At 38.2% G+C, this 57671-nt stretch carries 51 protein-coding genes (2 of these 51 running past the window's edge); 23 read left to right on the top strand and 28 right to left on the bottom strand.

Going from position 1 to position 57671, the window contains the following annotated elements; all coding sequences use genetic code 11:
- Both ACTJJF_RS12975 and ACTJJF_RS12980 read left to right on the top strand, forming a co-directional pair.
- A protein-coding gene (locus ACTJJF_RS12975; RefSeq protein WP_440699915.1) for a beta strand repeat-containing protein crosses the window boundary here: on the top strand, positions 1–1444 show its 3' portion. Its footprint begins 1079 nt before the window's first position; the window shows 1444 of its 2523 coding nt (coding positions 1080–2523); its start codon lies beyond the left edge, outside the window; it ends in the stop codon at positions 1442–1444.
- A gap of 6 nt (positions 1445–1450) precedes the next feature.
- A complete protein-coding gene (locus ACTJJF_RS12980) occupies positions 1451–1867 on the top strand; it encodes a hypothetical protein (protein ID WP_440699916.1) in 417 nt (138 codons plus the stop codon).
- Positions 1868–1961: 94 nt separating this feature from the next.
- Here ACTJJF_RS12980 and ACTJJF_RS12985 read toward each other — a convergent pair whose 3' ends face one another.
- Entirely contained in the window at positions 1962–2396 is a 435-nt protein-coding gene (locus ACTJJF_RS12985) for an META domain-containing protein (RefSeq protein WP_440699917.1), read from the bottom strand.
- A gap of 86 nt (positions 2397–2482) precedes the next feature.
- Between ACTJJF_RS12985 and ACTJJF_RS12990 the strand changes: the two genes are divergently transcribed.
- On the top strand, positions 2483–4690 hold the full coding sequence (locus tag ACTJJF_RS12990) for a S46 family peptidase (protein ID WP_440699918.1): 2208 nt from the start codon (positions 2483–2485) through the stop codon (positions 4688–4690).
- A 77-nt stretch (positions 4691–4767) separates the two neighbouring features.
- The gene (locus ACTJJF_RS12995; protein ID WP_440699919.1) at positions 4768–5244 is read left to right on the top strand and encodes a YdeI/OmpD-associated family protein; all 477 of its coding nucleotides are present in this window, start codon (positions 4768–4770) and stop codon (positions 5242–5244) included.
- A gap of 61 nt (positions 5245–5305) precedes the next feature.
- Here ACTJJF_RS12995 and ACTJJF_RS13000 read toward each other — a convergent pair whose 3' ends face one another.
- The gene (locus tag ACTJJF_RS13000) at positions 5306–7354 is read right to left on the bottom strand and encodes a hypothetical protein (protein WP_440699920.1); all 2049 of its coding nucleotides are present in this window, start codon (positions 7352–7354) and stop codon (positions 5306–5308) included.
- Positions 7355–7567: 213 nt separating this feature from the next.
- On the opposite strand from ACTJJF_RS13000, the gene ACTJJF_RS13005 reads away from it, so the two are divergent.
- Positions 7568–8791 (top strand): spondin domain-containing protein, encoded by a 1224-nt coding sequence (locus tag ACTJJF_RS13005; RefSeq protein ID WP_440699921.1) that lies wholly within the window; start codon positions 7568–7570, stop codon positions 8789–8791.
- 95 nt (positions 8792–8886) lie between these two features.
- On the opposite strand, the gene ACTJJF_RS13010 is transcribed toward ACTJJF_RS13005, so the two are convergent.
- The 6 genes from ACTJJF_RS13010 to ACTJJF_RS13035 form a co-directional block, all read right to left on the bottom strand.
- Complete coding sequence (locus ACTJJF_RS13010; protein WP_440699922.1) at positions 8887–11994, bottom strand: amino acid adenylation domain-containing protein; 3108 nt, start codon at positions 11992–11994, stop codon at positions 8887–8889.
- Between the two features lie 814 nt (positions 11995–12808).
- Positions 12809–14341, bottom strand: coding sequence for a YifB family Mg chelatase-like AAA ATPase (locus ACTJJF_RS13015; RefSeq protein ID WP_312297307.1), 1533 nt, complete (start codon positions 14339–14341; stop codon positions 12809–12811).
- A 619-nt stretch (positions 14342–14960) separates the two neighbouring features.
- The gene (locus tag ACTJJF_RS13020) at positions 14961–15923 is read right to left on the bottom strand and encodes a T9SS type A sorting domain-containing protein (protein WP_440699923.1); all 963 of its coding nucleotides are present in this window, start codon (positions 15921–15923) and stop codon (positions 14961–14963) included.
- A 41-nt stretch (positions 15924–15964) separates the two neighbouring features.
- Positions 15965–17374, bottom strand: coding sequence for an outer membrane beta-barrel protein (locus tag ACTJJF_RS13025; protein ID WP_440699924.1), 1410 nt, complete (start codon positions 17372–17374; stop codon positions 15965–15967).
- Positions 17367–17933: an RNA polymerase sigma factor gene (locus ACTJJF_RS13030; protein WP_440699925.1), complete on the bottom strand. Its 567-nt coding sequence runs from the start codon at positions 17931–17933 to the stop codon at positions 17367–17369. The genes ACTJJF_RS13025 and ACTJJF_RS13030 overlap by 8 nt, the downstream gene beginning before the upstream one ends.
- Before the next feature lie 93 nt (positions 17934–18026).
- Positions 18027–18602 carry a DUF4840 domain-containing protein gene (locus ACTJJF_RS13035; RefSeq protein WP_440699926.1) on the bottom strand — a complete coding sequence of 192 codons (576 nt, stop codon included), beginning with the start codon at positions 18600–18602 and terminating at the stop codon, positions 18027–18029.
- 276 nt (positions 18603–18878) lie between these two features.
- Here ACTJJF_RS13035 and ACTJJF_RS13040 point away from each other — a divergent pair, with 276 nt between their 5' ends.
- Positions 18879–19361, top strand: coding sequence for a hypothetical protein (locus ACTJJF_RS13040; RefSeq protein ID WP_312297316.1), 483 nt, complete (start codon positions 18879–18881; stop codon positions 19359–19361).
- A 138-nt stretch (positions 19362–19499) separates the two neighbouring features.
- Here ACTJJF_RS13040 and ACTJJF_RS13045 read toward each other — a convergent pair whose 3' ends face one another.
- The 5 genes from ACTJJF_RS13045 to ACTJJF_RS13065 form a co-directional block, all read right to left on the bottom strand.
- Positions 19500–20915, bottom strand: a complete 1416-nt coding sequence (locus tag ACTJJF_RS13045; protein ID WP_440699927.1) for an efflux transporter outer membrane subunit — start codon at positions 20913–20915, stop codon at positions 19500–19502.
- Positions 20902–24060: an efflux RND transporter permease subunit gene (locus ACTJJF_RS13050; protein WP_440699928.1), complete on the bottom strand. Its 3159-nt coding sequence runs from the start codon at positions 24058–24060 to the stop codon at positions 20902–20904. The genes ACTJJF_RS13045 and ACTJJF_RS13050 overlap by 14 nt, the downstream gene beginning before the upstream one ends.
- A gap of 28 nt (positions 24061–24088) precedes the next feature.
- A complete protein-coding gene (locus ACTJJF_RS13055; protein ID WP_440699929.1) occupies positions 24089–25210 on the bottom strand; it encodes an efflux RND transporter periplasmic adaptor subunit in 1122 nt (373 codons plus the stop codon).
- A 519-nt stretch (positions 25211–25729) separates the two neighbouring features.
- Positions 25730–26494 carry a LytR/AlgR family response regulator transcription factor gene (locus tag ACTJJF_RS13060; protein ID WP_440699930.1) on the bottom strand — a complete coding sequence of 255 codons (765 nt, stop codon included), beginning with the start codon at positions 26492–26494 and terminating at the stop codon, positions 25730–25732.
- Positions 26491–27609 (bottom strand): sensor histidine kinase, encoded by a 1119-nt coding sequence (locus ACTJJF_RS13065; RefSeq protein WP_312297326.1) that lies wholly within the window; start codon positions 27607–27609, stop codon positions 26491–26493. Before ACTJJF_RS13065 ends, ACTJJF_RS13060 begins: the two co-directional genes overlap by 4 nt.
- 231 nt (positions 27610–27840) lie before the next feature.
- On the opposite strand from ACTJJF_RS13065, the gene ACTJJF_RS13070 reads away from it, so the two are divergent.
- From ACTJJF_RS13070 to ACTJJF_RS13100, 7 genes are all read left to right on the top strand, one after another.
- The gene (locus tag ACTJJF_RS13070; protein WP_312297328.1) at positions 27841–28665 is read left to right on the top strand and encodes a universal stress protein; all 825 of its coding nucleotides are present in this window, start codon (positions 27841–27843) and stop codon (positions 28663–28665) included.
- Between the two features lie 572 nt (positions 28666–29237).
- Positions 29238–29798 carry a hypothetical protein gene (locus ACTJJF_RS13075; protein ID WP_312297330.1) on the top strand — a complete coding sequence of 187 codons (561 nt, stop codon included), beginning with the start codon at positions 29238–29240 and terminating at the stop codon, positions 29796–29798.
- 11 nt (positions 29799–29809) lie between these two features.
- Positions 29810–30454: a hypothetical protein gene (locus ACTJJF_RS13080; RefSeq protein ID WP_440699931.1), complete on the top strand. Its 645-nt coding sequence runs from the start codon at positions 29810–29812 to the stop codon at positions 30452–30454.
- Between the two features lie 12 nt (positions 30455–30466).
- Positions 30467–31237 carry a sensor histidine kinase gene (locus ACTJJF_RS13085; RefSeq protein WP_312297334.1) on the top strand — a complete coding sequence of 257 codons (771 nt, stop codon included), beginning with the start codon at positions 30467–30469 and terminating at the stop codon, positions 31235–31237.
- Entirely contained in the window at positions 31234–31878 is a 645-nt protein-coding gene (locus tag ACTJJF_RS13090) for a response regulator transcription factor (protein ID WP_312297336.1), read from the top strand. The genes ACTJJF_RS13085 and ACTJJF_RS13090 overlap by 4 nt, the downstream gene beginning before the upstream one ends.
- Before the next feature lie 270 nt (positions 31879–32148).
- A complete protein-coding gene (locus ACTJJF_RS13095; protein ID WP_312297338.1) occupies positions 32149–32994 on the top strand; it encodes a caspase family protein in 846 nt (281 codons plus the stop codon).
- 73 nt (positions 32995–33067) lie between these two features.
- The gene (locus ACTJJF_RS13100; protein ID WP_440699932.1) at positions 33068–34078 is read left to right on the top strand and encodes a trypsin-like serine peptidase; all 1011 of its coding nucleotides are present in this window, start codon (positions 33068–33070) and stop codon (positions 34076–34078) included.
- Between the two features lie 175 nt (positions 34079–34253).
- On the opposite strand, the gene ACTJJF_RS13105 is transcribed toward ACTJJF_RS13100, so the two are convergent.
- The 10 genes from ACTJJF_RS13105 to ACTJJF_RS13150 form a co-directional block, all read right to left on the bottom strand.
- A complete protein-coding gene (locus tag ACTJJF_RS13105; protein WP_440699933.1) occupies positions 34254–34631 on the bottom strand; it encodes a hypothetical protein in 378 nt (125 codons plus the stop codon).
- Between the two features lie 11 nt (positions 34632–34642).
- On the bottom strand, positions 34643–35083 hold the full coding sequence (locus ACTJJF_RS13110) for a hypothetical protein (protein ID WP_440699934.1): 441 nt from the start codon (positions 35081–35083) through the stop codon (positions 34643–34645).
- Positions 35084–35138: 55 nt separating this feature from the next.
- On the bottom strand, positions 35139–35501 hold the full coding sequence (locus tag ACTJJF_RS13115; protein WP_440699935.1) for a hypothetical protein: 363 nt from the start codon (positions 35499–35501) through the stop codon (positions 35139–35141).
- Between the two features lie 237 nt (positions 35502–35738).
- Positions 35739–36047 carry a hypothetical protein gene (locus ACTJJF_RS13120; protein WP_312297345.1) on the bottom strand — a complete coding sequence of 103 codons (309 nt, stop codon included), beginning with the start codon at positions 36045–36047 and terminating at the stop codon, positions 35739–35741.
- A gap of 5 nt (positions 36048–36052) precedes the next feature.
- The gene (locus ACTJJF_RS13125; RefSeq protein WP_440699936.1) at positions 36053–36781 is read right to left on the bottom strand and encodes an EndoU domain-containing protein; all 729 of its coding nucleotides are present in this window, start codon (positions 36779–36781) and stop codon (positions 36053–36055) included.
- A gap of 194 nt (positions 36782–36975) precedes the next feature.
- On the bottom strand, positions 36976–37275 hold the full coding sequence (locus tag ACTJJF_RS13130; RefSeq protein ID WP_440699937.1) for a hypothetical protein: 300 nt from the start codon (positions 37273–37275) through the stop codon (positions 36976–36978).
- 29 nt (positions 37276–37304) lie between these two features.
- The gene (locus tag ACTJJF_RS13135) at positions 37305–39689 is read right to left on the bottom strand and encodes a hypothetical protein (protein ID WP_440699938.1); all 2385 of its coding nucleotides are present in this window, start codon (positions 39687–39689) and stop codon (positions 37305–37307) included.
- Positions 39690–39742: 53 nt separating this feature from the next.
- Positions 39743–40222 (bottom strand): hypothetical protein, encoded by a 480-nt coding sequence (locus ACTJJF_RS13140; protein WP_312297349.1) that lies wholly within the window; start codon positions 40220–40222, stop codon positions 39743–39745.
- Positions 40223–40234: 12 nt separating this feature from the next.
- Entirely contained in the window at positions 40235–41731 is a 1497-nt protein-coding gene (locus ACTJJF_RS13145; RefSeq protein ID WP_440699939.1) for a hypothetical protein, read from the bottom strand.
- Positions 41732–41758: 27 nt separating this feature from the next.
- Positions 41759–45694 (bottom strand): hypothetical protein, encoded by a 3936-nt coding sequence (locus tag ACTJJF_RS13150; RefSeq protein ID WP_440699940.1) that lies wholly within the window; start codon positions 45692–45694, stop codon positions 41759–41761.
- A gap of 291 nt (positions 45695–45985) precedes the next feature.
- On the opposite strand from ACTJJF_RS13150, the gene ACTJJF_RS13155 reads away from it, so the two are divergent.
- Entirely contained in the window at positions 45986–46495 is a 510-nt protein-coding gene (locus tag ACTJJF_RS13155) for a hypothetical protein (RefSeq protein ID WP_312297355.1), read from the top strand.
- Entirely contained in the window at positions 46492–46839 is a 348-nt protein-coding gene (locus ACTJJF_RS13160; protein WP_440699941.1) for a tRNA-binding protein, read from the top strand. Before ACTJJF_RS13155 ends, ACTJJF_RS13160 begins: the two co-directional genes overlap by 4 nt.
- A 66-nt stretch (positions 46840–46905) precedes the next feature.
- Here ACTJJF_RS13160 and ACTJJF_RS13165 read toward each other — a convergent pair whose 3' ends face one another.
- Positions 46906–47676 carry a DUF4382 domain-containing protein gene (locus ACTJJF_RS13165; RefSeq protein ID WP_440699942.1) on the bottom strand — a complete coding sequence of 257 codons (771 nt, stop codon included), beginning with the start codon at positions 47674–47676 and terminating at the stop codon, positions 46906–46908.
- Between the two features lie 83 nt (positions 47677–47759).
- Between ACTJJF_RS13165 and ACTJJF_RS13170 the strand changes: the two genes are divergently transcribed.
- Both ACTJJF_RS13170 and ACTJJF_RS13175 read left to right on the top strand, forming a co-directional pair.
- A complete protein-coding gene (locus tag ACTJJF_RS13170) occupies positions 47760–48461 on the top strand; it encodes a 3'-5' exonuclease (protein WP_440699943.1) in 702 nt (233 codons plus the stop codon).
- 3 nt (positions 48462–48464) lie between these two features.
- The gene (locus ACTJJF_RS13175) at positions 48465–48791 is read left to right on the top strand and encodes an SUF system Fe-S cluster assembly protein (RefSeq protein ID WP_047098097.1); all 327 of its coding nucleotides are present in this window, start codon (positions 48465–48467) and stop codon (positions 48789–48791) included.
- A gap of 152 nt (positions 48792–48943) precedes the next feature.
- On the opposite strand, the gene ACTJJF_RS13180 is transcribed toward ACTJJF_RS13175, so the two are convergent.
- Positions 48944–49780, bottom strand: a complete 837-nt coding sequence (locus ACTJJF_RS13180) for a sulfurtransferase (RefSeq protein ID WP_440699944.1) — start codon at positions 49778–49780, stop codon at positions 48944–48946.
- Positions 49781–49973: 193 nt separating this feature from the next.
- On the bottom strand, positions 49974–50822 hold the full coding sequence (locus ACTJJF_RS13185) for a hydroxymethylglutaryl-CoA lyase (RefSeq protein WP_312297367.1): 849 nt from the start codon (positions 50820–50822) through the stop codon (positions 49974–49976).
- A 188-nt stretch (positions 50823–51010) separates the two neighbouring features.
- Between ACTJJF_RS13185 and pepT the strand changes: the two genes are divergently transcribed.
- From pepT to ACTJJF_RS13215, 6 genes are all read left to right on the top strand, one after another.
- A complete protein-coding gene (gene pepT / locus ACTJJF_RS13190) occupies positions 51011–52258 on the top strand; it encodes a peptidase T (protein WP_312297369.1) in 1248 nt (415 codons plus the stop codon).
- A gap of 2 nt (positions 52259–52260) precedes the next feature.
- Positions 52261–52827 carry a hypothetical protein gene (locus ACTJJF_RS13195; RefSeq protein ID WP_440699945.1) on the top strand — a complete coding sequence of 189 codons (567 nt, stop codon included), beginning with the start codon at positions 52261–52263 and terminating at the stop codon, positions 52825–52827.
- A 186-nt stretch (positions 52828–53013) separates the two neighbouring features.
- Complete coding sequence (locus ACTJJF_RS13200) at positions 53014–53253, top strand: hypothetical protein (RefSeq protein WP_312297373.1); 240 nt, start codon at positions 53014–53016, stop codon at positions 53251–53253.
- Positions 53254–53418: 165 nt separating this feature from the next.
- Positions 53419–54015, top strand: coding sequence for a porin family protein (locus tag ACTJJF_RS13205; RefSeq protein ID WP_312297374.1), 597 nt, complete (start codon positions 53419–53421; stop codon positions 54013–54015).
- Between the two features lie 80 nt (positions 54016–54095).
- The gene (locus ACTJJF_RS13210) at positions 54096–55148 is read left to right on the top strand and encodes a sensor histidine kinase (RefSeq protein ID WP_440699946.1); all 1053 of its coding nucleotides are present in this window, start codon (positions 54096–54098) and stop codon (positions 55146–55148) included.
- The gene (locus ACTJJF_RS13215) at positions 55138–55872 is read left to right on the top strand and encodes a LytR/AlgR family response regulator transcription factor (protein WP_440699947.1); all 735 of its coding nucleotides are present in this window, start codon (positions 55138–55140) and stop codon (positions 55870–55872) included. The genes ACTJJF_RS13210 and ACTJJF_RS13215 overlap by 11 nt, the downstream gene beginning before the upstream one ends.
- 84 nt (positions 55873–55956) lie before the next feature.
- On the opposite strand, the gene ACTJJF_RS13220 is transcribed toward ACTJJF_RS13215, so the two are convergent.
- Together ACTJJF_RS13220 and ACTJJF_RS13225 are read right to left on the bottom strand one after the other, a co-directional pair.
- A complete protein-coding gene (locus ACTJJF_RS13220; protein ID WP_440699948.1) occupies positions 55957–56865 on the bottom strand; it encodes a DUF6268 family outer membrane beta-barrel protein in 909 nt (302 codons plus the stop codon).
- Positions 56866–57029: 164 nt separating this feature from the next.
- Positions 57030–57671: the 3' portion of a multidrug effflux MFS transporter gene (locus tag ACTJJF_RS13225; RefSeq protein ID WP_440699949.1), read on the bottom strand. 567 nt of this gene lie beyond the right edge of the window; 642 of the gene's 1209 nt are visible here — the last part of the coding sequence; its start codon lies off the right edge, out of view; the stop codon is at positions 57030–57032.

Genomic DNA, 57671 nt, shown 5'->3' on the forward strand with positions numbered 1-57671 from the left:
CAATACCTCCGGAACCGGTATAGGAGTCTATGGTCAGGTGGGTCTCAACAACAGCACGGGACGTGCAGGTAGGTTTGAAAATTTTAATCAGACCAATACTACAGGAAATACTTTTGAAGCAGAAACCAATAGCAACGGAAATATTCCAGATAATACACAAGGTAATGCGGGATCTTTTCTCGTGGACAATACCAATAGTGTTGCAGCAGCAGTAAGAGGTGAGGTAAAAACGATATTTGGAAACTTCGGGGCAGCCGCTATTTTTGGAATATCTTCAGGAACCGGAGGGTTCGCCGGATTATTCCACGCTTCCAATCCTTCCGGAAACGGCGCATCTCTGGTATCCATCAATGACGGAAACGGAAATGCCATTACAGCCAATGCCAGCAAAGATGGAAATGGTGTAGAAACCAATATCGACGGTGCAGGAAATGCTCTCTATGCCTGGGTACCTTCCTTTGCAACAGGACGTGCAGGACGGTTCAATATTTTCAATGAAAATAATACCAGCGATGTCATAACAGTAACTACAGTAGGAAATGGTATTGCAGGCAACTTCAAAGTTGACCGGGTAACCGGAACTTCTCCTGCAGTAAGAGGAGAAGTCAATTCACAGTTTGCCAATTTCGGAACTGCGGGTATCTATGGAATATCTTCAGGAACCGGAGGGTTTGCCGGGTTATTTCACGCAAGTAATCCTGCCGGAAATGGACCGGCACTGATTGCCATTGCAGATGGAAACGGTAACGGCATAACAGCTAATGCATCAAACACAGGTGACGGTGTAGAAGCCACTGCAGACGGAACAGGAAGTGCTATCTATGGCTGGGTTCCTAATTTCGGAGAAGGACGTGCCGCAAGATTTGTAAATTACAATACGGGCAATACCAACCCTGCTCTTACCGTAGAAACCCATAGCAACGGATCTATCGCTTTATTTAAATCCGGAAATCCGGGAACAGTGAATGTTGCCAGAATCAATTCTGCCGGACGTGGATTTTTTAACGGTGGTACCCAAACCGGTGGTGCAGACGTTGCTGAAGTATTTGATGTGGAAGGAACCGTGTCCGAATATGAAACCGGTGATATCCTTGTGATCTCAACCCATTCTGACAGAACGGTAGAAAAATCTTCAAAACCTTATTCGAATCTTGTTGCAGGAGTGTATGCCACCAAACCCGGTGTACTTCTCACCGAAGAACATATTGATACTGATCTTTCGGGTAAAGTTCCAATGGGTGTGATTGGCGTCATTCCAACTAAAGTATGCCTTGAAAACGGGAAAATAAAAAGAGGTGATCTCCTGGTAACTTCTTCTAAATCCGGAGTTGCCATGAAAGCCAACCTTAAGAAAGTAAAAATAGGACAAGTCATCGGAAAAGCCCTTCAAGACTATGCTCAAAAAGAGATTGGAAAAATTCAAGTACTTGTCAACATAAAATAAACCGTCATGAAAACAATACACATCATTCCGTTATTATTTTTGAGCACGATTATCTATGCTCAGGAAAATAAACAGGCTGCTCCCATAGAAGATCAGGCACAGGTGGTAAAGCAACTAAAAGAACATGAAACAAAGCTTATGCAGGAAGCTAAAGAAAATGCAGACAAACAAACCACAAACACAGGATTCCCTTCTGATAAAGGACTGGAAGTAAAAAAACAGGAACAAAAATCTAAAGCGGCTAATGAGAATTCCGGAAAGCTACTTCCCAACACAGCAACACTGGAAGAAATAAAAAGAACAATTCCCAACAGACAGGCATCCCGAAGCACGGCTAATTCTAAGAACACAAATACTCATGTTACGGGGTTGCCCAATACTGCAACGCTGGAAGAAATAAAAAAGACAATTCCTAAAAACTGATAACCTTTAAAAGCTAATAACCAATCTAGATTTTTCAAACAAAAGAAGTCCGCTGCACAAGCGGACTTTTGTTATTATAAAACGGATGCTCTGATTAATCCCAATCTGCAGCCACAAACTTCATAGAATTTCCATTTTCATCAGATAGTGTAAGGAAATGGCCCTCTACAGAATATTTTGTCATCGTTTCGATTTTTTTCTGAAAGGCAGTTTCCAAACTCATATCCTGGCAGGCTTTCGCTGTACTTACTCCTTTTGAAATCTTCACTTTTCCCCCTTTTTTAAATTCGGAAGTAAAAGACATCTGATTACAGCCCAGGTATGCACTTCCCTGAATTTTACCATTTTCCATTTTAGACGTGAGATTAATTTCTGCTTTATCAGCAATCAGCTGATTTTTGGTAAAGCCTTCGAATGAGACCAGCATCCATTGCCTTTGCAGATAAGGATTCTGAGCCGACACTGAAGAACAATTTACAACAAGTCCAACAAATAAAACCGCAAAAAGGGATAATAGTATTTTTTTCATGCGGATTATCATCCCATTTTCATACCAATCCGGGACAGAATCTCGTAAAAATTAGTAAATTAGCGACACAAAAATTATTTTATAAAATGAAAAGACTATTTCTACTATTCACTTTCTTGTTGGGCTTTGCCCAGATGAGGGCGGATGAGGGGATGTGGCTGCTTATGCTCATCAAACGACTTAACGGTGTTGATATGCAAAAAGAGGGTCTGCATCTGACGCCTGAAGAAATTTATTCAGTGAACAATTCGAGTATGAAAGATGCTATCGTAAGTTTCGGTGGTTTCTGTACGGGTGAGATTGTTTCTGATAAAGGACTTTTATTCACAAACCACCACTGTGGTTATGGAGCTGTAGCTGCTGCTTCTACTCCTGAAAAAGATTATCTGAAGAACGGTTTCTGGGCAATGAAACAGAAAGACGAGTTCAATGCAAAAGATCTTTATGTAAGATTTTTAGTGAGAATGGATGATGCTACCCAAAGAATCACCTCCAAACTTAACAACAATATGACCGGAGCAGAGAGAAAAGCTGTTATAGATGCTGAAACAAAAGCAATCCAGACAGAAAACTCTGAAAACGGGAAGTATACTGTAGTGGTAAAAGATTTCTTCAACGGAAACGAATTCTACTATTTTGTATACCAGGATTATAAGGATGTAAGATTGGTAGGAGCTCCACCTTCTTCATTAGGAAAATTCGGTGGTGATACTGATAACTGGGAGTGGCCAAGACACACTGCAGACTTTACAGTTTTCAGAGTATATGCAGATGCTGCAGGTAACCCTGCGGAATATTCTCCAAGCAATGTTCCTATGAAACCTAAGCACTTCCTTCCGGTTTCTCTTAAAGGAATTAAGCCTGGTGATTTCTCAATGATCTTAGGGTATCCTGGAAGAACAAACCGTTACCTTACTTCTTACGGAATTGAGCAGATGGTAGGTAAAGATTATCCGGCTTGGGTTGAAGCTTCCAAAACCGCAATGGATGTGATGAAGAAGTATATGGATAAGGATAAAGCTACTCAGCTTAACTATGCTTCTCAATATGCATCTGTAGCTAACTACTGGAAAAACAGACAGGGAACCATTGATGCGGTAGAGAAAAACGGAACAATCACCGATAAGAAAACAATTGAGGACAAATTCAAATCTTGGGCAGTAATGCCGGGAAACACTGAATACGACGGTGTATTAGATGATATCAGCATTTATTATAAGCAAACTTCTGACAGAAATGTTGAAAGAAATTATGCTACTCAATTCTTAAGAAATGCAAAATATATTTCTCTTGCTCAAAAAGTAGGTTCTGTTCTTAAAGCGTATGCAGCTCAGGATATGCAGGGAAGATTGGCTATGAAGGCTAAAACTGAAGCTGCAATCAAAGAAACTTATGAAAACTTCAGCCCGGCTTTAGAAGGAGAAATGCTTGCAGCAATGACAAGTCTTTACCAGGCGAGAGTGAAAAACCCGGAGGTTGCTTCTGCTACCATCTTAGGATTAGATGCTAAAACAGTATCCAACCTTGCTTACTCTTCTATTTTTGCCAACAAAACTTCTGCAACGAACTTCTTATTGAATCCGGATGCATTAAAGCTTGATGCTGATCCACTTTGGAAAGCGGCTAACGGAATTGTTGCTGATCAGAAAATGAGCACTGAGAGATATGTAAAAATAGATGATAATTTTGCAAAAAACAGCCGTTTATTCTTAGCCGGACTTATGAAAGCTATGCCTGAGAAGAAGTTCTACCCGGATGCAAACTCTACCATGAGATTAACTTACGGTACTGTAGATAAGCTTCCTATCAGAAGTGACAGAAACTACTTCGGGGTTACAGATAACTATTATACAGACATGACAGGTCTTGTTGGAAAATACAAGAAAGGTGATGAGGAATTTGATCTTCCACAAAGGGTGATCGATCTTTACAACCTTAAGGATTTCGGACAGTATGCTGATGCTAAAGGATACATGCCTGTAAACTTCCTTTCAGACAATGATATTACAGGAGGTAACTCCGGTTCTCCGGTAATTGACGGTGACGGAAACCTGATCGGTATTGCTTTTGACGGAAACAGCGAAGCTTTAAGCGGTGATATCGTATTCGAACCTGAATGGCAGAAAACAATCAACGTAGACGTTCGTTTCGTTCTTTGGACCATCGACAAATATGCGGGTGCAAGAAGGTTAATAGATGAATTGAAGCTTGTAAGAGATGAAAATACTCCGGCTGATACAAAAACTAAAAACTCAGGTACCACAACAACACCTAAGAAAACAAAGAAAAAATAATCTCATCTGATATATTTTTGAAAACCGTGAATTTACTTTCACGGTTTTTTTATTTTTGAAATATTAAATTTTTTATAATGAACCCTCAACCCATAGAATTCAAAGCCGTCATTAAGCAAAACGGAACTATGAATGCTGCATTTGTAGAATTTCCTTTTTCAACGGAAGAGCTATTCAACAAAAAAGGACAGGTGAAAATCAAAGCCATATTTGACGGTACGGTTGAATACCGTGGAAGCCTGGCTAAAATGAAATCTGACTGCCATATATTGGGATTAACCCAGGAGATCAGAAAGCAGCTTGGGAAAACCTTTGGTGATGAGGTTTTCGTTTCTCTTATGGAAGATAAAGAAGAGAGAGCAGTTGATATTGCAGACGATATTACTACTGTTTTTAATGAAAATCCCGAAGCTAAGATAATGTTCGACAAAATGAGCTACACCCACAAAAAGGAGTATATCCGCTGGATTGAGGAAGCGAAAAAACCGGAAACAAGAGAAAACAGAAAGATTAAAATGATTCAGATGATTCTGGAAGGAAAAAAAGGAATATAAAAAAGCTACCCGAAAAATTCCGGGCAGTCTTTATATCATTTAAATTGCTGTTAAATGTATGTTATGCAAACGGAGGTCTTAGATGACTTACAATATTTGCCGGTAACCCTAAAACATTTGCATATTTTATATTATTGGCGAAAGATACATTGTCTGCAGAAGGAAATACATAATCTCCCGTAAAAACACAATTTTGAAATAATGCATGGGTAAGATGATCAATCGTTCCTCCCTTCCACTCAACATTTTTAAACTGAATATTGCTGGTAGAAAATGAAGCATCTGCATTGTCGGTATTAAAATGATTGATATCTCCCCCATTCATAATAAGTGTTCCCAGATTCGCTCCACTAAATACAACTCTACCATATCCAAAACAATCTGTTAAATATAAATTGACCCGGCGGCTATAAACAGTATGATCTATAGAATTTATATACACACTTGTTGTATGAAGTGCATTGGTAGTCAGCCTGCCTCTGATTTCTATATTCGTATCATATTTCAGTTGTTTAATATTATCCTTAATAATCAATGCTGTTACATAATCAGTTGTAGATTTTGCATTTAGAATTGTATCAGTAATTTTCAGATTCTTAAGATTAATATACTCCCTGTTCAAAACTCCTGAAAAAAAGCCATGAACAACATCTGCATCAGTATTAATAATTGGATTGATAATATTGAGACTTTCCGGTAAAGTGGGTGTAACAAAATACTTAGGCAACATTGGCTCTCCAACATTCCCTCCCGGGCTGGTATATGAGAACATATAAATATCTCTTTTACCAGGCCCTGCATCAAAAGAGTGAGTGTTGAAAACGGGATTATTTATATTTACAACTCCCCCTAAACTAGGAGTATCCAATCTTATTCCCATAAAAATACGGGCATTCCCATTTACCACCGGAGAGTTTAAAGTAATGTCATTTCCCGCAAACTGAAATGCCGCAAGCCCCTTATCTGTTTTTACAATAGTATTATTGGCTGTAAATCTGTCTGTCCAGTGATCATCTATTCCTTCTTCCCAAACGCCCCGGTTGATGGTAACATCCACACTGTTTCTTCCTGTATACCCGTGCCTGCATTGCATTACATTTCCGTCATTAATAACAAGGCCTATCGAATAATAGTTGGCAATACCATAACCTACGCCATCTTTTTTAAACCCTTGGATAAAAGGATTATTGATGATAACATCAGCACAGGTATTTACTTCCAGCGCTACAGCCCCTGCGCTATAATTATTAGTTGTATTGAGAATTCGTGGATTATTAAGAGTAACATTATCTCGGCTTATGAGTAAATATGCATCTGTATTTAAATTCTCCGCTACTTCAATATTTAGATGATCTATAGAAATATGCTCTTCAAGGGTAAATTTCTTAACATTTAGTACACCTGGATTATTGGGATCCTGGTTATAAGAGCAGACTAAAGGTGTACTCAATTTACCATCAATACATCGAATAAACTCTCTCTTTTTATAATTTTTTTCGGTAGAAGTACCATCACGGTCAATTAAAATCTCAGAAGAATCAAAATACAGGTTGACAACTCCCTGATTGGTAAAACCAACATCCAGGCTGCCCCGTATCATTTTATTCGTATCCCAAGTACTTATATCCACAAATTCACCGGTATGGCTTCGAGCAATTGTAATAGATACATCACTATTTTCATTTGTCAGAATAAACTTCCCTTCACATTTCCCACTTGTTTTAATTTCAAAAGGTTTTTTTACAACAACTTTACACTTTCCGGGAATGGTCCAAAATAGATTATTGACATTAACATAATTAAAATAAGACAAAATAAATTGGGTATCATCATACGATCCATTCCCTTTTACTCCAAAGTATCTGACGTCCAAATCATGGGCAAAATTATGTTCCAGTTTAATTCCTCCGGTTTCAACAACACTCCCGGCATCATCTGTACTCAATGTAGTAGACAAATGATAAATAATAGGAGTAGGCGTATCTCTTTTTTCGTAATATCCTAAAAGATAAACTCCTTTATAAACACCGTTTTGAAGGTCTGTTACTTCTGAAGCCGACAGATTTTTCATTTCGGCCATCGTATTCTTTACAATACATGGAAAACTCATAAAAATATTTTTTTGGTTGATAAAATGGTCTTAAGACAAGAATCAATATGGTCATACTTTGTTTTGTCCTGATGCAAATATCATCATCCAGAGCGCCAAAACTTGACGTATTATTTACCCTGATGCAAAAAAAACAAATCTTTTCCGTCAGGATTTCAGGAAGTCTTCGACTATAGTTTTAATTACAAGTTATAACTATAAAAAATTAACATTATGAAAAAGATTTTTTTTAAAACCACAGTATTTGCAGCAGCTGTTACAACTGCATTAACTCTTTTTTCATGCAGCGATTCAGACAACAACATGATGGATAATTCTTATCAGAGGATGATCACGTTTGAAAATGTCGTTGCTCCTAAAGATTTTGTGCAAAGCGGTAGCTTTCAGGGAGTGGGAAATCCTCCGGTAATCATGCCAGGACAGTCTGTATCCATAAAATTCAGTGCGGGAAAAACACAGGCTCTGATGTTTGCCACCATGTACGGGCTTTCTAAAGACTGGTTCTTTGCTTCCCAGCAGCCAGGCATCAAACTGTTTGATTCCAATGGAAATGCAATCACAGGAGATGTATCTTCAGGCGTATTATTATGGGATAACGGAACCAAAGATAATATGACAGGACAAGCTGAAAGCAAGCCTATCATGCAGGTTCCCAATGTGAATGCCTCACAGCTGATGAAACTCAATCTGGCTTACAATGATGTAGCGTCGGAATTTACTTTAACCATCACCAATACATCCGGCGGAACAGCCAATGAAACTCCGTTCTCGCCAGGCGTATGGGCGGTTTCCAATTACAATGGTTCCCAACTGCTGAACAGCGCTCCATTCTTCACGCCTAATGCCCTATCCAATCCGGAGATCACAGATATTGCCCAAGGAGGAGATATTACGAAGATGAAAATGAAACTTATAGCCAATACAGGAATTATGACAGGACTTTCTCCTGCGTTAGTGGTCGTTTATCGTGGAGATAAAAATCCGGTATACGAGCTTGGAAAAGCAGATACAGGAATGGGGTTAAAAGAAATTGCCCAATCTGGAAATGTGGCGAAGCTTCAGAACAGCCTGAAATCTTTACCTAATGTAAAAGGTGTATATGTAGCAGGCAGCGCACCAGTGACACCGGGAAATAAGATTATGGCAAATTTCAAAGCCGAGCCGGGGGATAAAATTGCCTATGCAACGATGTTTGGTTTTTCTAATGACTGGTTTTATGCTAATGATCAAAGTATCGATGCTAATGTAAAAGGAGATCTTACCTCAAAAACGTCCTTGTTTGATTCCGGTACAGGGGTAGACCAGTATCCGGGAGCAGGGAACCGTCAGGCCTTATTTGGTGGAACCCCGCAAAGTGAAAATATGCCTATTTCGAAGGTAGGAAACCAATACCCTGTTCCGGCTGTGCAGAATGTCATAAAAGTAACGGTAAATTAAAGTTTGCAGAAATCAATATAGTCAGTTTTTTTACTGATGGGCTGATTTTATTAAAAAGTTCCGGGCAGCTTTGCTGCCCGGAACTTTTAAAATCGTTACGAAACCGGGATACCGAGGTAATTCAGATATGAATCCAGTATTTTTTTATCAAATACCGGTTCCTTGATCCCCGAACCCTCCAGAAACCTGATGACATTGGAACAGTCCCAGATATACGTATTCTGATAAAGCTCTACGGTAGATAAACCTTCATGCATATTATCTTTGAAAAGACTTGTAAGTGGGTACAGACGGTTTTTACTGTCATCTTCCCATTGCTTCCTCCATTCTTTATACGGAAGTCCTTCCAGGGTAAATGGATAATATTTTTTCATAAGACCAAAAAAGTCTTCCAGCGTAAGATTCGTTTCCGGACTGGCAATCAGATTGAATTTCTTCCCTAATGCATCTTTATTTTTAGTGATATGAGCCATGGCTTTAGTCATATAATCTACTGTGATAAGGCCTTCCCTCAGTTCTGTAAGTGCCGGATATGACTTAAATTCCACACAATTTTTCACCAATCCTGACCACCATTGATATGGAGCGCTGGCCCCTGTTTCACTGTGGCACATAGCATATCCAAGGCGATAGGTGATCAATGGCAACCCTTCTTTTGCGGCAAGATCAGCAACAGCTTCCATCACCCATTTACTTCTTACATAGCCTATATCTTTACTTACAGACATCAGATTTTGCTCTATATCATCAGATTCCAGCATCACAGTCTTCCCTGTGAAAATATGCCCCCAGCTGTATACCGATATTGTTGAAAGCAATGCCAGACCTTTGGTTCTTTCTGCCCCGGCCAGCTTTATAATCTCTCTTAATCCCTCTACATTGGGTGCTTTCATGTAGGAATAGGGTTCAATAAAATTAACGGAGCTCCCCGAATGATAGATCAGATCAACCTTCTGTGCCAGCATTTTGAATGTATCTTCTGACAGACCTAATGATGATAATGCCAGATCACCGATTACAGGGATAATTCTTTTTTTCTGTTCTTCATTCTGAGCAATATGATATTGTTTATAGCAGCGGTCAATTTTTTCCATGGCCTGAAATTCATCCTGAGCTCTTACCAGACAATAAATATCGGCATTTGTAGTATCCAGAAGTTCCTGAAGAAGATGAATTCCTACAAATCCGGTCACTCCGGTAAGGAAGATGGCAGACGGATTTTCCATCTGTACAGGATCAAAACCGCCGGCAAATACGGTTCCCGGTGCCAGATAAACATCTTTCTGCAGCTCCACATAAGGCTCCACATCTTCTATAGGAGCTGCTTCTCTTTCCTCCTTAGATCTATGGATCAAAATTTCTGAAAGCTGTCGTAATTCCGGGTACTGATAAATATCTCTTAAGTAGACTTTGATTCCTAATCTTTTCTGTAATGCTACTGCTACAACAGCTACCAACAGGGAATTCCCTCCAATATCAAAGAAATTATCCGTAATGTTGATCACAGGCCGTTCCAGCTCGGAAGACCAGATATCTGCAATGATTCTTTCTGTTTCATTGGTTGGCGGCTCGAAGGAAATCAGCTCTTTAGCCTCTTTATCTGCAAGCTCTTTTAGGGAGTTGACATCAGTTTTTCCATTGGCCGTAAGGGGTATTTTATCTATAAAAATAATCTGTGCAGGGATCATATAGCCCGGCAACTCTTCTTTCAGCAGATTTCTTACTAATGTTATATCTTCTTCTGCATTGGGTTTTGACACGATAAAGGCCACAAGATATTTATTGTTTGACAGGGTATCTTTTGTGATTACAATTGCTTCCTGTATATTTTCCTGCCGGCTTAAGGTACGTTCTACTTCTCCCAACTCCACTCTGAATCCTCTGATTTTCACCTGACTATCTATTCTTCCTAAAAATTCAATATCACCATCCGGGAGCCATTTGGCAAGATCGCCGGTACGGTATATTTTTTCATTTTCCCTGAAAGGATTGCTGATAAATTTTGCAGCTGTAAGTTCTTCGTTGTTAAGATATCCCTTAGCCAGAATATCTCCTCCAATAAACAATTCACCTACGGCACCTACCGGAAGCAACTCCATATTCTCATTCAGAATATAAGCTTTTGCATTGGCTATCGGTTTCCCTATTGAAGAAACATATTTCCCATTGATATCTTTCACTTTTCTGAACGTGGCATATACTGTACATTCTGTAGGACCGTAATAGTCGATGAGTTCAAAACCCAGTTCTGTAGTGAGTACCGGCTTCAGCTTTTCTCCGCCGGTGAAAAGATATTGAAGGGCCAGATTCTTGTAGCTTCTGGTGTGTTCTATAAAAGCAGGGGTAAGAACTGTTGGTACAAAACCGTGAGTAATATGATTTTTACTGAAATACTCTACCAAAGCAGAAACATCTGTTCTTTCCTCGTCTTCTGCAATAAAAAGTGTGGCCGCAGAACTAAGTGCAGACCAGGTTTCCCATACGGAAATATCAAAGGCAAGCCCGGCTACAAGGCTTAATTTCGAGGTGTGATCAACATGAAAATAATGATTATGCCATGTGACCAGATGCTGAATAGCACGGTGGGTAACCATTACTCCTTTCGGCTTTCCTGTAGATCCGGAGGTATAGATCGTGTACGCTAAAGAATCCTGATGAATTTTGATATCCAGTGGCTGAGAAGAAAAATGATCCGTATTTTCCAGATGGCTAAGATCTATTACTTTTATGTTTTCTTTCTCCGAAAAATAAGTTCCAAAAGTATTATTTGTAATGATCACTTTAGCAGAAGTATCTGAAAGAATGTATTCTACCCGTTTTGCAGGATAAGCAGGATCTACAGGAACATAAGCTGCTCCGGTTTTAACAATACCAAGCACAGCAACAGCCCACTCTACTGAGCGGCTAAGCCATACAGGAACATACATGCCTTCTTTAATGCCTTCTGCTGTCAGTGCATTGGCAATCTGATTGCTTCTTTGATCCAATTCCCTGTAGCTTAACTTCTGGTCCTGATATACAACCGCAATATGATCAGGATGAAGTGCGGCCTGTTTCCGGAAAAGGCTCACAAGAGTTTCTCCTTGCTGATAATCCCAGCCGGTTTTATTAAAATCATGTAACAGCTTCTCTCTGTCTTCCGAAGACAATAATACTGTTGCTCCTATTGAATGTGCCTCTGATGTTGAAATTTTATCTGTCATCGTAAAATAATTTGGTTAAAAGTTTTTGGTAATCAATGTTTTATTCGCTTACCTAACCGTTTTCAATCTTTTTTAGCAATACAATCTTATCCCTGTCCGTCTTCAAAAAAGAAAACAGATATGAATGTAAAAGCCGCACAGTTTATAAATAAATGTGTGCTCACGATGGTTGAAACGGTCAGAAATAATGAAAGTCGAAATGATCTGCTTCAGGACAGAACTGTAAACAAAGCAGGAGCTTTATTTATCACGTGCAGTAATATAAGGATGGACTTTATCTTTATATTCTTCAGCTTCTCATCTGAATTCAAGAAGTGTTCAATGGTTTTGTTTTCATAGGTGATATTTTTAATAATTTGGTATTTTAAACTTAACATAATATTATGAAGTACGTGTTACATAATTACTACATCATCCCACATGACGATCATTAATATTCTAAAAACACACTGATAAAGAGCAATATACAGTTAAAATGCAAATCCATTACCCTTTCAACTATTACTTTATTTGGAAAATATATATTAAACCGGGAAACATGGTTTACAGCCGATAATTGCTTCAGAAAAAGTTGCCTAGTTATCACAAAAGTGTCATTTCTGTGACAAAAAAGCAGTGTATTCAGGCACCTGCAGACTTTGCAATGAAAGCCTTGATGATCTGCTATCCAACTACAGAAATAATTATATGAAGTATTACAACAACATTGAAAATATTATTACTGATGCAAGACAATCGGTTCAATTTTATATTGAGCATAATAATGAACTGAATTTTTTTTATCATAATGACTATTTCCCGGAATAGGCACTGTTCAGGCATTCCAGAATTCACGGTCCAAGCTTCTGTACTGTATAGCTTCAGAAATATGATGGGAAAGTATTTTTTCTGATGATTCAAGATCTGCAATCGTCCGGGCTACTTTCAGAATTCTGTCATAGGCTCTTGCCGAAAGATTAAGTTTTTCCATCGCCATTTTGATGAGGTTGAAGGATGTTTCATCCAGATCACAATAGGCTTCGATCTCTTTCGGACCAATCTGGGCATTGCAGCTGATAGTGAGATCTTTATACCGTTCATTCTGAATATCTCTTGCTCTTAGAACTCTTTCTCTGATCTCTTGACTTTTTTCTCCTTTCCTTTTTTCAGAAAGCTGTTCAAATTCTACTTTCTGTACTTCAATATGAATGTCTATCCTGTCCAAAAGCGGTCCGGAAAGTTTATTCATATACCTCTGCATTTCATATACAGAAGAAGTGTTGTTGGGATCATCAGGAAAAAAACCGCTTGGGCTGGGATTCATTGAAGCAACCAGCATGAAGCTTGCAGGGTAATTGACAGTGAATCTTGCTCTTGAAATAGTCACTTCCCTATCTTCCAGGGGTTGCCTCATGACTTCCAGCACGGTCCGTTTAAACTCCGGCATTTCATCCAGAAATAACACACCGTTGTGCGCAAGAGAAATTTCTCCTGGTTGGGGATAGCTCCCCCCACCTACTAAAGCAACGTCTGAAATGGTATGATGTGGTGAACGGAAAGGACGTACTGTCATTAATGAAGTTTCTGTTCCTATTCTCCCCGCTACAGAATGAATTTTTGTGGTTTCCAGGGCTTCTTTTAACGTAAGCGGAGGCAAAATGCCGGGTACTCGTTTAGCCAGCATGGTTTTTCCACTTCCAGGAGGGCCAATCAGAATGATATTATGTCCTCCGGCAGCAGCAACCTCCATGGCTCTTTTAGCCGTTTCCTGGCCTTTAACTTCTGAAAAATCAAAAGGAAAATCATTGATCTTCTCATGGAATTCTTTTCTGGTATCCAAAACCACTTTTTCGATAGGTTTTCCTTCATTAAAAAAATCAATTACTTCTTTGATATTTTCTACGCCGTACACTTCCAGGTTATTAACAATGGCGGCTTCCCTGGCGTTCTGAATGGGAAGGATAATTCCTTTAAAACCTTCTTCCCTGGCCTGAATTGCAATGGGGAGCACTCCTTTTATCGGTTGTAGGCTCCCATCCAGCGAAAGCTCTCCCATGATAATATAGTTCTGAATTTCTTCAGCTACAATCTGATCTGATGCGGCCAGAACCCCTACAGCAATACTGAGGTCATAGGCAGAACCTTCTTTTCTGAGATCGGCCGGCGCCATATTAATTGTGATTTTCTTGCCGGGGATTTTATACCCTACATTTTTCAGGGCAGCAGAAATCCTGTAACTGCTTTCCTTAATGGCATTATCCGGAAGACCCACCAAATGGTAGCCCACTCCGGTATCTACGTTTACTTCAATGGTTATTGTCTGTGCTGCAACTCCGTGAATGGCGCTGCCATAAATTTTAATCAGCATAGGTGTGTTTTTCAGGTAAAAATAATCAATATACTATTTTGAAAATCTGAAGCTTACACGGAATATTTTCTATGGAAGAGGAGATTAAGAAAAAGAATTTAAGAAAAATGAGTTGTGATCTATACTCTGGATTTATAGCTACAAGCGAGATGCTTGCCTGGCAGTGGTAAAAAGAATCTGTTCAATTTCATCATTATATATTCTGATAAATATCGTGAAAAACCTGAAAGGAATTTTTATTTATTGTGCTTTTTATCATCAGTGTATAATCAGGCTGTAAAACAGAAGAAATCTAATGGTATTTCACATAAAAAAACCGGTACAAAATCAATTTGTACCGACCTAACCATTATTAAAAACTAACGAAGAAATTAAACGGTCTGAATCCGGAATAAAGAAATAAAATTTAAATCAAGAAGTCAGATGCCGAAAAGAAGGAGTTCCTCATAGGGGACCGATTAAGGCCAACATTTAACAAGGATGATTTACTCTACACAAAGTATTAAAAAATAGTGTTCTGACCTTCTTCTACAGTACAAGAAACATTCTTCTCCCGGCACCGTACTTCTTTCCCACAATCAAAATTTTAATATATTTCCGAATTCAATTATTTAATTAATTATTTTTTTATAAATCTGTTTTTATACTCAGTTCCGTCATCACTTTTAGAGATGATAATATAATTTCCGGGCACCAGGTTACTTACATCAATCCCCTGATTGTATTTGTGATTATTCTTTTTGAGAATAAGTTTTCCGGTCATATCTATGATGGTAACTTCTTTATAATTTTTGTCTGATTCTTTCCCGATATAAAGGAACTGGGCGGTAGGGTTTGGATATACTTTCAGGTTGTTATCCTTTGTTTTTACTTCTCCCGTACTCAGATTACTGCAGAATTCCCAGTTTCCGAAATTAAGCTGCACAAACGTAAGCGGATCAAGCATATAGCATTGCTCAGGGCAATATTCCGTACAGGCATAAAAACCATATTTTCCGGTCTGGGTAGCAATATAAGTATCTCCGTTTGCTCCCGGAATAATACATGGATCATTAGCTGCCGGAGGATTGCTTCCCGGAACACACCTGAACCAGATATGCTTCCCATACACAGCAGGAAATACATCATCAAACTGAACCGAAGCTCCATTACATACATTTACCACTCCCATATCTACTTCTTCATAAGTTCCGGGAGTGTAGGTAGACATCATGGCAGGTAAACCATAAGCATAACCATCTGCAAATACAGCAGGGCTTTCTGCTACACAATCTCCCTGGGTAACGGCTACTTTAAAATAATACAACTGATCCCCGCCGTTAATGGTCAGCTGTTGTGAGGTAGCTCCCGGAATAGCGACCCATGGATTGTTGTTGGGTGTCTGCCACGTCCATTCCTGCTTATACCATTGGTAAGTTCCGTAAGTCTGTGTTGAAAGTACTTCATCTTCACTCTCACAGAACAGGATGCTCCCCGGGATCTTCAAACCAAGTCTGGGGCTGGTAATGGTAGGATTACACTGTGCCTTTATATTCAGAAAGCTGAATAATACAAAGGCTAAAAAAATTAGTTTTGTTTTCATATATAGACATTTAAGTTGATTTTCATAAACATCCTCTACATTCAGTCAAGCAGCAATCTGACTCCGAACTTCACATTAAAATGGAGTGGCTTTTCTTTATAAATGGTATTAGGGGCATTGTCTCCCTTAAAATGATATCCTATTCCCGGCTCTGCATAAATCCCGAATTTATCAATGACTTTCAGCTGAAGTCCGACTGCGGTATTGACAGAAAACTGCAGGGGCTTATGATCAAGCTTTTCCTTTATTGTTTCTTTTACCTCATCATTGACGATGTAGTTCGTGGTAATCCTTCCTGATACAGGTTTCTCCAGCAATGCTCCTCCGGTAACATAGCCTGTGAACCTTCCCTTCCGGATCACATTATAATTGACCTGAACCGGAATTCCTATATAATGAACAATCTGGTCTCCTTTGATGTAATTGCTTCCACTTCCTGAATGGAGCTCAGAGGCCAGCTTAGTGTAATTTACCCCGGTGCCTATTCCCCATCTTTTTCCCAGGTTATAATAAAGTGACAACCCGAATGTGACCGGAACCTTATGCCTGATCCGTGCTTCTACCGGTTTGCTCTGGTTGGCCAGCAATATTTCCGTCAGAGGATCATCTTCGTATTCAGAGGCAGTCCATACTTCTTCAATATTCATCGGCTGCCCATTGATAGAGGCATATCCTGGAAACTGCTGCTCTGCAGAGTTGGATGATGCATTGCCTGTAAGCATACTGAGCATCCATGATCTTTTCTGATGAGGTTTTACCGTTTTATTCTTCGTATTCTCAACGTATAATTCTTCTACCTGTTCTTTTATTACTATTTCTTCAGCAGGTTTTTCCCGAGCAGTATTCCTTTCTATTTCTCCTGATGCTATTTTTTGAGATTCAGAATTTTCAGGGATAAATATTCCTGATCTATTCTCTGTTTTTCCGGTTTCCGGTCTGTTTTCATTGCCCTTTACTCCATTATTCCCTACGCTTCCGGAACTGATCTGCTTTGAAGTCTTCTCTGAAATATTTGAATTCAATATATTTTGATCTAAAAAATGATCAGAACTTATATTGATATTTTCTTCAACATCTGACCCGGCAGGAAGTTCCAGTCCTTTCTGAACAGAATTTCTTTCTTTTTCATTTTTTACATCGGTATGTGTTTGAGCAAGCACTTTATGATCTTTGTCTCCGGGCAGAATTTTCATCATTACAATGAGCAGTACGATAGCGGCCGCAATCCCTGCCATACGATACAGCAACGTTCTCTGTATGGAATCTGCACCTCCCGCCTTCTGTTTCCCTCCTTCTTCATGCTGTGATTCAGAAATCCATCCGACCAAAGCCTGTTTTTCTTCTTCGTCAGAGAACAATTCATCTCTGATGTCATCCCACAATCCGTCAGGAACATCTTCTTCATGGTCTTCCATTCTGCTGCGCAGGCTATTTAACCACTCATTATTCATATTGTGCTTTTTTTGACGTTTTAAACTCTTTTATTTTCTGAACAAGCATTGCTTTCGCCCGGTGAAACTGAGATGCAGAAGAGTTCTCTGCAATTCCCAAAAGCCCGGCAATTTCTTTATGGCTCTTTTTCTCAAATACATACAGATTAAAAACAGTTCTGTAGCCTTCCGGAAGCAATCTGATCATGCTCATAATATCATCCCGTGGAATTTCCTCAAAATCCGGTTCCTCTTCTTCAGGAATATCAGACAGTTCCTCTACTTCTACCGTTGATTTAAAATCACTGTTCTGTCTGATATATTTCAAAGATTCATTCACCACGATACGGGTTATCCAGGCTCTTAAAGATCCATTTCCCCTGTATTCAAAAGTCTCTATCGAACGGAACATTTTAATGAAGCTGTTCTGAAGGACATCATGAGCATCTTCTTTTTCCGTGATATAGCGGGAGCAGATATAAGCCAGATTTCCGGAATAAGCTCCGAAAAGCTCTTTCCAGGCAGCTTCTTCCTTCTTCAGAAGACGCTCTGCTAAAATCTGTTCTTTATTTTCACTCATATACTGCTACGTAGCTGTTTCAACAGGTATTAAAACAATGGGACAAAAATAGATTGCATCTTTTAAAACACAATCCATTTATGACAAGATCTATTAATTTTTTATACAGAAGGGGAAATTATAATCAATCACCTCATAAGGGGTAAGTGCTGTTCCGTCTACTGTAATTTTTTCTGCCTTCAGAGCAAACCTCAGTGAACGGTCCATTCCTACATAAAATCCTTTCTCTTTCGCTGCCAGTGTTACAATGGTTTTCTTAATGGCTCCATCTACGGGAATCTGCAATTCCAGGGTTTTAGGAGCGAGCGTCAATTCTACAACATTACTCGCTGTGTTTACTGAAGCTGTATATTTAAGGTCATATTTCACTTTTCCTATTGCTTTTAAGGCTGTCTCCGTTTTTACCGGATCTTTTACGACTGTTTTTACAATTTCACTGACGGGAAATTCGGCAAACATGATGGTGTCTTTTTTTACTTTAAAGTCTCTGACACTTTCTTTTCTTGTACTTCCCTGTATGGTAATCAATTTTCCTTTATAGTTTCCTGGCAGCTCTTCCAGCTTTACCGGAGGTATGTCCGGCCCATCATTATTACAGGAGGATAAAGCGAATCCTATACATCCTATTAAAACTGCTATTAAAAATCGGGGTACTGTAAATTTTTTCATTGCATTATTTTTTCATTGAACATTAATTATTTCGAGTACTCAATTATATAAATCTCTTTTTTCCGGAATCTTGCATACTTTTTTTTAAAAAACAATAAAATTTTCATAAACAACTGATTATCTGTGAATAAAAATCACATTATTTTGCTAAACACTTTCTTATCTGATGACATCTACCGGATTACAGGTAGAAAAAAAACGTGAATTTCCGGTATTGTCCCACCCGTCACCAGCCCGCTACATTTGTAAACAGTAAAATGCGAAATAGTAATGATTATGAAAATTCAAAACACAAGAAAAATTATTTCAGGTCTCCTCATGGCAGGTATTCTGGGAACTGTTTTCACAGCATGCAGTAAGGATGATGATCCTGTAGATGCCAAAGCCAATGTAAAGTTTACAATTACCGTAAACGGAGCAGACTCTAATGATCAGGTTGACTTCATTGTACAGGCAGGAAATCATGATGCCAGCCAGTATGGCAATCCGGTATGGAGGATGAATGGAACTGAACAGGGCAATGAAAACACTGTAGAATTAGAGGTTAGTAATTTTACAGGCAATACAAAGACTTATGTATTCGAGACTGTAAAACCGTTTAATTTTTCCAGTCTGCATATTATCGCTTCTAATTTTGACGGAGCTCCTCTTTCTGTAAGCTACAAAGCAGAAGTGGGTGGTAATGTGGAGACCAATGAGAACAAATCAATAGTAGCAGGACAGAGCTTTATTAAAGATTACTCATACAAGGCCAAATAGTTTTAAATATCAAATATTTTTTGAACGATGGAGAATAAATAGCCATGCCGGCTATTTATTTTTGGTAAAAACACAAGTACCTAAACAAAAAGGAAGTCATATATAACTTCCTTTTTGTATTTATTTACCATTTACATTTTATTGTACTCCCCCGCCAAGCGCTCTGTACAGGTCTACCTCAGCATTTAATCTTTCAAGGGTTACATTGACTGTCTCCAGATCATTCTGCAGCTTATTGTTCTGAGCCGTGATCACTTCCAGATAGGTAGCCATACCACTTTTATAAAGTTTAAGAGCATCGTTGATTCCTTTGTCTAAAATAGCCGTTCTCTGCTCCAAAAGATCTAATCTTTCTGTAGAACCTTTAGATTTTGCCATGGCATCGGAAACTTCTCCTACAGCAGTCATTACCGCCTGTTTAAAATTAACAGCCGCTTTTTCCTGTTCGATCAATGCTGTTTCATAAGCTGTTTTGAGCTGTTTTTTCTGAAAGATCGGAGCTGCAAGATTGGCAGCAATCGCTTTGGTAATAGATCCGGGTATATCAAACCAGGAGCTGAATTTATTGGAATTCACTCCAATCTGCGGGCTCAGGCTGATACTTGGATACATTGCCGCTTTTGCCAATCCTGTTTTTGAATTCAGACTGATCACGTTGAATTCAGCCATTTTCAGGTCCGGTCTTCTGCTCAGCAGCTGTGCCGGAAGGCCTTCCGAAAGCTTGTTTTCAGGGATCATTGTTTTCAGATTCCCTTCTCTTTCAATTCTAGCAGGATATTCTCCACAAAGGATGCTCAAAGCATTTTCCTGAACAGCAATATTCTGTTTTGCCAGCGGAATCAGCAGTTCAGCGGTTTTCTTTTGTGCTTCAGACTGCTGAACGGCCAGTGAATTGATCTGACCTGCGGTAAACTGGAGGTTCATCATTTTAAGAGTGCTGTTGCTCAATTCTATATTCTGCTCTGCGATTTTCAGCTGTTCATCCAGGCTTATCAGATTGTAATATGCCTGTGCTACCTGAACAACGATTCTGCTTTTTACAGCATTTAAGTTTTCTTTTTGAGCAAAATATTCGGCAGCGGCAGATTCTTTCTGCATTTTAGCTTTTCCCCAGATATCCACTTCCCATGAAAGTCTGAGTGCAGCACTGAAATCATCCATATATTTCGTCCCTACAAACTGCTCATTCAGGGAGCCATTCAGGGTATTGGTTGAAGCCCAGCTTCTGTTGGCGCCTGCAGTAAGATCCAGAGTGGGCATCAGAGACAGCTTAGCCTGTTTATAGATCAGATCCAGCTGTTCTATATTTTTCAGGGCTACATTCACTTCATTATTTCTGGTCAGTGCCTTGTCTATCAAAACAATCAGTTTAGGATCTTTGAAAAAGGTTTTCCATGGAAGCACGACGGTATCTCCCGTTACCTGTACAGATTCTTTATATGTTTCAGGAACCTGCAGATCTGTTCTTGTATAGGATTTCCCTACGGCGCAGGATATCAGTACTGATGCCATTGCGCCTGAAATAAGGAAATTCTTTATATTAAATATTCTCATTGGTCAATTGATTTTGTATTACAGGATACTTCTTTTTGGATGAAACTTTCTCATCCAGATACTGGAAGAACATATAGAGTACCGGAATGACAAACACTCCTAAAACCACTCCGCTCAGCATTCCTATCGCAGCGCTTACACTGATCGATTTATTTCCTGAAGCCATCCCTCCTGTGGAGATCATCAACGGAATCATCCCTACAATAAATGCCAGTGATGTCATGATGATCGGACGCAGTCTTGCTTTAGCTCCTTCCAATGCAGAATCCAGAATGGAAAGTCCGGCTTTTCGTCGCTGAATGGCAAATTCCACAATAAGAATCGCATTTTTGGCCAGCAACCCGATCAGCATGATCAATCCAACCTGCACATAAATATTGTTATCCAGCCCTATTGTTTTTATTCCGAGGAATGCGCCTATAATCCCTGTCGGAATAGAAAGCATTACTGCTAATGGGAGAATATAACTTTCATATTGTGCAGCAAGAAGCAGATATACAAACAGTAAACAAAGTCCAAGGATCACAACCGTCTGATTTCCTGCTGATTTTTCTTCTAAACTTAATCCTGTCCATTCGTAACTATAGTCAGACGGCAGATTGTTTAAGGTCTTCTCTATTTTATCCATCAATGCTCCATTACTGATGCCAGGTTTTGGCGACACGTTAATATTGAGTGAATTATAGAGGTTATAACGCTGAACCGATTCCGGGCCATAGACTTTTTTCAAAGTAATCAAAGTATTCACCGGCACCATATCTCCTTTTTCATTCTTTACAAAAATATCATTGAATGCCTGTTCATCCATTCTGAAAACACCATCAGCTTTAATATTAACCCTGTAAAATTTTCCGAACCTTGAAAAGTTCTGAGACTGGTCTCCTGAGAAATACGTCTGTACAGATCCTAACAGATTGGAAATACTTACTCCCAGCTGCTTCGCTTTGTCTTCATTCACTTCCAGCTCAAGCTGAGGATAATCTGCCCTGAACATGGTATAGGCAAATGCCACTTCCGGAATCTGCATCAGCTGTCCGATTACCTCATCTGCTTTTGCTTTAAGAACCTGGGGATCTCTTCCCATACGGTCCTGAAGTACGATTTCCGCATCATTGGTCATCCCGTATCCCTCTACCGGAGGCATTCTGAAAGTCATGACACTTCCTTCTTTAATAGCGGCCAGTTTTCCGTTGGCCATATCTACAATTTCCTGAATATCCTGAACTTCACCTCTTTCTTTTTTAGGCTTTAATTTAACAAATCCCATTGCATAAGCCGGTCCGGCACTGTTACTTAACAGGTTGTATCCTGTAATGGAAGTATTCTCCTGAACGGCATCCACACTTTTTAAAATAGCATTGATCTTATTGGAAACCTCTGTGGTTTTTGTTAATCCGGTTCCTGGAGGCATGCTTAAAGTATACATAAAGAAGCCATCATCTTCCATTGGAACGAAACTTTTAGTTGTACTTGACATTAACCACCCAGCCAGGCCGATAATTCCCACAACCAGTCCTGCAGCAATCCACTTACGGCCTATCAGGAATTTTACCCCTTTTGCATATCGGTTGGTCATATTACTGAACCCGGCATTAAATGCTACAGCGAATCTTTGTCCGAAACCTTTTGGCCTCCCACCTTCTTCCGCATGATGATTTTTAAGGAAAACCGCACACAAAGCAGGAGTCAATGTCAATGCATTCACTGCGGAAATAATAATTGCAATCGCTAAGGTATAAGCGAATTGTTTATAGAATAATCCTGCAGATCCTGACATAAATCCGATCGGGATAAATACCGCAGACATTACCAATGTAATTGAAATAACGGCTCCGGTGATCTCACTCATCGCTTTATGGGTGGCCTCTCTTCCTGAGAGATCCGTTCCTTCCATATTACTGTGCACTGCTTCCACCACAACAATAGCGTCATCAACCACAATACCAATGGCCAGTACAAGGGCAAAAAGCGTCAGTACATTGATGGTAAACCCTAATACCAAAAGGAAAAAGAATGTACCGATAATAGCTACCGGAACTGCAATCGCCGGAATGATTGTAGACCTGAAATCCTGTAAGAAAACGAATACTACGATAAACACGAGAATAAACGCTTCTATCAGGGTTGATTTTACCTGTCCTGTTGCCTCATCCAGTCTTTCTTTGGTGCTCATTACCTTAGTATATTTGATGCCTGGCGGGAACGATTTTGACAATTGATCAAGCGCTTTATTTACGCCTATTTCAATCTGGTTTGCATTAGATCCTGTGGTTTGCATAATGGCAACGGTAACTGCATTTTTCCCATTGGAAAGGTTATCTCCGGTATTCGAGATCGCTCCGAATTCCACACGGGCTACATCTTTGAGCCTGATCACCTGGTTGCCGGTATTTTTTACTACAATATCTTCATATTGCTCCGGTTTATTTTTCTTTCCTTTATACCGGATTACATATTCCAGGGCAGCATTGGATTCTTCGCCCAGTTTACCCGGGGCAGATTCTAAACTATGATCGGCAATAGCCCTGGACACATCCGCAGGCTCAAGCCCATATGAAGACATCTTCTGAGGATTCAGCCATATTCTCATAGAGTAATCTTTGATCCCGAATACCATGGCCTGTCCTACTCCTTTTACTCTTTTAACCTGCGGAATAAGGTTGATATTCGCATAGTTCTGAAGGAAAGTTTCATCATACTGCTTATTGTCTTCCGTATAAATATTGAAGATCAATACCATACTGTTCTGCTGCTTGGATGTTGTAAGCCCCATCCTTACCACTTCCTGCGGAAGTATCGGAGTGGCCTGCTGCACCCTGTTCTGGACATTTACGGCAGCCTGGTCAGCATTTACTCCCTGCTTGAAGATGATCGAAATGGAGAATGTACCGTCATTACTTGCGGTAGACTTCATATATTCCATATCCTCCACCCCGTTGATCTGTTCTTCCAACGGAGTTACTACGGAACGGATCACCGTTTCACTGTTTCCTCCCGGATAAGATCCTGAAACGGTAATGGTAGGCGGAGAAATGTCCGGGAACCTGGTCACAGCCAGCTCGTTTAATCCTATAATCCCTAAAATAACAATGATAAGGGATATTACCGTCGCCAGTACCGGACGGTCTATTATCTTTTTTAACATTTTTCGAATTTTCTAAAAAATGGTTATACTACTGTTTTGAAGGAATCACTTTGGCCAGCACCTGTGCCCCGTCTGTAAGGGCATCAATCCTGTTGATGGCAATCTTGTCGCCTGCATTCACACCTTCTTTGATGAAGTAATCCTGGGATGTGCTTCCTGATACCTGAATCTGGGTCATTTTCACCTTGTCCTTTCCATTCAGTTTATAGACAAAAAATCTATCCTGGATGTCTTTTACCGATGTTTTCGGAAGTTTAACAACACCATTCAGCGCATTATGGATCATTACTCTGGCTGTTCCTCCTGCTCTCAATAATTTATCGGGATTCTGAAAAACTGCTTTCATCTGAATACTTCCTGTATTTCTGTCGAAATTCCCACTGGCATTCTCAAGTTTTCCTTTAAAAGAATAGGTTGAACCATCGGCCAGGATCAATTCTACATTTTCCGCATTATTTCCTGAAGCAGCTCTGCTATGGGCGATAAAGTCGGCCTCATTCATTGAGAAATACACATTTACGGTATTGATGCTTGAAAGAGTAGTCAATGGTGACGGATCGGAAGGACTGATCAGGTTTCCTACCCTGTTCGGGATTCTGCCTATGTAACCGCTAACCGGAGCTTTGATATAGGTAAAGCCAGCGTTGATCTTTGAAGATCCTAAAGATGACTGAGCCTGTGCAACCTGTGCTGCTGCGGCTTTATAGCTTGCCTGTGCGGTTTTCAGCTGCATCTCTGAGACTACTTTTCCCTCTACAAGAGGTTTTACTTTCTCAACTTCCAGTCTTGCTGTTTCCTGGGCTGCCAATGCGGCTTTCAGAGCAGCAGCGTTGGTATTAACCTGCTCATTATATACAGAAGGATTAATCCTGAATAAGGTCTGCCCTTTACTCACATACTGTCCTTCTTTGATATATACGGCTTCCAGGTAGCCTGTCACCTGAGCTTTAATCTCTACGTTATCCTGTCCTTCTATACTTCCCGGGTACCCTGTAGAAACATCTGCATCTCCGGATTTCACCTGGATGAAGTCTGTAGGCAATGCCTGCTGCATTTGCTGGGCATTTTCCTGACTGTTCCCAGAGCCGCAGGAATAAAGTATGGCTGCAGCTGTAAGTGAAAGTACCAGATATCCTTTTCTGTAATTCATAACATTGGTTTTTAAATTTTACAGCCACAAAATAAACTCATATAACAGGGATATTTATATAGAAATCAGGTGAAGCGTAATTAATCGCAGGTGAACCGTATGATAGTAAAAATGAAAAGAAAGCTTAAATGCTCCTCTTTAGAATCAATAAAAAAAAGATTTTTCCCGGTGGGATATTTTAAAAACACAGCTGACCCCTGAATTGATCGAGTTCGTCTTAAAGCTCGTATACCAGCTTATTTAATGATATAATTCCGAAGTATCAATACAGCAAAAAAAAGTCAATAATTTAGATTTTTATCAATGAAAAATCTTTTAGCTATCCATAGTACTTGTAACCCTTCATGAGAAATTCATGAGGGCTTTTTAGGGTTGGGAGCCGGAAGAGGGAGGCTGGAAGTTACTATTGTTTAATATACTTCTACCGATTACAGAAACTGATCAACCGTTAAAATGATTTTAAATGATCTTTAGGATTCAAATGCTTTTCCTCATCCGGCATGTGGTTTTGTACCGTATTTAATAATCCATCCAGGATTTGAATATAGAAGCTTTTTCCCGGCTTACAATTACTTCCATATCAGGTTGCTTTCTGAGTTCCAGTTTGAGTTTTCCATTAAAATGATTAAAGATTTGCTTTACAGAATCAATGTGAATAATGAATTGTCTGTTGGCACGGAAAAAGAATTTGGGATCCAGCTGTTTTTCAAGTTCTTCCAGGGTTTGTGGAACATTCTCTACGATACCTGTATTCAGCATTGCTTTACTGATGCCCAGTTCGGTGTAAAAATACAGAATATCTTCTGCCAAGACCGTTTTGTAACCGTCTCTATGGGTAATAAGGAACCGTTTTCTGTAATCTTTAGGCTGGATATAATTGAGCAGGCCTTCAATGGCTGTTCCCACTACCGGAACAGATTCCATAAAGGTTTCATAGCGTTTTAAAGCGGCGTCAAGTTCTTCTTCTTCGATAGGTTTGAGAAGGTAGTCTATACTGTTATATTTGAATGCCTGTACTGCATATTCATCATAGGCGGTAGTGAATATGACGGCACTTTTAACTTCATGTTTATTAAAGATCTCAAAGCTCACTCCGTCTGCAAGGCGCACATCCATCATAATAATATCCGGAACGATATTATTTTCAAGCCACTCTACCGTTGAGGTGATTGAATCTTCTACGGAAAGAATTTCAATATGAGGTCTCAGCTTTAGCAGCAGCCTCTTTAGTCTGTCTGCATTGGGTCTTTCATCTTCAACTATCAGAATTTTATTAATCTTCATATCAATGGAAGTTTTACAGTAAATTTTTCTTCAGTCTTTTCTATTATCGGTTTTGCATATCCTAAGATTTCGTACCGTGCAATGATGTTGGTAAGCCCTACTCCAGAAGAATCCGGCTTATTGATCAATGGCAGAAATGTATTGGAAACCACCAGCTCTCCTTCAGAACTGGTGTACACATGTATTTCCAGAGGATTGGCTTTTGAAGTCTGATTGTGCTTGATCGCATTTTCTACCAACAGCTGCAGGGATAACGGAAGGGTATACATAGACCTGTATTCTTCCTGAACATCAATTTTGAATATTACCCCTTCCCCAATTCTTTTTTCAATCAGAAAGATATAGGATTCTAAAAACTTCAGTTCCTCTTCCACTACAATGATGTCTTTCCTGGAATTGACGAGCAGATAACGGTATACTCTTGCAAATTTTTCAGAATATTCATATCCCAGCTGCTGATCTTCCAGAATCAGTTCAGAGAGCACGCTCAGATTATTAAAAATAAAATGCGGATCTATCTGAAGCTTAAGCGCCTGAAGTTCTGCCGCCATAGCCGCCTGCTTATGTTTGGAGGCTCTCAGCTTGTGCTGCGCTGCTTCCACAGCTGTTTTTTTCCAGTTTGCCAATAAATAATCAACGGTATTAAAAGCACTGATGATAAGGGAGATCACAATATTTGTTGCAATCCACTGGCCCAATAAGGTATATTCTTTCCGGTAATCCATTTCCGGTAAATTGTCTGAGGTACCATCAACAATTGCATTAATAATAATAACGATGAGCACACTTCCAACGATCTGAAGAAACCCCTGGATGAGCAATCTTTTTATCGTTCTGTCTCTCCATGGAAGCAGCTTATTGAGTGTCATATCAATCAGTATGCTTACTTCTGAGATGATTACTGAAAAGAGAAGCACCCATAAGGTATCTTCAATAATCATCTGCAATGGGGTATCAAGATATCCCTGCCAAACCGGATCGAAGGGATCTATCAGATAAGAGAAACCGCAAAAGGCCACCACTGCTACTGCCCAGATCACCAGCCTTCTTTTCATGGCCGAAAGAATCTTTTTATTCCGCACTATATTTTTTCTGATGGTCGCAATCCTATTCATATCCGGGACTTTGTGAGTGTAAATATAGAAATAGATTTTATATGCCTTTGTTCTATTTTATACGAGACCGCCAAAACGGTACCTGAACCGTACAATAGAAGACTTAAAATGGACGTCAACGTTTCATCACCGGAAAAAGACATTTCATCATCATATTATGCAATGTCACAATATTTTTATGATAAGGCTATGGATTCCTGTCTTAGTTTTGTCATATCAAAATCCGGTACAATGAAAACAATAATTGTCTGCACAGATTTTTCCCCGGAAGCTGAAAATGCAGCTCATTATGCAGCTTCTCTGGCTAAAGAAAATAAATACAGGATCGTACTTTTTACTCTTCAGACGGTTTCTATTCATGCATTGAATGCCCAGGCATCAGCAGATTTCTTTTATAGTCAAACACTTAAAAACCAAAATAAACTGTCTGATAAAGCAGAAGAAATCAACAGACTATACTCTATAGAAACGGAATATCATCTGGCTTCGGGTAATTTTATTGAAGAGCTGGAGAATTGCCTGAACATTCATGAGTGTGATTTTATTGTGATGGGAATGGCTGAAAAAACCCTTGAGGAGAAGCTGTTGGGCAATAATGTCATCCGGGCCATTCACAGAATAAAGAAACCGATATTGATCATTCCGGCTCATATAGAATACACGGGGATCCGGAAAATTCTTTTTTCCTACGATGTCCACAAGAATATGACCTGGTCGGCAATGAATGATATTTATTATTTCATCAATCAATTTGATGCTGAAATTGAGGTATTTAATGTCACTGAAAGTATAGAAGACTTCACAGAGGTTATTCATGATATTGACCTGAATTCAGGGTATGACCTGAATGATATTAAATACAGTTTTAAAATGATCCAGTCTATTGAGGTGATCAAAGCTATTGAAGAGGAAATCAGACTTACCAATCCTGACCTTCTCACGATGGTTCCTTACAAATACAATCTTCTGGAATCTCTTTTCCACCGCAGTAAAACAGCCATTATGGCCTATAAAAATAAAATTCCATTACTATCAATCCCCTTAAACATAGATTAAGATCAATAGAAATCTGTACACATTTGAATTATCCTTTTGCCCTTAACAGGCTAAATTTTACACTTAATCTTGTTTAACAGGGCCGAAGAGAAATCCGGTCCTGTTTTTTTTATTTATAATGTAAAATGAATGAAGGCTCCGGTATGGAATTTAAAATAAAAAGCCCTCTACATTTACCAACGCAGAGGGCCATCCTTAATAAATGGTATCAGGAAATCAAGGTGATTAATGCCTGATGGTAATTTTCTTGTAATTCATGTTTCCTGTTGAGAAAACAGATAGGGTTCTATAATCTAAGTTCCGTATCTCCTGGTGAAAGTCTTGCTTCTGTTTTTGCATTGTATTTCTGTCTCAATTTCGGAAGATGCAATGAATAAACTAAGACACAGATCTTTTTATTTTAATGGATACAATTGATATGTTTTTTTTGAAATGGAAATAAATTTTATCACCCATATTCATCTGAATATCAAAAAGTCGTAAATTTAGTATAGGATAAAAACAGTGTTTTCACCCTTTTTTATAGTTGACCCGTTAGCTAATTTTGCCATATAAAATTAAAAACCATAAAAATGAAAACGTCCTTTTTTACTAAAACTGTAAGCCCGCTTTGTGCAGCTTTTATTCTGATTTTCTGTTTACTCAGCTGTACCCGTTGTACTGAACCTCCTAAAGAACCCGTTAACGACAGTTATAAAAAGAAACTGATCACTTATAATGAAGCCCGGGTACTTTATGATGAATACTCGAGAACCAATAATGAAATTCTCACCAAATACCGTAATGGTGAACCTGACTCACGGTGGTATTGGTTTTCTCTTGAAGAAATGGAAGGATATATAAAATACGTCAAAGAAAGTGCAAAAAAGAAAAAATTAAAAAATCCAGGGATCAGAATTTACATGGGGAAATACCCTGTAAATCATCCCAGAAACAAAATGGCCAAACCCGAATATGCCGGCTATCAGACCCTATTTCTGGTTCCTACCTCACAAAAAAGAAAAAATGATAATGTAAAAGTAATGTCCAGAACGGTCACTTCAGAAGAAAATATAGATGAGCAAAGTATTGATCCTATGAATATGACCAATCTGGCACCACCACCTAAAGCTTCTGCAGCAGGTATGCAATAAAAAACAAGACTATGAACTGGAATATTGAAACAGGGAAACTGATATCTATGGGCATATCCATCATTGTGATGACTTTGATGATCATAAAGTACAGGAAAACCGGGAAAGAGAATCTGTTCTTTATCATTGGATACATTTTGTTTTCCCTGATTGATATTTTCTGTTATTTCTACTATGATATGACCGGTCTTCCTACAGATATTTTTTATGTCATCGGATTTTTAATGATTGTCTTCTTTTTGTATTTATTCTATTATTATCAATTATTGTATGTTCTGTTGCTTAAAAAGATACAGTTCATTATTTTAGTTCTTTTTGTATTCAATATTGCCGTCATGCTTTATAAGGAAGATGATCTGCTTCATCATTTTTCTTTTCATATGCTTTATGCAGATATTCTTTTGCTGTTATTTTCAATTATCCTGTTCCTGTACCAGACTTTTAATTCGGATAAAATCCTGGAACTCAACAATTATTTACCATTCTGGATATCAGTGGCTTTAATGATTCTTTTTATCGGAAGTATTCCGATTCTTTTTTTCAGAGCTACCGTTTCAGAGGGCATTTACTTTTTTATTTTATTTATGCTGAACCTGATCAGCAACAGTATTCTCATATTGGGTTTACTTTGGAACAAGCAGGACAGAATCAAATAAAACCGCTCGTATATGGAAGAAAACAATTTGGTCATTATCTCCACAATAACCTTATTTATCGTTGTTCTGACAATGATCTTCATTTATGTGGTTTTTATTAAGAAAAAAACAACCCTTCTGATTGCCCAGAAAGAAAAAGATCTCCGGTTTGAAAAAGAACTGGCTACGTCCCAGGTGGAGATCAAGGAACAGACACTCAATTATATAGGTCAGGAACTTCATGATGATCTGGGGCAAAAGCTTTCTGTTGTCCGGCTGCGGCAGAATCAACTGATCACCAAGCTTAAAAATGCAGAAAGAGATGAACTGCATGAGCTGAATGAATTGCTGGGTGAATGCATACAGGATATAAGAAACCTGTCTAAAACATTGATCACTGAACAGATTATTCATTTCGGGCTGGCAGAATCCATAGAAAGAGAAGTTCAAAGGATAAAAAAACTGAAATTATTAAAAATAGAATTTATCACCGAAAAGCAGGACATTGATATTTCCCCTAAACACGGCCTGATCCTTTTCAGAATTGTTCAGGAAAGCATCAACAATATCCTGAAGCATTCTAAAGCCAAAAATGTATCTATACACCTGCACGACAATAATGAAACACTTCACATCAGTATCTCTGATAACGGAAAAGGTTTTGATACAAGCATTATTCAGGACGGTTCCGGATTGAAAAATATGGAACTGAGAGCCAAGCTGATCCATGCCAGCCTGTCTATACAATCAGAATTGAATCAAGGAACACAGATTTTGATAACCTACAACAAAAATTTATTATGAAAACGATTCCCATAGCCATTGTTGATGATCATACTTTAATTTCCAAAGCACTGGAGAATATGATCACAGAAAATACTCAGTATAAAGTGATTATGAACCATCCTAACGGAGAAGATTTTATTGCAGCAGTGGAACAAGCATCCGAATTACCTGCTGTAGTCCTGATGGATGTGAATATGCCTTATAAAAACGGTATAGAAACTACAGAATGGCTCAGTGAGCACTTTCCTGACATCAGAGTGATTGCCCTGACGATGGACGATGACGAGAAAATACTCATCAAGATGCTGAAAGCCGGAGCGAAAGGATATCTGCTTAAAGATATGCAACCTTCCATTCTCTTTCAGGCAATAGAGACTGTCTTTGAAAAAGGAAGTTTTTATACAGATTTTGTTGCCCAGAAATTATTGAAAGTAAAAACAGAAGAGATAAAGACCGCTTCTCTTCTTTCGGAACTGAGAGACAGGGAAAAAGAATTTATAAAATGGGCCTGCAGTGAGCTTACCTATAAGGAAATAGCCGATAAAATGTGCTTAAGTCCCAAAACCATTGACGGTTACAGAGATTCTGTCTTCCTTAAACTGGATATCAAAAACAGAGCAGGTCTGGTTCTCTTTGCTTTAAAACATGATCTTTGCTGATTGTATTTATAACCCATTTTATTAAATCAATATCGTAAATCTTTACATTCTACATACTGTCCGGCAGCTTATTTCAGCTGTCGGATTTTTTATTAAATCTACCTGATAAGCAATGTATTAAAATTTAAAAAAGGGGTTTTCACCCATTCAAAATACTGTTTTCTCCTCTGTTTTCATGACGCAGAATGATGGAATTTTGTCACAGAAAAACAAAGAAAGGCAGAACCCGAAAAGCCGGAACAGAGTAGGGAAAATTTTAAAACTAATACAATGAAAAAAGCACTTATCGTAGGTATTAATGACTACGCACCCATCGGATACGGCGGGCCGGACCTCAACGGCTGTGTAAATGATGCGAGAGATATGGCCAACACATTGGTGATCTGCGGCTTTAGTCCGGCAAAGATTAAAATCCTGACCAACCAGAATGCTACAAGAGCCAATATATTGAATTATCTGAAATCAATGATCAGTACAAGTGTAAAAGGAGACTCTCTTGTTTTCTATTATTCAGGACACGGAACCAGAGTTGCCAACATAGGTTCTGATCTGGAGATAGATGGTCTGGATGAAGCGATTTGCCCACACGATTATGCAAGTGCCGGTGTAATTCGTGATGATGATTTTAAAACCGTTCTCAGCAAGTTAAAAGCCGGTGTGAATATGGAAGTTATTTTTGACTGCTGCTATTCCGGAACTGGAACCAGAAAAATGGACCTGGGACTGGAAGCAGATTTCCTCAATGAAACAGCACGTTTTATTCCGCCAATGCTTGAAGATGAATTTTATATGACCTATGCCAGTGAAATGGAATCTTCTAAAAATACTAAAAAATCAGCTGTCCTTACCAAAGCTCTGGTACCTGTTGCCGGGATGAATCACACCTTATGGGCCGCAGCCAGAGACAATCAGGTATCTATGGAAGGAAACTTGAGCGGGCAGATAAGAGGTTACTTTACCTATCATTTCTGTAAAATATTAAGGGCAACCAATGGGAATATTGTCAGAAAAACCCTTGATAAACAGGTTGCTATTGCCTTAGCTGCTATGGGAGCCGCCCAGATCAACCAAACGGAAAGCATAAGTACAGAATTTTCTCAAAAAATATTCAATTAAACAATAACCATTACCGGTGGAATCCGAAAAACCATTAAAAGAGTAGGAATAAATCAGATTAAAAATAATAATCATGTCTAAAATTGAAAACAACAACCCAATGACTTCTGAGGAAGTATCAAGACTCAGAACTGTGAAAGCAAAATCAACTGAAAAATCAGCTGCTGTTGAAAAACTTTCCAGCCAGGCTCCGGCCATGGAAACCATTAACGGAAGAACTTACCCTAAAGGAATGAAGGCTATAGGAATGCCTATGGATGAAAAAACAGCAGAAAGCCGATCTATTGAAACGGATCACTATTACCCTACTCATGCCGATTTCGAATACAGCCCAAAATTAGAGTCTAAAAAAGACCGTAAGCCTAAATTTATTGACAGGGATTCTTTCTTAACTGCCGAAAATGCGAGAACGATATTCGGAGCAGATCAAAGAAAAGTTTATAATTCTACAGCTTATCCATGGAGATGCGTCGGAAGAGTGGAAAGTGCTTTAGGCTCAGGAAGCGGCGTTATGATCGGACCAAGACACCTTCTTACCTGCTCCCATATTGTTGACTGGCAGGCTAACAATACTACAGGATGGCTGAAGTTCACTCCAATGTATTATAACGGAAGTGCTCCTTACGGAACTGCCTGGGGTACGCTGACCTATTATAAGTATAAAGTATCCGGCCCCGGCATTGATTCTACGGAAATACAATATGACTACGTGGTGATTGTCTTAGACAGACCTATAGGAAACAGTACGGGATGGCTGGGAGCAAAATCCTATTCCGATTCATGGGACGGAGGCGCCTACTGGACTCATGCTGGGTATCCGGGAGACCTTACCGGAACCCAGAGACCCACTTATCAAACCGGAATCGCACTGGATGGCGATTTCTGGAGTGCCGACGATAATGAAAGCATGAGCCACAAAGCCGATATCTGGCCGGGACAAAGCGGAGGACCTTTCTGGGGTTACTGGGATGGAGCCCCTTATGCTGTAGCTACCCAAAGCGCCCATAACCCGAGCGATAATTTTGCAAGCGGCGGATCAGATCTGGTGAACCTGGTAATCAGAGCAAGAAATGAGCATCCTTAGTGAGTTTTGGATTTTCAATAACAATCAGCCCGCCTTTTAGGCGGGCTGATTTAATATTTATTGATGAGGGTAGTATATTATAAGTAATATCTGATAAGAAGATCAGGTTAAAAGATTTTTACGGACCATCTTCCTTAGGATAAACACATCTACTTTTACAGCATCCAAAGTGTCTTTACAATAAATTAAATTTCATTTTAATTTTGTTAATTAAAAAAGGTAAATCTTCTATCGCTTGATCAATTATTTTTTTATCAAAATCATTTAATACTTTAGATTCATTATTTTTAATAAAATTATTGTAGAAATATTCTGGAGTGATAATATAATTTTTGCTATTTTCAGAGGTTGCCATAATCCATTTAGTATTATTAGTAAAGTTATTGACAACTGAGATTAGATTTTGATAGACACTATCATTTTTCGGAGTATCTTTAAATCTAAAAATAAGCCTGAGTATTCTTGCATATTTATCATCTACATTATGAGTAGAAGCAAATGCTGATTCTATTGGCTTTATTTTTTCTAGTGTTTCAAAAAGTAACGTATTCATTTTTAATATTTTTATGGTGTAACTTCATTTATCTTTAATCCATTAGGATTTATTTTATTCATTTCTTTCATATATTCTTCAAATAAAACCGGTTTATTAGAGAACCAGGGATCGAAAACAAAATCGCCATCAACATAAACTTGATGATAAACCCATTCATCTATGATTCCATTTTCAAAACCTTTCATCCATCTTCCTTGTTTAGGAGTAATTTCTAATATTTTCCCAAATTTAAAATCATCAAAAATCTTTTCGGCTATTTCAGAACAGTCTAACAAGGTATCTTTTGCAATGGCTTTAGCTATAATAAAAATTTTTTCACGAAGCACAACATCTATTTTACGAAGCAATATTTCTAATACTTCTTCCACTCTTTCAGAACTGGCACTTACCTTTCTTATTTCCTGCAAAACTTTCTGATACGCTTTATCATAGCGATTTTCCTTGTGCAACAATTTCTCCTTTGCAACAAAAAATACGGCAACTTTTGGTTGCCGTTAAGTAAATTTATCTGCCATTTTTTTGTAAAAAATCTTTAAATTCTTTTAAGAATTTAATAAACCTTTCTGTGGACCAAATAATGTCTGCTTTTTTCTGCTCTCTATTCAGGAGATTGAATAAATGTGTTTCTTCCTTATCTGCAACAATCAATAAATGACCTCCTTCTACAGAATATTCAAAATCTTTATTCGTGATTGAGTTAATCTTATCCAGCATATTTTGAACTTCTTCCGATGTCCAATAGCCAGATTCTATTTGCTCTAAAGCTTCTATTTCTTTATTGAATGTTTTCACACCATAATCATAATGTACCAAATGTGAAGGTACCTTATCTGAACAATAATTGTTCTTTACAAATTTATATTCCATAATTTAGATATTAAGTGCTCTTACATCAGTATCTCTAAATCGCCTTTCATTTAAAATTTGAACAATAAAATTCTTGGTATCTACACTCAATAATTCACTTTTTAAATCTTTATAGCTTTCCCAGCCGTTAGATTGTAAAAAATCTATTAGTTTTATTATAATCTATTCCATATTTACTTACTTAAAATCTAGGAGGATTAAAATAAATCTGCACTTGGGATAAGAAATCTATTGTTCTTAATCTCCGTAATAGGCTTCAATACCTTTTTGTATTTCTGGACTCATTTTTTTTGGATATTTCTCTTCTAATTTTTTCAGACATTCTACAAATTCTTTACTTTGAAGTTTATATGATAGTTCTTCAAAATCTGAACTAATATGTTCCAGATTATCTAAATTCAAATTTTCAATTACATGAATTGTTTGATTAACATCTATCAATAATAATTTAGTAATTTTATCATAATCATCAGACTTTGTAGGGTCATTTAGATGTTTTGATTCAATTACATTTATAATTTCTAAAATTTTATCTTCTAGTTTCATAATATTTATTCTTTATAAGGATTAAACTCATACTTTTTACTGTTTAGTAAAGGTTGTTTAGCATTATCTGGGAATATAGTTTTTGGTTTTCCATTAGTTTTCATCACCCCTACTCTTACACCATCGAAATTATCAAAAATAGGAATACCGTCATTCAAAAGCTTAAAGTCATTAAAATTTTTCTCGATAATAAACCTTCCAGCATTTTTTATCTTTTCTTTAGTCCAAGATTCTGGAAACCATGATTGACCAGTTATATGCTCTCCCTCTGTAATTCTTTTGTATTTATCTGCATGCCCTTCGACAGAGCCAATTCTAACACCGTTTTTATAGGTATACTCTACTTTATATTTTCTAACTATTTTATTAAGATAATTTACATTTTCCTGCCCGTGTCCCCCACTTTTCATTTTACCAGGTAACATACTCCTCCGAGGGTTTGCAGGTAAAGCAAATTCTCCCATACTAGCATGTTCTAAAACATCATCTGGTAAATGCTTTAAATTATAAAGTCCTTCCAAAATAACTCCTATTTTCCTCACATTATGGTTTTCTTGTTTCAAACCCATTAATGTCTCTTGGTAGACTCTATCATACCGGCTCCCTTGAGCAATAATCTCACCTTTGTAGACCAAAGCAAACTTTCTGTTGCTACTGATTGCTCCTATAACATCAGGATTAATACCACTTCCTTTATTAATGCTCTCCATAATAGCAGCAGCATCCAGCTCCATAAAGAAGGCTCCATGTTGCATTAAAGCATCACATTCCGAGGTTTTTGAAATGAACCCTGCGCTTGGGATTACCCATTCTGTGGGGCCAAGCACACGAAGTTATTTTCTTTGGGCAACTCCTATCAAATCCAAAACTATCGAAATTGAAATGTTATGAAAAAAATAAACCGCTCAACATTGAGCGGTTTACAAATTTATCCAAAACTTATGGAGTTGTAATCTTCAAAATTAATTGATTTTAAGCAGTTTAAAATAAAACCTGCCCTTTCTATCTCCCAATTTCCTTTGATATAAGGCATGAGTTTTTCCCACTCTTTTACTATTTCCATTAATTCTTCTTTTTCAAATTCATGAGGAAATTTCCAATTGCACAAATTTTCTAGTTTATGTTTCTCAAATAGGGGTAGCCAATATTCATGAAATAATTTATGTGTTGAAATTGGAATCTCATCTATATTTCCCTTTTTTGTTTCCGTTATAATGCTATATGACATTTTATTAAATTTTTAATTATATATTTATATTATTTCCCAAATTTAGCAGTAAAATCCCAGTCAGGAAATTCTTTTTTCAATCGTAATAATTCATTATTTACCGCATTTTGGACTCCAATATCAGTTTCCTCTACATGAAATTGTAATTTTCTTATATCTCTAATAATAGCTATATCAGGAGACAGGCCATCTGCCAATCTTGCTCTTGTTGATTTTGCATCTTCAAGAGCTTTTATTCTTTTATATGTTTTTAAATATATGTGTTTTTCAGCCCATTTTTCAAATGTCCACCAAGGTTTTCCTGTTTTAGGATTAATATTTCTAAGTAATTCTTCAGCTGACTTATCTTCTACAAAAATTCTTTTATTATGAAAAATTTGGTCAAACTCTCCGATAGGAGAGCCTCTGTGATCTAAAATTTCTATTAATTGATAGGATTTTGATTGCCAAATATCTTCTAAAATAAATCCAACCTTCTCCACACTATAACTCTCCCTTTTCACATCCATCAATGTCTTTTGATAAGCCCTATCATATCTACTTCCCTGGGCAATAATCTCACCTTTATAAACCAAAGCAAACTTTCTATTACTACTGATCGCACCTATAACATCAGGATTAATACCACTTCCTTTATTAATGCTCTCCATAATAGCAGCAGCATCCAGCTCCATAAAGAAGGCTCCATGTTGCATTAAAGCATCACATTCCGAAGTTTTTGAAAAGAACCCTGCGCTTGGGATCACCCATTCTGTAGGACTAAACATACGAAGGTCTTTTCTTTGAAAAGCTCTGCTGTTCAGATCCAAAAATACGGAAATAGCCACGGTCCTCAAACCTTGTCTTACTTTTTCAGCCGTTTCGGGTAATTTCAGTAAGCTTAAACAGCCTCTGTAAAAAGCAACAACAGCTTGTGACAAGGCCACTACTACCTGTGGTGCTGCAACAGCTGCTCCCAATACATTATAAACCAGGTCCCATTGTCTCAGAAACTCTTCTCCTCCCGGCAATTTGGCAATCTGATCCCGAAATGCCTGTATGGTAAGATCAGGCACTGCTAAGCTGAGATCCGCTAATGCCGCCAACAACAGATAGGGATTGTCTGTTAATACCAATGTTCCTATTCCAAAAACGACCCCCATTATATCCGCTACGATTCGCATCGTTTCGTTGATATCTTCCCAATTTTCTGCATCAGCCAATGCTTTTACATAAATAGCAGGAACCATCATTCTTACTGAACCCTCTTGTTCCGTTTCTCCATCCAAAGCCTCTGACCGGGTTTCATCTCTAAAGTATACCATATCCAGAGGATAAAACTGAGCTCCTTCATCCAGATCCTTTGTCACCTGTTCAGTTGCATTAGGATCTCCTTCTTTGGGGACAATAAAAATTCTTTTTACCACTTCCTGTTGCTGTTGGAGATAAAATGTTTTATCATTAGACTTTCCCAAGCCCAAAAGAAACCCTCCTAATTCCAATACCCTGGTATTGACCTTATATCCGTTTCCTATTTTGAACTCAGGTGCTCCTTGCTGTGGCCGGTTCTCAGAAAGCAGACAGGCTTCCATCAGGAACGTAGCAAAAATAATCCGGTTAGATTTCATTTCACCGTTCATCTCACTAAACCCATCTAAGTTAAAATAAATTCTGTTACAGAGTTCCGGATTAGCTTTAAATTTTTCCAACAGAAAGGTATAACTGGAAAGTGCTTTTATTGCATTGATCAAAGCAGAACTGCCATCTTTCCACCCACTGAAAATACCGGTATCATCAAGATCTGTCAGAGCCAATATATGCCCGAATATCGTTTCATTTGGGAGTTCCATTCCTTTAAGAACAAACTCTGGTGCCTGAGTATAAAGGAACTTAATCTCTTTAGCATCTGTAGCCTTTGTAGCACTTGTAACCTTTGTAGCCCTGAGAAAGCTGTTTTTAAAGATTTTAATAAAATAGTCTTTATAATAGGTATCACCATTTTCAAAATCACCATAACCAACATACCTAACAAGATTTCTGAATTCTTCATAAGAAAAAGTTTCCAATACAATTGCCTTTCTTCGTCTTAACTCAACAGTATCGGCATCCCTGTGATAAAAATAAATCAATTGTGCAGATATTTTTTCCTTTGGTCCGTTAATCTCAAATTTGATTTCGCATTGTGTCTGTACCAGATCAACAAGTTCTTTATTCTTGTTAAGATAAGTATTCAGGTAAATGAAATTCTCCCGATCATCCTTTATATACTTTTCTTCTGCAATTCCATCATAATCATTGATATTGTAGTCCAAAATAAAATGCATTCTGAGCTGATTGCTGTATTTTAATTTATTACATAACAGCTGTTTTCTTATAAAATCATCGGTACGCCATTCTTTACTGATGATTTCTCTAAGTTGAAGTGTTTCCATCATTTTTCTTTTTTGAAAAAGGCAGAGCATTACACTCTGCCATTAATTAATACTTCTTAGGAAAGCTTGTCCAGCCTGTCTCTGCAATTTTTCACAAATTCATCCAGATAAGAGGCCAGCAACTCTGTAAAGCCTGCCTTATTATTTTTCAACAGCCAAAGCATATACTGGTAGCTTGGTACTTTTACTCTATCAGTGTCTACATCTGCTGTAGCTTCAGCCAAAGGCAGCTCTATAAGATTGTTGTTACCATCACGGAGGTAGCTCCAAGTTTCTTTATAGATGACCCATTCAGGGGCTGGAAGTGAGATATTGATCTCTTCTCCTGTTTCCCTGTCTTTCAGTACCTGTTCATATCTGAAAGAGATAAATTGCTGTTTGGATTTGGCATCTATATCCAACACCCTGATACTTCTTTCAAATTGTGGCAGTTTGGGATGTGCCTGTAGTGGCAGTTCTGCAAGATTCAGGGGGGTATTTTCAATGTTGCTAAGGATTTCCTTAATATTTTCCGGTATAATTAAATGTGTATTCATAATTTTATTTTTTTAAGACAATAATATTTTTCCAAGTAGGTTCATAGACAGCGATCCTTGCCCGCCGGTTCCTCTTGAGAGGTAAAAGCGTTTAGGATACTGATTAAAAGAAGAATTAAACTGCTGGTAGGTTACACCATTACTTTCTGCAATGACATATACAACGCCGTTATAATAAGCAATGTGAAAGGTTTCGTTTCTGACAGGGAGATATTCTCCCTGATAGATTATCCAGTTTCCCTCACCACCATAGGCTGCAAAACCGTAAAATACTCCATCATCTCCAATGATTCCCCCTTGAAAATAGCTTAGGAAATTGGCCCCATAGTTAGACAGGTTATTATTTACAGAAAAAGAAACCATAAATCCGGCATTAATGTCTGCAACAGAAATTAAATTATCAGATTGGGCAGATGAACCTGGGGATAATGATATAGAGGTATCTGTTATTGCCGCACTTCCCGTTAATGTTGCCCAGTTGGTAATTCCTGTAAACTGACTGTAGGTAAGCCCAGCTTTTACAATGAGTTCGGGAGAGCTGGGATTTGTTAATCCATTATGCGTAACAAATACCTGATAATATCCCTCCGGTTTTGTGCTCCAGTTGATCCCAAAATTCAAATTATTGGGAAAGTTCTGCATTACCGTAAAGTTATCTACGCTATATTCTTCAGGAGTGGTTAAGTTGGTACCATTGACATCTTTGATCCTTTTAACCTTAATATATGCATTAGGCGAAACGTTATCTACAAAGAGATTTAACCCCACCAAGGTGGTGTACTGAATAAAGTTTTTTGTATTATCAATAAACGGCAGCAGCAGCACATCTATTCTGGGAGTTCCGGTTGCAAACTTTTCTGTTGAAAGCTTCATACGATTTCTCCATGCTAATTTTTCTGCATCATTCAACAATAGCGGGTAATTGGAAATCATGTTTTTACCATTACTCCAGGAAAGCTGCCCTGAAGAATTCTGAACCATCATTCTGTTGAATGTTGTATCTGCAGATTTATCACTCAATCCTGTTATGGAATAATAAAATCCGGAGGTCCCGAAAGTCCAGTTGGCTCCAAGTGTCAATCCTGCGCCCGGCACCGTGGTGAGAGAAGAGTTAGCTATGTTTTTTCCTAAATCCCCTGCAGGCAGTTTTGCTACTTTTCCGGTATCATCTAAACCTACAATTTTCGGATAATTCTGTGCATTTCCTTCAATAGAAGGCATATCCAGCTTATGATCCAGTTTTTCTCTTGTCTGAATGTTATATTGTGCCTGGTTTTTAATTCCTTCTGCTGTAAATGAAGGGTTTGAAATCGAAAGATGAGTATCTGACAGCTCCAATGGAATAGTGCCATCGGTAACAGCATGAGTTTTCAGATCTCCATTCTGATCAATGGCATAATCTGTATAAATAGGTGAACCCGGTTCGGCTACCTGGTAAATGACATTGGTTTCTCTTTCTCCTACCGGAGGCAATTCATTTACACGTATAATTTTTCCTATAATAGACATATTCGTATTTTTTTTGATTAATAATTTTTATACCCAATCTCCTGAGATAATTTTCTGCCCGTCACCGGTTTCCACACCTAAAAGATGGTCATTGGATTCAAAATTAGTAGCACAGAAATTCCCCAGTTCATCATCAAACTTCACATCAGGTTCACAGCTGCAAGGCAAAGCTTTTTCAACTTTCAGCCCAATAGATCCTGCCTGAAGAATGGTAAGGGAAGTAGGAATTTTCTCTCTCCATGGTTCTCCTTCTTTAGTTGCTTTAGGTGAGCGTAGTTCATCTACAATAGATAAGAACAGAGGGTCATCAATAACAGGAACTTCTCCTCCGTTCCAGATTTGTCCTGTAGCAAGGAAATGCCTTACAGCCTCTTCAAAGCCTGGTCTTACGGTAACGATTACTCTTGCCATACCCGACTGCATGAAAGCTCTGAAAGTAGGATCATTATCATCAAACTGATACAAATCTGCCCAGGATTTTCTTTCTCCCCAATAATAAGGATAGAAATAATAGCTCATGATCTCCCATTCAAATGCCTGTTCCATAAACTTGATAAAGGCGGAATATCTGTCAAGCTTTTCATCCACTTTAATATCTGTATTTTCAAAAGTCTCTGTAGTGGAATTGTCATTGGTGTAATATCTCTTTTTACCAAAAGTGAGCAATGCGTCAGGATTTTGATTAAGCATATAGGAAATACAGTTTCTTCTTAAGATTGTATTTTCTATTTTTCTGTAAAACCCGGGATTTGATCCTTTGATCTGAACTCCCAAAGCTTTCGCATCAGCTAAAGCAGCTTCATATTTACTTAATTCTGTTTTATAGGCTTCAATAATTTTATTGAATGCTTTCTGCAGCCATCCGTTCTTATATTCTTCCTGCAGCACGCATTTGATATTGACTGTTGCATGGAAATAATGAGCATTGGTAGTTGCTATTGTGATTGGAACTTCTCTGACAAATTTTAAAAATGCATTGGGAGCACTCTCTCCTCCTACTAATAAACTGGCTCCACTTCCCCAGCCATTATAACCAGGAAAAGAGTTTTGGCTTTTCACAACATAAGATTCAGTAATATAATGTTCCGGAATAGCAATAAGATCTGATTTTGAAGAAGCCTGTTTTGATTCCGTAGAAGAATAATCAATTGATTTTCCAACATAGACTACAGGTTCCAGTCTTTCATCAACTTCTACATTATAATAGCCTAACCAGTATTTCAGTTTTGTAGAGTCTGCAAGAGCGCTCCAGTCTTTGATCTGCATACCGGCAGACTCTCTTGGATCGATTGGCTTTACCAATTGATTTTCAGAAGTATTGCTTATTTTTATTCCCAGAGCATGTAGTTTGGCCGGCTCAGGAATCATAAACTCAAACATCATACGTTTTCCGTAGTTAAAGATTTGATTCTTTACCACTTTATCCACCCAACGGTAAACCCCTACAACATGATTATTTCCTTTGGTATTATCAAACCCATGCTTGTTGTTTTCCTCATACTCTTCCAGAATTTTGTCAATACGTTCTTCTTTTACTTTGGTGATAATTCTTTCAAGGGCTCTTGCCGTAATATCTTTAGCCTCAGTGACAGCCTGCCTGTTGCTTTCTTCTTTGGAGCTATGGGTAGCATAATTAGCTGCAGTATTTAACATATACTTTGCTCCCGCTCCCCACGATGCATTAAACCCTGCCTGTGCCGCAAAATCTTTGGACTCCTGAAGGACTTTTGAAATTTCGCTTTGCATCTCATTTCTCTCTGTAGAAGTAGTATCCGTTAATTTCTCTTTTTCGGATTCTGTGGACCTGGTGGTTTGAGATTCGCTTCTTTTGAGTCTTCTTGTTGATTTTTCCTTGTATTCTTTTGCCATGATATTTTCAATGTGGGAAACATCTCCCTCTACATAGCAATAAGTACTTTGTTCTACTTTCCGGTAGTCAGCAATTCCAATATTTTTCATTCCAAAACCTGATGGGATAAATGGTTGATCCTCTTCAGGTGTTGTAGGGTTATCTTTGTTTTTGAGGCAAATGCTTCCTTCCCCTGTCAGGTTATAAATTTTGGTTACTGAATCTATTCCTCCTGCAGTATATATCGTCATAGGAATTTTACAGAGATATACCTTCCCGTCATCAAGAGTAAGCTCTGCTTCAAGCTGACAACCGTTCTTTATGGCATCTGTAATTTGTAACTGAGGCAAAATACCATCACTAAACAGAGATAAGTAATCTCCTCCACCCGCAACTTTTAGTTGATTTGAGGTTTGAACTACATTACCGCTATTATCCAATATTTTGACTGTTCCTGAAGCTGATGAAAACAGCGATGTCGTCTCGCCGGGCGTCATACTTAGCAACCATCTGTCCGAATAATTCTGAAAAGATCGGGTTCTTAATAAAACAGGCAGGCAATTACCAGATCCACCTCCGTCACCTCCGGTTGTTTTATTTTTTAACGTAAATGTTCCGCTTCCCTGAAATCTGTATATACTGTTTGATGTCCATAACAGCCTCCCTTTCATAATGTATACAAGACCATCATTAAGAGTAACCTCGCCTTCTAATAAAATAGCTTCATATCCCCTTACTGTAGTATTGGGTATTTTTTCCGGGTAATCAAATAAAGATGTTACGTTGGGCGCATCAAAAGTGGATGCTACAGTTCCGCTGGCCAAAATATACTGATCTTCAGATTTAATATTGTATTTTCCGCTTACAATATGTTTTGGATCATTGATATCGGTTGCCAAAATCATGGAATGGTCGCCGATTCCAAAGGGGGCATTTGTTGTTGAAACAGTAAAGGAGATTTCCTGGGTATTGATTGATTGTGTTACAGGAATAACAACCCCTCCCACAGTTTTGGAAACCTGCGGATTAAGGTTTGTATTATTTAAGATCGTTTGCTCTAACAGCTGATTGTTTTGTTCAATAGTTTGAAAAAGCTCTGTAAATGTAGAAACTCCTTTCAGGGCTTCAGCCAGATCAGAAGTTTTGAATACCTGTTGTAAAGCTTCGGTATTTTCTTTGTTCAGTTGTCTTAACAGACCTTCTGTTTCAATTTCAGGACGGAAATCAAATTTAAAAACAGGGACTTCCGGAACCGGAATATATTTTAAACTTGATAAACCTTCGTTATTTTGTGCTGCCAGAAAAATTTCCTTTTGATATTCCTGCTCCTTTATCTGCCGGTCATATTCTGCCTGTGCCGGCCTTGCAGTTTCTAAGTATTCTTCATAAGCTATACTATATGCTGACTCATACTCTTTTTGATAGTTTTTTTCAAATTCTTTTAAAGTAATAACCAGGTCCCTGGTTCTTTTAAGATTTATCGTTGCTTCTGCAAATTTCAGATTACTTTTATTGAAGGGGACACTACCTGACATTTTACCCTCTGCCCTTGGCACTACAGTATTGGAAGATTCTTTCCCTTTTGCCTTGAAAAGTTCTTTAGGAAGGACTACTTTTGCTTTGATTACATCTTCATACTGCTCCTGCGTTCCATAGTAATTGGATAAAATATGATCTAAATGTAAAAACTGCATGAGTGTTTCTTTTGCGTAAAAATCCTTCTGAGTCACCACCTGATAAATAAGATTATCCCAGATTGTAGAATTGATTTCAACAATTTGCTGAGATTTTTTGTAAGCATTGATCTTATCATCAAATTCAGTTTTAGTAGCTTTTTCTTTATTTTTTGACACCCAGACAGCCAGTTCATAGAATTCTATATTCCTCGCTTTTAAAGAGTCCTCAGTTTCTATGGTTAAATCTGTAATTTTTTCACAGACATTCTTCAATGATTCTCCTGCTTCTACTCTTGAATCAATTACTCCTTTTTGTGTAAGAATATTTCTGAAAATGAATCTTCTTTCTTTGTTTTTGGGTTCAGATAGCTCAGCACTACGCATTGTCGCAAATCTGAATAAGGTTTGTGAGCCATTATTTTGATTAATTGCTTCCATTTTTTTTGTAAATTGGGTTGATTTTAAAATAGGTTAAGATCTGAAGCTCTTTTTAGTAGAGTAATCTTCAGGTTTTAGCCTTATTTTTTTAGGTGGTTTCCGGCAAAAGATATCCACCTTATGTTTTTAAGTCGATTTTCATTTCTGTGTTTTTCTGAAGCAAATATCCATCGCAGAAGCGACAGAAGTTGACGTATAAAAACATTTTTTGCTTTTATATTCTAAAGCTTTGGGCCAAACAGCCTTAGTATTCTCAATATTTTAATACATTTGTTATAAAACATATTTCAAATGAATTTCGAGCAGGTCAACCTACACCTTGAGGCTTACAAAGAACACAACCAGATTCTGGATGCGGCCAAATACCTGATCCATTCTTTTAATCTGGAACATGACAACTTTGCAGGATTCGGATTCAGGGAAGAGCTTTCTCCTACTTCAATGCTGCTTACTGCGGAAGGAGAACTGGGAGGGCCGCAGACCGTTATGATCCCGAAAAATTTATTTGATTTTGACCTGAATCTTGTTCTTAATATGGTAGCTCATGAAATGCTCCATGTGAGGCAAAAAGCACCCGGACAGGTAATTGAAGATAAGAATGAAAGAGAATTTCAGGCCTATTATGAGATGCTTTTTCACAAAGTATTTCCGCAGGTTCCGGAAGTTTCAGATTTTCATAAAAAATTCTTCGGCGGAAAAGCTCTGGAATACTATAAAAGAATGGGTGAAGGTTCAGAATTACAACAAAAATATGCAGAACAGAAAACAGAAGTAGAACATTTAATTAACAATTTACCATGAACTTAAAACCTGACATTACCTGGGCAGATTTTGAAAAAATAGATATCCGATGCGGAACCATCATCTCAGTAAATGATTTTGAGAAAGCGAGAAACCCATCTTACCAGTTGGAAATTGACTTCGGAGATCTTGGAATAAAAAAATCATCAGCGCAGATTACCTCCCTTTATCAGAAAGAAGAATTGATAGGAAAACAAATCCTGGCGGTGGTGAACTTCCCTAAAAAACAGATTGCTAATTTCTTCAGCGAATGTCTTGTGCTGGGATTATATGGTGAGGATAAGAAGGATGTCACTCTTCTAGCCCCTTCATTACCCACAAAAAACGGAATGCAGGTAGGATAATCTTCTATAAAATAAAAAAACCTCACAGTAAATCTGTAAGGTTTTTACATTTGTTAATATCACGCATTACTGATGCAGTGTTTTTATTCCAAGATTAGTTATCTGACCGAATGTAACCGGCACATTTCCCGTGTTTTCATCTATATATCCTGTATTATTTGCAGCATCATAGGAAACTGTATAATTTCCCTGTGGCAGTCCTGAGAACATAAAAAAGCCGTCAGGATTAGGAATTGCCGTGGAAATAGTATCAGAAGCCATAATCGCATGAACCACTGCCTGTGCAGCCTGCGGTTGAACGTATCCTTTTATCTGACCATTGGTCAGCTCTGAGAATGTCCTGATCACCGGCTTTAATATATAAGAATCATTTCCTGTTGTTACCACTGATCTTCCGGCATCAAAATCGATCCATACGGTATAAGCCCCGTTGGCAGATAAGGTCTGATGCCAGTTAAATTTCAGTCCGCTTTGCTGGGCTGACGGGGTTTGTAACGGATAAGGCACTCCGTTTACCACGATACTGTTATTGGGCCCGAGAACCATTCTCATCTGAGACACATTACCCTCAGGAAGCACTGCCTGCCCCAGAACAACATCTGTCCCGTTTTTAAATTTAAGCAGGTTATAAACGCCCGGAGTAGGAAAGTTTAATAGCGTCCATTCACCATTGCTGTTAATTTCAATTTTCTGAATATCGATATTTACAGCATCATACGCTGCGGGACCATCGGTAAGTCTCACATTCACTGTTGCAGTACCATTTTCATCAGAATCACTACATGAGCTTATGAATAATAAACCGATACTGCTTCCCACAATAAATAATTTCTTCATAAGAATATATTTTATGTATTATAAAAACGCTTTGGATAATTAGTTTATTATGTCATATATTTCGGTATATAAAAAAGCAAAAAATGATCCAAAATATTCCTTTAGAAAGAGTTTTATTCCTTGATATTGAAACGGTTCCGCAGGCAGCCGCCTGGGAGGAGCTGTCTGAAACGGAACAGCATCTCTGGGATAAAAAAACAAAATTTCAGAGAAAAGATGAGATCTCTGCAGAAGATTTTTATGACAGGGCCGGTATTATGGCTGAGTTCGGAAAAATCATCTGTATCACTATCGGAATGGTTGAAAAGAATGATACGCTGAAAATAAAAAGTTTTTCCGGGCATGATGAGAAAAAAATGCTTCAGGAATTCGGGGCTATTTTCAACAGTCCGAGACTTCAAAATGTCATTCTCTGTGCTCATAACGGAAAAGAATTTGATTTTCCCTGGATCGCCAGACGGTATCTGATCAATGGAATGATGCCCCCAACGCCTTTCCAGATGTTTGGGAAAAAACCATGGGAAGTTCCCCATATAGATACGATGGAGCTGTGGAAATTCGGGGATTATAAAAGTTTTGTTTCTCTGGAACTGCTGGCTCATGTCTTTGGTATTCCTACTCCGAAGGATGATATTGACGGCTCAATGGTTTCATCAATTTACTACATAGAAAAAGACTTGCAGAGAATTGTTGACTATTGTGAAAAAGATGTCTTAACTTTGGCAAATATTTTCCGGCGTATGCGTCAGGAAGATTTGTTGAAAAGGAATATCAATTTAGATTAAAAAATGAAATTTACAGACGATCAAATTGCTGACATTGGTGAAGAAATCATCAACGTGCTTAAAACCGTATATGATCCCGAAATTCCGGTAGATATTTACGAATTAGGACTGATTTATGATGTACAGATCTCCGATGACGCTGATGTAAAAATTATAATGACTCTTACTACTCCGAACTGCCCTGTTGCTGAAACGCTTCCACAGGAAGTAAAAGACAAGGTTGCGGAAGTAGAAAATGTAAAAAGTGTTGATCTGGAACTTACTTTTGAACCTAGCTGGAACAAGGATATGATGAGCGAAGAGGCTAAGTTTGAATTGGGAATGCTATAAAATTATTCAAAAAACGGCAAAGAAAACCGGATGAAGAATCAGTCTCCATTTATTATTTCTTTGCTTCACTTAAATAAAAAATAAGTGCAATTGAACAATTGTATGCAACAAAAGGATGCCTAACCGGACATCCTTTTTGCTTTTTATATCATTTAAATCTCCTTTGCAATTTCTTTTCCTTCCCTTCTGCTCCATTCACTCCATGAACCCACATACAGATCCGGTATTGGGAACCCTGCATAATCCAGGGCTAAAATCGTATGACATGCAGTAACTCCCGATCCGCAGTGAATGATCAGATGCTCCGCTTTGTTTTCTAACAATTGCCTGTATTTTTCCTTTAGAGTTTCCGGCTTTAGAAAATATCCGTTCTCATCCAGGTTTTCAGAAAAAGGAATATTGACTGCTCCCGGAATATGTCCTGCCACCAGGTCAATAGGCTCAGATTCACCCTTGTAGCGATACGCATCTCTTACATCAATGACTGTGGAAGATTTGTTTTCCAGTTCATTTTCAACATCTTCCAGATTTGAAACAGGAAGAGCCCAATGATCTTTCCGGATCAATGCGGTTTTATTAAATGTTTCTTCTCCGTTAGAAAAATCCACGCCATTATTTTCTGCAGCCTGCATTCCACCATCCAGAACCTGAACATTTTCAAGTCCGAAAGATCTTAGCATCCACCATGCTCTTGCCGCCGCATTTGATCCGTTTTTATCATCATAAACAATGATATGGGAATCTTCAGAAATACCAAGACCTGAAAGTGTCTCTGCAAATTTTTCTACAGCAGGGAGGGGATGCCTTCCTCCAAAAGCAGCATTTTCCCCTATCTCAGCAAGATCTTTATCCAGATCAATGAATCTTGCTCCTTTAATATGTTTTTCCAAATAGTTTTGTCTGGCATCTTTTCCTGTCCTTGCATCAAGAATGATAAGGTTTTCTGTTTGAAGATTCTTTAATCCTGAGGGTGAAATTATTGGAGACATATTGTTGAATTTTAGGTTATTCTAATTAGATTTTGGCTAAAGCCAATGAATTGATGGATATAGTAAAGCGGGCTAAAGCCCGCTCCTATTTATATTTTTTGTTTTCACGCAGATCACACAAATCTCATAGATCTTAATTTTCCAGTTTCTAATCTGCGTAATTTTCTAAATCTGCGAGAGATTTTTAAATCATTTAAAAATGAAAAATATCCTTCGCCTTATTATAAGAGCTTTCAAAGTTTAAAAGATTCAGCTTGTGATCTGCTTTTTCCACACTCATAAAGTTGATGACCTGCTCCGTAGGCATATTTCCCACAAGATCATCTTTCGCCATAGGACATCCTCCGATACCTTTGATAGCACTGTCGAATCTTCGGCAGCCCTGATCATAAGCCGCTTTTAATTTCGAATAAGAATCTTCGTAACGGTTATGAAAATGTCCTCCGAAGTTGATCTCCGGATATTTTGACGGGATTTTTTCAAACAGAAGCGCAATGGTTTCAGGGGTAGCCACTCCTGTAGTATCGGAAAGTAAGATATCCTTTACTCCTATTTCTGAAAATCTTTGTGCCCAATGATCTACATCTTCCCATTTCCACATTTCTCCATACGGATTTCCAAAAGCCATAGAAAAATAAATATTCAGCTGTTTTCCTTCAGTTTTCACCAACTCAAGCATTCTGATAATTTCATCAAAAGCTTCTTCCTGGCTCTTATTGGTATTTCTATGCTGGAATGTCTCAGAAATAGAGAAAGGGAATCCCAGAATATCCACAGACTCATGTTTTAATGCTTTTTCAGCTCCTCTATAGTTGCCGATAATGGCAGAAACTTTGGTCTTGGAACGGGATTTATCGATATTTTCAGCCACCTCATCAGAGTCGGCCATTTGCGGAATTGCTTTGGGAGAAACAAAGCTCAGACAATCCAATACATCAAAGCCAACATCCATTAAGGAGTTGATATAATCTATTTTTTTATCAGTAGGGATAAACTCTCCCCATCCCTGCATTGCATCTCTAGGACATTCGGTAAGAAACATTTTTACTTTTTGATTTTCTCAAATATAATAAAACTAAACTATTTGGTATACTCTACATACAAAGCTAACATTATTTTGATTTTCAAAGTTTTATATGTGATTTATAATTTCAATAACTGATATTCGACTTCAAATAACCTATTCTGAACATCAAATTTGTTAACTTTGTTTAAAATTTAATGCTAATAATGAGTACAATAGAATTCAGCCCATTGTGGAAAGAAAAGTTACTGAACCGTTTTCTCAGTTATGTAAAAATATATTCAACAAGTGATGCAGAAAGTGAATCAACACCTTCTACTGAGCGCCAGTGGGATATTGCCAATTATATTACAGAAGAGCTGAGAACAATCGGTTTAGAAGATGTTTCAATTGATGAGCACGGTTATATTATGGGCTATGTTCCTTCTAATCTTGAGAATGATGACAGACCAACAATCGGATTCATTTCACACTACGATACCTCACCGGATTTCAGCGGAGAAAATGTAAAACCTCAGGTTTGGGAAAATTATGACGGAAATGACCTTTTGCTGAACCAGACAACAGGTTTTACCTTATCACCTTCAAGGTTTGAAAGCTTAAAAAAATATATCGGTAAGACGTTGATTACCACTGACGGAAATACCCTTCTTGGGGCTGACGATAAAGCTGGCTGTGCTGAGATTGTGACAGCAGCAGAATATCTTATCGCTCATCCTGAGATCAAACACGGAAGAATTGCAGTAGGATTTACTCCTGATGAAGAAATCGGAAGAGGAGCTCACAAGTTTGATGTGGCTAAATTCGGTGCCGAATGGGCCTATACTATGGACGGCGGAGAAGTTGGAGAACTTGAATATGAGAACTTTAATGCTGCCGGAGCTGTTGTGAAAATCCACGGATTGAGTGTACACCCGGGATATGCTTATGGTAAAATGATCAATGCTGCTCTTTTAGCTGCTGAATTTGCTCAGATGCTTCCTGCCAATGAAACGCCTTCTACAACTAAAGGTTTTGACGGATTCTATCATTTAATGGATATTACAGCGGATATCTCTGAAGCAAAACTTCAATACATCATCCGTGATCATGATGCTGATAAATTTGAAGCCAGAAAGAAATTCATGGAAGAAAAAGTTGCCGAGTTCAACCAAAAGCATGGTGAGGGAACTGCTGAAGTAGAGATCAAAGAGCAGTACAGAAATATGAAGCAGCAGTTTGAAGGGAAAATGCACATCGTAGATCTTGCAGCCAAAGCAATGACCGAAGCAGGCATTGAACCTAAGATCAAAGCCATCAGAGGCGGTACAGACGGAGCACAATTGTCTTATATGGGACTTCCGTGCCCGAATATCTTTGCCGGAGGAATCAACTTCCACGGACCTTATGAATATGTAGCTTTGGAAAGCATGGAAAAAGCTACTGAAGTAATCATTAACATTGTAAAAGCTTAGTCATGAAAAAGTTCCTGGCATTAGCATGTATTTTCACTTTTATTCTCGGAAGTGCCCAGGTCTCTGAATTTCAGAGAGCAGATTCCCGGTATGAAAGAAAGAAAAACGCTTTGTATAATAAATATCCCAAGCCTAATGATTTAAGGACCAAGAAAGAATGGCTTCTTACCGAAGACAAAATATCAGCATATAAGGATGCCTTGGATAAAGCTTCTGCTGAAGGACAGAAAATGATCGCTTTAGATCCGCCTGTAAAGTCTAAGGTTACTAAAGAAGCTGAATATGATCAGGGGAAAGTATCTTTTCAAAAGTTTTTATATGAAGCGGTGGATCTTGATTTTCTCAACTTTTCATCTGACGCCTACAAAGCTACAATGACTTTTGTAGTGAATTCTAAAGGCAATGCTCTTGATCCTCAGGTAAAAGGGAATAATGAGGATGTCAACGCTTTTATTGAAGCGGCTTTTTACCGCATTAAAGACAAAGGAAAATGGAAGCCGGCAGAAGACAAAGGAAAGCCCGTCTCTTCTACAGTCACTATTCCTTTACAATTAACATTCAAAAAATAAATACAGATAAAACCCGTTTTTGCAGCGGGTTTTATTTTTTTGTTTTTACCCTGTATTCTTATGATCCATATATCTTATTCATTTCCGGATATTTAAGTAAAAAACCGATTCAATTTTTCGTTATATTTACTCAATGCCTGCAAGCAAGGCTAATAACTTTTAACATCAAATTATATTATGAAAAAAATGAAAAAGCTTTTGAGAAAAGATTTATCCGCTATTACCGGAAATGGGATGATTGATACCTGCCACATGAATGGTGATTCTGCCAGCTGCTGGACAGACTGTGAATGCAGTTTCGGAAAAGCCTGTCAGTTGGATGATGATGGAAATCCGGGAAGATGTGTCAGTAGCGGAGGTACTGGCGGTGGAACCGGCGGCGGCGGATGTATTCCACCGAATGACTGTACGGAACAACCTTATTAAAATTCAACCCAATATTAATGTATCGGAAGCTATAACGGCTTCCTTTTTTTATTTTTCATTCAAAACCGGATGCTCGTCAAAGCACCTTTACCATTCATCAAATAAAATTTCATACGGCCTTCAGGATTCGTTGTTTTACATCAAGTTTTTAACAATAATCAATTTATGAAACAACAATTTTTAGCATTATGCGCATTGCTGCTGTGCTTCGCCTGTTCTGTGAAAATTCAGGCACAACAGAAACCGGCTGTACACTTTGGAATCAAGGGAGGGGCAAATTTTACAAAAACCTCAACGGAATCCTCTTCCTTGGAAGGGAAATACGGTTTCGGCTATCAGGCAGGTGTGATGACAAGAGTAGATATTGGAAGCCTGTATGTACAAGGAGAAGCATTATTCAACAAAAGAAAAGCGTCTTACGAAGAAAAATCTGGTGGTTCCGCAAAACTGACCTGGAATGCCATTGATATTCCTGTAGTGGTAGGATATAAAATCATTAAAACCGATGACTTCAATGTAAGAGCATTCGCCGGTGGTGTTTACAGTTACGGTTTCAACAACAAACTGTCAACCTCAGAAGCAATACAGGAAGGTTTCAAAAAGTTTGACAAATCCAATATTGGAATTACAGGAGGAATAGGTTTGGATTATAAAAATTTCACGGTAGATCTCAGGTATGAACACGGATTGTCCAACATCAGTAAGGAATTTAAATCCAAACCCAACAGCTTTAGTCTTGGGATAGGTTATTTCTTATTCTAAAAACTTGAATTATCTTTGACTGATTAGAAACTGTGACCCTGCAGTTTCTAATTTTTTGTAAACCCTCTTCAGACCACTCCATGACAAAATCTCTTGTTTTAAAAGAATACATATTTACCTTTATTTTCTGGCTTGTACTGGCCATTGTATTGTGGTTTAATTTCCAGAGTACAACAGAAAGTTATCTGGCGATGACCCAGGCTGCGATTATTGCCGCATTTTCGTTTGCATTTACTCATTTTTTAACCAATAAGCTTTTGCCGAAAGCTCTTCGGGAAAAGAAAATGAAATTGTTTCTGATACAGCTGGTAATGGTTATTTTCATGCTTAGTCTTGTTTTCTCCGTTATATTCACATATCTTGAAGTTGAACCTAAAGAGCAACTTCCGGAAAACTTCAGAGATCAGCTGCCTTTTTTGTGGAAGGGCTTTTATATGTCTCTTCCCGCCTCATTCCTCATCAACGGAGCAGCATGTGGTGTAAAATTTTACAATGAACATGGAAGAATAGAACGGGATCATATTCTCCTTCAGCAGGCTCATCTTGAAAACCAGCTTAAGCTTTTACAGGATCAGATCAATCCGCATGTAGTATTTAATATCCTGAATCATATCCATATTCTGATGAAAACGGATACCCAGCTTGCCGATTTTTTACTGATGAAATTTTCAGACATTCTAAGATATCAGCTGTATCATTGCAATCAGAACCTTGTTCCTCTCGATAAAGAGATTGAATATCTCCAAAATCTGGTTGAGGTAGAAAAATTAAGATGGGGAAATGAACTTAAAGTAGATGCAACGCTGAAAATCAATAGCACAAAAGCTTTCATTGCTCCTCTCCTGTTGGTTCCTTTTATTGAAAATGCTTTTAAATATGTATGCAGACTTCCCGGACAAACCGGCTATGTAAAGATCTTATGTAAGGAAGAAAATCATTATTTATTCTTTTATGTTGAAAATTCATATTCAGAAATAGCAGTTCATAAAAAGAAAGACGGAGGTATTGGACTGCAAAATGTACAAAAACGGCTGAAATTGCAATATCCTGATGCTTATGATCTTAAAATTGAATCTGACAATCTTGTCTATAAAGTAACTTTAACCTTAAACCTGTCTGAAAATGAGCAATAATACGCCTAAATTGAAATGCCTGATCGTAGATGATGAACCTCTGGCAAGATTCCACCTTAAGGAGCTGGCGGATCAGATTGACTTTTTATCTGTGGAAGGAACCTGTGCCACGGCTCTGGAGGCAGATGCTAAAGTAAAGGAAAGCGAAACAGATCTTCTTTTCCTGGATATCAATATGCCTTATCTGAATGGTATTGACTTCCTTGAACAGCTTGAAAATCCGCCTCTGTGCATTTTCACAACCGCTTATTCCGAATATGCACTGGAAGGATTCCGGCTTCAGGTAGTAGATTATCTTTTGAAGCCAATTGCATTTAACCGTTTTTATCAGGCAGTGAATAAAGCACAGCAGCAGTTTATCATTAACGAAAAATTAAAGAAAAATACTCCACTGGATGACCCTTTTCTGTATGTGAGACAATCTGATACTTTTATCAAGGTTTCCTGGGTAGATATTTTATATATTGAAAGTATGCAGAACTATACCAAGCTGCACTTTAAGGATAAATCTCTGGTGATTCATCAAACCATGAAAGCGATTGAAGAATCGTTGCCTTCCGAACATTTTTTCAGAATTCATAAGTCATTTTTAATCAACATCATTCACATTGATATGATCTCCGGAGGTCGTCTGTTCATCAATAAAACAGAGCTTCCTATTTCCCGTACCCGAAAGGAGGAACTGCTCAATCAGGTGGTGTATAAGAAGCTGATCAGTAAATAAAAGAGGGAAGCCGGAGTATGGGTGGGGGAAACTACTGACGTTAAAAAACATATCAGAGGTACTCCAGCTTCTTTCCTCTGTGTTTTAAGGTAAATTCCAGCGTAAGGATACAGCAGCATAGAATGTGCTGGAAAATCTGGGATCTGCCACTTTTTTGTCTTTGAAGATACTTTTGATTTTTCTTTCACTTTCCGTGAAGTTTCTCACCAGAGTTGATCCTCCAGTAATTCCTATGCTCAACTTATCATTGATCTTGATTTCCGGCCGGAGACCTGCTGTGATCTGCTGATAGCCAAACATCATAGATTTTCCGTCTTTGTTTCTTTCTACGGTCATTCCACTAAGATTAACCACGGCTTTTAAAGTAAAAGCATCTGAGAACTGATATCCTGCTTCTGCCCCTTCCGGGAAATTAATCCGGAATTTAACCTTTCCGTTGGTTTTCCAATCGAAATAGATCCATGGCAGAACCATGGGAACCCCAAAAGCTGTTGTAAGCACAGGTCCTACCCCCAAAGCAAGATTAGGGTTGAAATGCCTGATAAATACGATTCCTCCCTGCCCCAGGACATCATCAAAATTTACCTTTTCCATATCAGTGTATACCCCCACAGAAGCCATCATCATCAGACTCCATTTTTTTCCTAAAGGTCTTACATGCTGTAATCCGACCTGAGCGTTCAGCATCTGATCCGGAAATAACGAGGTGTCATAATTCTTGTGTGACATTTTTGCATAAGAACCACTAAGCAGCATAGACCATGCTTTTACTTTTCCTTCTTTATCCTTTTTTACAGATAACGGAATACTCAGATTCAGATCTACCCTTTTAAAATCACTCTTGGAATCCGTCTTTATACTGTCTTCCGGCCGGATATAATTAGACGCTGGAACATATTCTGTTTTAAGCTCTGCAGAAATCCCTGTTTGTGCGCTCACCCAATACCCCAATGGCAGCAGACAGCAAAAAGCCGTCAAAAGGTTCTTTTTCATATTTTAAATTTTATGCAAAGAGAACCCTTTACCTGTTTTTTACAAAAATTACTTGATTAAGTGTCCGAATGGTATGACCAATAGAAACAATAGCAGGATAAACATTAAGATGGAAGGCCGAATGCGTTCGAAAACTACATCCTCCAACTTCCTGCGTGCTTCAATTAGGCAACAGACTGCTGTACTGCAGCTTCTTTTCCCTTAAATATCTGATATCCGAACCATACAGCGATCAATGCCATTCCGGCGCGGGTTACCACCATTGGAATGATAGAATCGGCTTCTAATAAACCAATCAGCCCGGACATTAAAAAGGTAACCATCAGCTGCATGAATCCAAGCAGTGCTGCAGCTGTACCTCTTCCCTCTTTAAAAGGAGACAGCGCATGTGCTGAGGTAATGGGGAATAAAATCCCGATAGCCAGCAATGACAGGTACAGCATCGCAATTTCAAGCGCCACAGAAAGGTTTTCAGCGGCAATCAGAATATGCAGGGTGCATACCACCAACAGTACAATCGTTGCAATAAATAGCAGACTTGAATTGCTTATTCTTCTGATAAGCTTTGGAGTAATATAAGCCGCCGTTATCAGGGCTAATGAATTAAAAGCAAATATAAAGCTGAATGTCCCGCTGGAAAACCCATGAAGTTCCATAAATAAAAACGGGGCATTGGAAATATAAATAATAAGAGAAGCAAAAGCGATGCTCCCCACCATCGTACTATTGATAAAATCCCGGTTGGAAATGATCATTTTCAGTTGCTCCATCAATCCTTTTTCATCCTGTAACTCATGATCAGGAAT

Origin of the sequence: Chryseobacterium sp. 22458 (genome assembly GCF_052044975.1) — a bacterium.
In the GTDB taxonomy this organism is placed as follows: domain Bacteria; phylum Bacteroidota; class Bacteroidia; order Flavobacteriales; family Weeksellaceae; genus Chryseobacterium.

What these genes read in the sequence shown, in the direction of transcription:
- ACTJJF_RS13005 (WP_440699921.1), top strand. Translation starts at nt 7,568, where the DNA reads ATGAAAAAGATTTTTTTTAAAACCACAGTATTTGCAGCAGCTGTTACA.
- ACTJJF_RS13185 (WP_312297367.1), bottom strand. Translation starts at nt 50,822, where the DNA reads ATGTTTCTTACCGAATGTCCTAGAGATGCAATGCAGGGATGGGGAGAG.
- ACTJJF_RS13080 (WP_440699931.1), top strand. Translation starts at nt 29,810, where the DNA reads ATGAACTGGAATATTGAAACAGGGAAACTGATATCTATGGGCATATCC.
- ACTJJF_RS13200 (WP_312297373.1), top strand. Translation starts at nt 53,014, where the DNA reads ATGAAAAAGCTTTTGAGAAAAGATTTATCCGCTATTACCGGAAATGGG.
- ACTJJF_RS13130 (WP_440699937.1), bottom strand. Translation starts at nt 37,275, where the DNA reads ATGTCATATAGCATTATAACGGAAACAAAAAAGGGAAATATAGATGAG.
- ACTJJF_RS13025 (WP_440699924.1), bottom strand. Translation starts at nt 17,374, where the DNA reads ATGAATAATGAGTGGTTAAATAGCCTGCGCAGCAGAATGGAAGACCAT.
- ACTJJF_RS13090 (WP_312297336.1), top strand. Translation starts at nt 31,234, where the DNA reads ATGAAAACGATTCCCATAGCCATTGTTGATGATCATACTTTAATTTCC.
- ACTJJF_RS13215 (WP_440699947.1), top strand. Translation starts at nt 55,138, where the DNA reads ATGAGCAATAATACGCCTAAATTGAAATGCCTGATCGTAGATGATGAA.
- ACTJJF_RS13205 (WP_312297374.1), top strand. Translation starts at nt 53,419, where the DNA reads ATGAAACAACAATTTTTAGCATTATGCGCATTGCTGCTGTGCTTCGCC.
- ACTJJF_RS13035 (WP_440699926.1), bottom strand. Translation starts at nt 18,602, where the DNA reads ATGAAAAAATTTACAGTACCCCGATTTTTAATAGCAGTTTTAATAGGA.
- ACTJJF_RS13105 (WP_440699933.1), bottom strand. Translation starts at nt 34,631, where the DNA reads ATGAATACGTTACTTTTTGAAACACTAGAAAAAATAAAGCCAATAGAA.
- ACTJJF_RS13020 (WP_440699923.1), bottom strand. Translation starts at nt 15,923, where the DNA reads ATGAAAACAAAACTAATTTTTTTAGCCTTTGTATTATTCAGCTTTCTG.
- ACTJJF_RS13010 (WP_440699922.1), bottom strand. Translation starts at nt 11,994, where the DNA reads ATGACAGATAAAATTTCAACATCAGAGGCACATTCAATAGGAGCAACA.
- ACTJJF_RS13150 (WP_440699940.1), bottom strand. Translation starts at nt 45,694, where the DNA reads ATGGAAGCAATTAATCAAAATAATGGCTCACAAACCTTATTCAGATTT.
- ACTJJF_RS13115 (WP_440699935.1), bottom strand. Translation starts at nt 35,501, where the DNA reads ATGGAATATAAATTTGTAAAGAACAATTATTGTTCAGATAAGGTACCT.
- ACTJJF_RS13060 (WP_440699930.1), bottom strand. Translation starts at nt 26,494, where the DNA reads ATGAAGATTAATAAAATTCTGATAGTTGAAGATGAAAGACCCAATGCA.
- ACTJJF_RS13050 (WP_440699928.1), bottom strand. Translation starts at nt 24,060, where the DNA reads ATGTTAAAAAAGATAATAGACCGTCCGGTACTGGCGACGGTAATATCC.
- ACTJJF_RS13195 (WP_440699945.1), top strand. Translation starts at nt 52,261, where the DNA reads ATGAAAAAGTTCCTGGCATTAGCATGTATTTTCACTTTTATTCTCGGA.
- ACTJJF_RS13070 (WP_312297328.1), top strand. Translation starts at nt 27,841, where the DNA reads ATGAAAACAATAATTGTCTGCACAGATTTTTCCCCGGAAGCTGAAAAT.
- ACTJJF_RS12990 (WP_440699918.1), top strand. Translation starts at nt 2,483, where the DNA reads ATGAAAAGACTATTTCTACTATTCACTTTCTTGTTGGGCTTTGCCCAG.
- ACTJJF_RS13120 (WP_312297345.1), bottom strand. Translation starts at nt 36,047, where the DNA reads ATGAAACTAGAAGATAAAATTTTAGAAATTATAAATGTAATTGAATCA.
- ACTJJF_RS13140 (WP_312297349.1), bottom strand. Translation starts at nt 40,222, where the DNA reads ATGAATACACATTTAATTATACCGGAAAATATTAAGGAAATCCTTAGC.
- pepT (WP_312297369.1), top strand. Translation starts at nt 51,011, where the DNA reads ATGAGTACAATAGAATTCAGCCCATTGTGGAAAGAAAAGTTACTGAAC.
- ACTJJF_RS13095 (WP_312297338.1), top strand. Translation starts at nt 32,149, where the DNA reads ATGAAAAAAGCACTTATCGTAGGTATTAATGACTACGCACCCATCGGA.
- ACTJJF_RS12980 (WP_440699916.1), top strand. Translation starts at nt 1,451, where the DNA reads ATGAAAACAATACACATCATTCCGTTATTATTTTTGAGCACGATTATC.
- ACTJJF_RS13125 (WP_440699936.1), bottom strand. Translation starts at nt 36,781, where the DNA reads ATGGAGCTGGATGCTGCTGCTATTATGGAGAGCATTAATAAAGGAAGT.
- ACTJJF_RS13045 (WP_440699927.1), bottom strand. Translation starts at nt 20,915, where the DNA reads ATGAGAATATTTAATATAAAGAATTTCCTTATTTCAGGCGCAATGGCA.
- ACTJJF_RS13210 (WP_440699946.1), top strand. Translation starts at nt 54,096, where the DNA reads ATGACAAAATCTCTTGTTTTAAAAGAATACATATTTACCTTTATTTTC.
- ACTJJF_RS13220 (WP_440699948.1), bottom strand. Translation starts at nt 56,865, where the DNA reads ATGAAAAAGAACCTTTTGACGGCTTTTTGCTGTCTGCTGCCATTGGGG.
- ACTJJF_RS12985 (WP_440699917.1), bottom strand. Translation starts at nt 2,396, where the DNA reads ATGAAAAAAATACTATTATCCCTTTTTGCGGTTTTATTTGTTGGACTT.
- ACTJJF_RS13170 (WP_440699943.1), top strand. Translation starts at nt 47,760, where the DNA reads ATGATCCAAAATATTCCTTTAGAAAGAGTTTTATTCCTTGATATTGAA.
- ACTJJF_RS13055 (WP_440699929.1), bottom strand. Translation starts at nt 25,210, where the DNA reads ATGAATTACAGAAAAGGATATCTGGTACTTTCACTTACAGCTGCAGCC.
- ACTJJF_RS13145 (WP_440699939.1), bottom strand. Translation starts at nt 41,731, where the DNA reads ATGTCTATTATAGGAAAAATTATACGTGTAAATGAATTGCCTCCGGTA.
- ACTJJF_RS13155 (WP_312297355.1), top strand. Translation starts at nt 45,986, where the DNA reads ATGAATTTCGAGCAGGTCAACCTACACCTTGAGGCTTACAAAGAACAC.
- ACTJJF_RS12995 (WP_440699919.1), top strand. Translation starts at nt 4,768, where the DNA reads ATGAACCCTCAACCCATAGAATTCAAAGCCGTCATTAAGCAAAACGGA.
- ACTJJF_RS13015 (WP_312297307.1), bottom strand. Translation starts at nt 14,341, where the DNA reads ATGCTGATTAAAATTTATGGCAGCGCCATTCACGGAGTTGCAGCACAG.
- ACTJJF_RS13180 (WP_440699944.1), bottom strand. Translation starts at nt 49,780, where the DNA reads ATGTCTCCAATAATTTCACCCTCAGGATTAAAGAATCTTCAAACAGAA.
- ACTJJF_RS13175 (WP_047098097.1), top strand. Translation starts at nt 48,465, where the DNA reads ATGAAATTTACAGACGATCAAATTGCTGACATTGGTGAAGAAATCATC.
- ACTJJF_RS13000 (WP_440699920.1), bottom strand. Translation starts at nt 7,354, where the DNA reads ATGAGTTTTCCATGTATTGTAAAGAATACGATGGCCGAAATGAAAAAT.
- ACTJJF_RS13075 (WP_312297330.1), top strand. Translation starts at nt 29,238, where the DNA reads ATGAAAACGTCCTTTTTTACTAAAACTGTAAGCCCGCTTTGTGCAGCT.
- ACTJJF_RS13160 (WP_440699941.1), top strand. Translation starts at nt 46,492, where the DNA reads ATGAACTTAAAACCTGACATTACCTGGGCAGATTTTGAAAAAATAGAT.
- ACTJJF_RS13100 (WP_440699932.1), top strand. Translation starts at nt 33,068, where the DNA reads ATGTCTAAAATTGAAAACAACAACCCAATGACTTCTGAGGAAGTATCA.
- ACTJJF_RS13165 (WP_440699942.1), bottom strand. Translation starts at nt 47,676, where the DNA reads ATGAAGAAATTATTTATTGTGGGAAGCAGTATCGGTTTATTATTCATA.
- ACTJJF_RS13065 (WP_312297326.1), bottom strand. Translation starts at nt 27,609, where the DNA reads ATGAATAGGATTGCGACCATCAGAAAAAATATAGTGCGGAATAAAAAG.
- ACTJJF_RS13085 (WP_312297334.1), top strand. Translation starts at nt 30,467, where the DNA reads ATGGAAGAAAACAATTTGGTCATTATCTCCACAATAACCTTATTTATC.
- ACTJJF_RS13135 (WP_440699938.1), bottom strand. Translation starts at nt 39,689, where the DNA reads ATGATGGAAACACTTCAACTTAGAGAAATCATCAGTAAAGAATGGCGT.
- ACTJJF_RS13030 (WP_440699925.1), bottom strand. Translation starts at nt 17,933, where the DNA reads ATGAGTGAAAATAAAGAACAGATTTTAGCAGAGCGTCTTCTGAAGAAG.
- ACTJJF_RS13040 (WP_312297316.1), top strand. Translation starts at nt 18,879, where the DNA reads ATGAAAATTCAAAACACAAGAAAAATTATTTCAGGTCTCCTCATGGCA.